This window comes from Phenylobacterium sp. (genome assembly GCF_004799515.1).
Taxonomy (GTDB): Bacteria; Pseudomonadota; Alphaproteobacteria; order Caulobacterales; family Caulobacteraceae; genus Phenylobacterium.
Genome location: NZ_SSMX01000007.1, coordinates 1 through 54488, shown reverse-complemented (window position 1 = coordinate 54488; position 54488 = coordinate 1). Strand labels below are relative to the sequence as shown.

The following is a 54488-nucleotide window of genomic DNA, read 5'->3' as shown; positions in this document are numbered from 1 at the left end:
CGAAGTAGGTGACCTTGTCGGCCTTGCCGTCATGGTGGGTGTCCTGCAGGGCGACCAGGAAGCCACCCGGATTGCCGGTGGTGCCGCGGAAGTATGACGAGCCGTTCCAGGTGTTGGCGTAGACCGTGCCGTCGGCGGCCACGACGATGTGGCGGGTGTTGCCCAGGTTGTCGGCGAACACCGTGGCGCAGAAGCCGGGCGGGAGCGTGATGCCGATGCCCGCGTTGGAGCAGCTCGCGCCGCCGGCCTTGGCGGGCGCGGCCTGGGTCGCGCCGTGGATCGCCAGCGATCCCAGCGTCCCGCCGACCGCGACGGCGGCCATCCCCAGCAGCACCGATCGAGACGGCGTCCAGCGTCCATCCAGGCCCATGGCGTCTTCCCCCTCGTAACCTTCCCGATATCTATGCGAACTTCCTATCGCGTCGTTCGCCGACCTGAAAGGCCCTTGGGTTCATGCTGTTGTTCATCCTCGCCTACCTGGGCGGCGCCCTGACGATCGTCAGCCCGTGCATCCTGCCGGTGCTGCCCTTCGTCTTCGCCCGCGCCGACAAGCCCTTCGTCAAAAGCGGGCTTCCGCTACTGGCCGGGATGGCGATCACCTTCGCCGCCGTGGCCAGCCTGGCCGCCGTCGGCGGCGGCTGGGCGGTGCAGGCCAACAGCGTCGGGCGCATCGCGGCCCTGGTGATCCTGGCGGCGTTCGGCCTGCTGCTCCTGTTCCCCAGCCTCGCCGACCGGGCGACCCGGCCGCTGGTGGCCCTGGGCTCGCGGCTGTCGGAAAGCGCCTCGCGCGGCGGGCCGGGCTCGGGCGCCGGCGCCTCCTTCCTGTTGGGCGTCGCGACGGGCCTGCTCTGGGCGCCCTGCGCCGGGCCGATCCTGGGCCTGGTGCTGACCGGCGCGGCCCTGCAGGGCGCCAGCGTCAAGACCTCGTTCCTACTGCTCGCCTACGCCGCCGGCGCGGCGACCTCGCTGGCGCTGGCCCTGCTGGTCGGCGGACGCGTGTTCGCGGCCATGAAGAAGTCGCTGGGGGCCAGTGAGTGGGTGCGCCGCGCGCTGGGCGTCGTGGTGCTGGTCGCCGTCGCGGCCATAGCGCTCGGCTTCGACACCGGCGTGCTGACCAAGCTGTCCCTGGCCAGCACCTCGAAGCTGGAGCAAGGCCTGCTCACCCGCCTGGGCGTCGGGCCGAAGAGCTCGGCCATGGTCGCCGCCGGCCAGCCCCTGCCGGTGGAAGGCCTGGCGCCGCCGCTCGCCGGCGCCGTCGAATGGATCAACTCCCCGCCGCTGACCCGCGAGGGCCTGCGCGGCAAGGTCGTCGTCGTCGACTTCTGGACCTACTCCTGCATCAACTGCCTGCGCTCGCTGCCCTACGTCGAGGCCTGGTCGAAGAAATACGCAGACAAGGGCCTGGTGGTGATCGGGGTGCACGCGCCGGAGTTCGCCTTCGAGCACGACATCGCCAACGTCAAGAAGGCGGTCCACGACCTGGGGATCACCTACCCCGTCGCCGTCGACAACAACCTGACCATCTGGAACGCCTTCAAGAACAGTTACTGGCCGGCGCACTATTTCATCGACGGCCAGGGCCGCATCCGCGCCCACCACTACGGCGAGGGCGACTACGACGGCTCCGAGCGGATCATCAAGCAGCTGCTCATCGAGAACGGCGCCAAGGGCCTGAACGCCGGCACGGTGGCCGTGGCCGGCGGCGGCGCCATGGCGGCGGCCGACGTCCCCGACCAGCTCTCGCCGGAGACCTACCTCGGCTCGGACAAGGCCGCCGGCAACGCCAACAAGGATGGCCTGATCGCCGACAAGCGCACCGACTACGTGGGCGTCATGCCCGGCGCGCTCAACCACTGGGCCTACAGCGGGGTCTGGACGGTGGGCGGCGAACACGCGGTGTCCGGCGCGCCGCAGGCCGGGATCGTCTACCGTTTCCACGCCCGCGACCTGCACCTGGTGCTGGGACCGGCCGCGGGCGGCAAGCCGGTGCGCTACCGTATCACCCTGGACGGCAAGCCGCCGGGCGCGGACGCCGGCGTCGACGCCGCCGCCGACGGCTCTGGCGTGGTGACCAGCCAAAGGCTCTATCAGCTGGTCCGCCAGAAGGGCCCGGTGAAGGACCGCACGTTCGAGATCGAGTTCCTCGACCCCGGCGTCCAGGCCTTCGCCTTCACCTTCGGCTAGGAAATCCTGCACGCGGTGCAGAATTTCCCTGTCAAGGCCTGACCTTTCGGCTTGCGGGGCCCATCTTGAGCCTGTGCGCCGTTCCCCGGCGCGCGCTCCCACAATCAGATCCAGACCTCGACGGACGGTCCCCATGCATGTCCATGCCTACGCCGCGCAAAGCGCCACCTCGCCACTTGCCCCCTTCAGCTTCGAACGCCGCGAACCCGGCCCGCACGACGTGGCCATCGACATCCTCTACTGCGGCGTCTGCCACTCCGATCTGCACACCGCCCGCGGCGAGTGGGCGGGCGTCACCTTCCCCACCGTCCCGGGCCACGAGATCGTCGGCCGGGTGAGCGCGGTCGGCGGCCACGTCTCGAAGTTCAAGGTCGGCGACGCCGTGGCCGTGGGCTGCATGGTCGACAGCTGCCAGCACTGCGTCCCCTGCAAGGCGGGCCTGGAGCAGTACTGCGAAGAGGGCATGACCGGCACCTATGGCGGCCAGGACCGCACCACCGGCGAGCCCACCTACGGCGGCTATTCCGACAAGATCACCGTGCGCGAGGAGTTCGTCCTCAGCGTCCCCGACAGCCTCGACCTGGCCGCCGCGGCGCCCCTGCTCTGCGCCGGCATCACCACCTATTCGCCGCTGAAGCACTGGGGCGCCGGCCCCGGCAAGAAGGTGGGCGTCGTGGGCCCGGGCGGCCTGGGCCACATGGGCGTCAAGCTGGCCCACGCCCTGGGCGCCGAGGTCACCCTCTTCACCACCTCGCCCGGCAAGGAAGCCGACGCGCGCCGCCTGGGCGCGAGCCACGTGGTGATCTCCACCGACCGCAAGGCGATGAAGGCCCAAGCGCGCACCTTCGACCTGATCATCAACACCGTCGCGGTCCCGATGGACCTCGACCCCTACATCAATGCGCTGGCGCTGGACGGGACGATGGTGCTGGTCGGCGCGCCGGCCTCCGAGCACAAGAGCCCCTCGGTCTTCCCGCTGCTGATGGCCCGCCGCTCCATCGCCGGCTCCGGCATCGGCGGCATCGCCGAGACCCAGGAGATGCTCGACTTCTGCGCCGAGCACGGCGTCGCCTCCGACATCGAGATGATCCCGATCCAGGACATCGAGACCGCCTACGCCCGCATGCTGAAGAATGACGTGAAGTACCGCTTCGTCATCGACATGCAGTCCCTGAAGGACGAGGCTGCCCAAGCAGCCTAGGAGGCGGCCAGACGCCGGCTTGCCTGGCGCAGGCGGGCAACGGGAGGACGCCGATGGCTGAGGCGCTCGCGCGGTTCATCGACCGGTACACGCTGGAATATGTGTGGACCTACCCGCACCCGATCGAGCGGGTGTGGCACGCGATCGTCGAGCCCGCGGCGTTCTCCGTCTGGTTCATCCCCGGGCGGCTCGAAGCCAAGGCCGGCGGCCGCTACTGGTTCGGCGACGACGGCTTCCAGGGCGCGGTCCAGGCCAGCGAGCCGCCCGGCCTGCTGCGCCTGGCCGACGACAAGCAGGGCCAGGTCTTCCAGTACGGTCTCAGCGCGGTCGCAGGCGGAACGCGCATGCAGTTCATCCACAGCTTCCCGCGCGACGGCGTCCCGCAGCCCGACCCCTGGGTGGCGCGGATGAGCGATGAGCAGCGGCGCGACCTCGGGTGTGAGGCGCCGGGCAGCTATCCGCCCTGGCGGCCCGGGGCGATGGGCGGGTTCCACGCCATGTTCGACGCCCTGGCCGACCATCTCGACGGCGTCGAGCCGGGCTCGCGCCTGCCGGCCACCACGATCAGCGCCTTCGTCCACAGGTGGGCCACCTGGTCCGGCGGCATGGACGACTTCACGCCGGAGGAGAAAGCCAGGCGCGCCGAGGTTTTCCGCTCCCTGCGGGACCGGGAACGCTGGATGGAGCTGATCGCGCTCTACCGGGACCACGTCGCCGCGACCCTGCCCCCCGCTTAGGCCAGGCCCTTGCGGCGCGCGCCGCGCCTCCCCAGCTCAACCGCAGTTCGCGGGGGACCAGCATGCTGCCATTGATGATCGCCTTCGCCGGCCTGGTGTTCACGGCGGTCCGCCGCCGGGACCTGCCGGTGGGCCGGGCGCTGCATGAGGTCCTGATCGCCGCGCCGGCGGCCTGGCTGTTGCGGACCCCGCCGCGCCGGATCGTCATCATCCTCTTGCTGCTCATCGGCGCAGCCCTGGTCTGGGTGGAGATCGGGCCCATGCTGATGTCCCTCGACTACGCGCCGGTGCTCTGGTTCGCGGACATCACGCTTTACGTGGACGCCCTGATGATGATCGGCGTCGCGGTCGCCGCGGTGCGGCTGAAGTCCGTCGCCGGATGGGCCGCCCGCGGCCTGCGCCGCGCGCTCGCCGCTCGTCGCACCCGGCCGCGCGCCCGCGCCTCCAGCCCGCGCCGCCGCAAACCACCGCCGAGCGCCAACGACGATGCGCCAGGATCTGCGATTCCCCTGGCCGCGTGACACGGCGCCGGCGCCCGTGTCCTTCCGCCCCATGCGGACATTCCGGGATTTTGTGATACCAGCCCCCCAGTCCGCGGCCCTGGAGGCGCGGCCGTCTCTCCAAAAACCGTGAAAGAGAAGCTGTGGCTCGGACCCCGAACTACCAATTCGAGCGGCAGGAACGCGACCGCGCGAAGGCTGCCAAAGCCGCCGAGAAGGCCGCCGCCAAGCAGCGTGAACGTGAAGCTGCCCGTGCGGCGGAAAACCCTGGCGCCGATCCGTCCGCGCAGAAAGACTGAGTATGCAAGTTAGTGAGAGCTACAACCACCAGACTGTCGTGCTGGATGGAGAGACCTTTTCCGACTGCGCCTTCGCGGCCTGCCGGCTGGTCTATTCGGGCGGCGAGCCGCCGCAGTTCGAAAGCTGCCGCTTCGACGATTGCGAGTGGAAGTTCGAGGAGGCCGCGGCGCACAGCCTGGCCTTCCTGAAGCTGATGTGGACCGTCGGCGCCAAACCCGCCGTCCAGTCGATCATCAAGGAGATCACCGTCGTCGGGCGGTGAGGATCGGGCCTCACCTGCGGGCCTAGCCGATCAGCAGATCCTCGTAGAAGGCCCCGAACGGCCGCTTCGGGTGGGCGATCTGGATTTCCAGGATCCAGAGGCCGGCCTGCGGCGTCTGGGCGAAGTCGCCCAGGTCGCCGGCCTTGTAGATCAGGTGCGGGAAGTCACTGACCCTGTGGCCCTTCACCTCCCAGTTCAGCCGCCAGCCCATCGCCTCGGCCCGGTCACGCGCGAAGGCGTAGAGCGCTTCGCCGCTCAGCCCCTGCCCGCGCCAGCGGTCGGCCACCTCGCCCCAGAGCGCCCGCGCGGCCTCGGCGCAGGCCGCCATGGCCGGCTCGCCGCCGACCGCGAAGGTGTCGCCGGCGTCGCCCTCGTGGCCGTCCCAGACCACGCCCAGGTCGATGAAGAAGATATCCTCGGCCTGCAGCACATAGTCCGGGTTGAACTCGCCCGAGAAGATCTCCGTGGTGCCGGGCCCGAAGCGGATGACGTTGCGGTGCCACAGCCGCTCGGCGCCCATCTCGGCCAGCACCTCGTCGGCGATCTCGCCGCCGCGGCCCTCGGTCATGCCGGGCGCGATGGCCGCGGCGATCCGCTTCACCGCCTCGAAGGTCAGGTCGCGGGCGCGGACCATCTTCTCCAGCGAGAAAGCCTGGCCGACCCCTTCGAGGGGGAGCTTGGCGTCGAGCGGCACGCGCGGGCCGCCTAGCGCGCCGGCTCGCGCCGCACCTCGGCGACGATCTCTTCGGCCTTGGCGAACAGGGCCGGATCGACCGTCAGGCCCGAGGCCGCGGCGTTCTCGTCGAGCTGGTCGGGCCGGCTCGCGCCCACGATGGCCGAGGCGACGTTCGGCTCGCGCAGCACCCAGGCCAGCGAGAACTGCGACAGCGAACAGCCCGCCTCCTCCGCCAGCGGCTTCAGCTTCTGCACCGCCTCCAGGATGGACGGCTCCAGCCAGGACTTCATGGCGCCGCCCATGGAGTCGCTCGCCCCGCGGCTGTCGCCCGGCAGGGCCGCGCCCGGCCGGTACTTGCCCGACAGCACGCCCTGCGCCAGCGGCGACCAGACGATCTGCGAGACGCCGTTGGCCGCCGACAGCGGGATCACCTTCTTCTCCGGCCGCCGGTAGAGCAGCGAATATTGCGGCTGGCTGGAGACGAACCGCTCGACGCCTGGCAGGGCGAAGGCCGCCTCGATCTGGTCCGGCGACCATTCGGAAAAGCCGATCCAGCGCGCCTTGCCGGCCTTCACCACCTGGGTCAGCGCTTCCATCGTCTCTTCCAGCGGGGTGTTCACGTCGTAGCGGTGGCACTGGTAGAGGTCGACGTAGTCGGTGCGCAGCCGTTGCAGCGAAGCGTCGATCTGCTTTTCGATCTGAGCCCGCGACAGGCCCTGATCGGTGTCGCTCATCTGGCCGAACACCTTGGTGGCCAGGATGTAGCTGTCGCGCTTGCGCCCGGCGAGGGTCTCGCCCAGCACGCTCTCGGCCGCCCCGCGGCCATAGACGTTGGCCGTGTCGATGAAGTTGATGCCCAGGTCGAACGCCCGGTCGACGCAGGCCCGCGCCGCGTCCTCCTTCACGCCCACCCCATAGGTCAGCCACGACCCCAGGGAGATCTCCGAGACCTCGAGGTCGCTGGCGCCGAGCTTGCGGTACTTCATGGGACGGTCCTGGGCTTTGCTTTTTTGGGGTCCGCCATCAAAGCCCGCCGCCCCGCGGGAGCGCAAGCGCCGCCGCGGGGGCCTCGCCAATTAGGCCAACGCGAGCCGGGCCGCGGCCTCCGCCACATCGGCGCGGCGTTTCTCCACCAGCGGCCCGAGGCGCGCCCGGGCGGCCGCCAGCACCGGCGGCGGGGCCAGCTCCGGCCGCCCGGCGTTGAACGGCGGGGCCGGTGCGTATTCCAGGCCGAGTTGCACGGTCTGGGCGTAGGTCTCGCCGGCCAGTTCCGCCAGAACGGCGAAGGCGAAGTCGAGGCCGGCGGTCACCCCGCCGCCGGTGATGATCTTCCCGTCACGCACCACCCGGCCTTCGTCGGCGATCGCGCCGAACGGCGTCAGGAGTTCGCGCCACGCCCAGTGGCAGGCCGCGTGCTTTCCGGCCAGGAACCCTGCCGCTCCCAGGATCAGCGAGCCGGTGCAGACCGAGGTGAGCCAGGTCGCGCCCGCGCCCAGGCGGCGGATCTCGCCCATGAAGGCCTCGTCCAGCAGGACCTTCGTGACCCCGAAGCCGCCCGGGACCAGCAGCAGGTCGCAAGCCTCCACCTTCGCCAGGTCGGCGAGGCCTGTGAACACCAGCCCGTCGGCGGCGATGTCGGCCCCGCCCATCGCGGCCACGGCGATTTCCGCGTCCGGCGCGCGGCTCAGCACCTGGTGCGGGCCGGTGAAGTCGAGCTGGGTGACGCCCTCGTAGAGCGGGATCACGATCCGAAGTCTAGCCATGGCATTTCCCTCATTGACGGCCACAACCTCTCAGGTCAAGCTCGTGACCGACATGACATTCTTCCAACAGATCCTGCCATGACCCGCCGCCTCGCCATGGTGATCTTCCCCGGCTTCCAGCTGCTGGACGCCGCCGGGCCGATTTCCGCCTTCGAGATCGCCGAGCGTTATGTCCCCGACGCCTATTCCATGGCGGTGCTGGCGGCGGAGGCCGGCCCGGTGGCCTCCTCCTCCGGCGTCGCCTTCGCGGCCGACGCCCTGGACGAGGCGGCCTACGACACCATCCTGGTCGCCGGCGGCGAGGGCAGCCGCCGCTACGAGGACCTGGCGCCGACCCTGGACTGGCTGCGCCGCCGGGCGGGCTCGGCGCGCCGTGTCGCCAGCGTCTGCAGCGGGGCCTATCTGCTGGCTGAGGCGGGCCTGCTGGACGGCAAGCGCGCCACCACCCACTGGAGCCGCAGCAACCATTTCCAGCAGCGCTATCCGCACATCCGGCTTCAGGCCGATCGCATCTTCGTGCGCGAGGGCGCGGTTTGGACCTCGGCCGGGATCACCGCCGGCATCGACCTGGCGCTGGCCCTCATCGAGGAGGACCTGGGCGGCGACGTCGCCCGCAGCACGGCCCAGCAGCTGGTGGTCCACCAGCGCCGTCCCGGCGGCCAGTCCCAGTTCTCCGCCCTGCTGGAGATGGGCGGGCCGAGCGGCCGGTTCGCCGGCTTGATGGACTGGATCCGCGAGCGCCTGCCCGAGCCGCTGACCGTCGAGCGCCTGGCCGACCAGGCCGCCATGAGCCCGCGCCATTTCGCCCGCGCCTTCACAGCGGAGACCGGCGTCACCCCCGCCAAGGCGGTGGAGCGCCTGCGCCTGGAGGCCGCCCGCGCCCAGGTGGAGGCCGGCCACGAGCCCATCGACCGGGTCGCCGCCCGCTCCGGCTTCGGCGACCCCGAACGCATGCGCCGCGCCTTCCTCCGCGCCTTCGGCCAGCCCCCGCAGGCCCTGCGGCGGGCCGCGCGGGCCTAGGCCTACTCCGCGCCTGGCCTGGCCCCCGGCGCTTTCGGCTTCGCGTCCACCGGGAAACCCTTGGACCGCAGATAGGCGGCCACGTCCGGATCGCGGCCGCGGAAGTTGCGGTAGGCCACGTCGGGCGGGACGCTGTAGCCCACCTGCATGATGGTGTCGTGCAGCCGCTTGGCCACCGCCTTGTCGTAGGGGTCGCCCGCCTCGGTGAACGCCTCGAAGGCGTCGTGGTCCAGCACCTCGGCCCACAGGTAGGAGTAGTAGCCGGCGGCATAGCCGTCGCCGGTGAAGATGTGCTGGAACTGCGGCGTGCGGTGCCGCATCACGATCTCGGACGGCATGCCCAGCTTGGTGAGCTCCGCCTTTTCGAAGGCGTCGGGATCGCCCACCTTGGCCGGATCGGCCGTGTGCAGCTTCATGTCGATGATCGCCGCCGACAGGTATTCGCCGACCGCGAAGCCCTGGTTGAAGGTCTGGGCCTTCAGGATGCGTTCGACCAGCTCCGGCGGGATCGGCTTGCCGTTCACATCGACCGCGAAGCGGCTCAGCACCTCCTTGGTCGGCAGCCAGTTCTCGTTGAGCTGCGAGGGGAACTCGACGAAGTCCTGCGCCTGGTTCGGGCTGGCCAGCGACGGGTAGGTGACGTTGGAGTTCAGGCCGTGCAGGGCGTGGCCGAACTCGTGGAACATGGTCACCGCGTCGTCCCAGGAGATCAGCACCGGCTGGCCGGGCGCGGGCTTCACGAAGTTGGCGTTGTTGGAGACGATCGTCGCGACCGGTCCGTCCATCGTCTGCTGCGGGCGATAGGCGTCCATCCAGGCGCCGGAGTTCTTGCCCGGCCGCGCATAGGGGTCGAAGTACCACAGGCCCACATGCCGGCCGGCGCGGTCCTTGACCTCGAACACGCTCATCGACGGGTCGAACACCGGCGCGCCTTCGACCCTGGTGAAGGTGAAGCCGTAGAGCTGGCCGGCGGCCCAGAACATGCCCTCGCGGATCTTGTCGAGCTGCAGGTACGGCTTCACCTGGTTCATATCCAGGTCGTACTTCGCCTTGCGCACCTTCTCGGCGTAGTAGCGGTAGTCCCAGGGCTCGATCTTGATCTTCGCGCCCTCGCCGTCGGCCACCTTCTGCATGTCGGCGACCTCCTGGTGGATGCGCGCCACGGCCGAGGGCCAGACCCGCAGCATCAGGTCCATCGCCCGGTCGGGCGTCTTGGCCATCTCGTCCTGCAGCTTCCAGGCGGCGTAGTTGGGATAGCCCATCAGCCGCGCCTTCTCCCCGCGCAGCTTCAGGATCTCGGGGATGACGGCCTTGGTGTTGTCATGGGCGTCCTTGTTGTCGCCGCGGGCGTAGAAGGTGCGCCAGACCTTCTCGCGCAGGTCACGCCGGTCGGAATAGGTCAGGAACGGATCCATGGACGAGCGGGTGTTCAGGATCGCGAACTCGCCCTTGCGGCCCTTCTCGGCGGCGGCGTTGGCGGCGTCGTTCCGCAACGAGGTCGGCAACCCGGCCAGGTCGGCCTCTTTCAGATAGAGGACGTAGTCCGCCTCGTCGGCGAGCAGGTTCTGGCCGAACTGGGTGTAGAGCGCCGCGAGGCGCTGGTTGATCGCCGTGACCCGCGCCTTGGCCTCCGGCGACAGCTTCGCGCCCTGCTTCACCGCGTCCTGCCAGTAGAGCCAGACCAGTTGCTGCTGCTCCGGCGTCAGCTTGGCGCGGGCCTGGTAGACGGCGTCGATGCGGACGAACAGCTTGGGGTTCTGGGTGATCTTGTCGCGGAAGGCCGCCATCTTCGGCGAAGCGTCTCGCTCCACCGCCTGCATGTCCGGGGAGTTCAGGTTGGAGGTCCAGACGCTGTAGATCGTCTGCACGCGCCGCAGCGGCTTGCCCGCCCGCTCGAGCGCCAGGATGGTGTTGTCGAAGCTCGGCGGCGCCGGGTCGTTGGCGATGGCGTCGATCTCGGCCAGGTCCAGCCGCATCGCCTCGTCCAGCGCCGGTTTGAACGCGGCGACCTTCACCTTGTCGAACGGCGGCTCGCCGCCCAGCGGCCCGCCCCAGTCGGACAGCAGGACCTGTACGTCGGCGGACGCTGGGGCGGCCGTTGGGGAATCTTGGGCGGAAGCCATCATGGGTGAAAGCACCAAGGCGGCGGCCAAAAGAAGGACACGCATGGACGGCTGACGATCTCCGGGAAAGTCCGGGACCTTAGCGACCTGGGGGCAAGACTCAATTGTCCGCCCCCAAACCTGCCATCCCGGCCGCAGCGAAGCGGCGCGCCGGGCCCCTAGATCTTCGCCTTCGCCGCCAGCTTCTCCACCTGGCCCTTGAGCAGGCGGATCGCCTCGCGCTGCTGCTTCAGGAGTTCGATCATCTGCTGGTCGCGCATCTCGTCGACCTTGTCGTGCAGGTGCATGATCTCCAGCTCGGCGCGCAGGTTGACCAGATAGTCGTGCTCGGCGGCCTCGCGGTCGCGGGCGGCGGCGCGGTTCTGGCTCATCATGATCACCGGCGCCTGGATGGCGGCCAGCATCGACAGCATCAGGTTCAGGAAGATGAACGGATAGGGGTCGAAGTTCACCTTGCCCTTGACGAACACGTTCCAAGCCATCCAGACCGTCAGGAACACGCCGAAGCCGATGATGAAGCCCCAGGAGCCGCCGACCGCCGCCACGTGGTCGGCCAGCCGGGCGCCGAAGGTGCGGTCGTCGTGCTTCAACGCCTTGTTGACCCCGCTGGGCGCCTCGGTGGCGATCAGGTCGATCACGCTGCGCTGCACCGGGCTCAACTCCTCGTACCTACAGCCTAGAAGCTGTTTGGCGAGTTGCTGGTGTGCTTGTTCCGACATCTGACGTCCTTCCCCGCTAGCCGAACGCGCAGGCTGGCGGGGAAGTGTTACAATCGCAAGGCGCCAGAGGGCTTTAGCGGTCGAGAGGGCGTTAGCGGTCGGACTCCGCCGGCTGGCCGCTGGATGCGGGCTCCGGCGCCTTCACGACCGCCGAGGCGTCCGCCCCCTTCGAGGCGGCGGCCTTGGCCTCCGGCGCAGCGGACGGCGGAGCGAGGCCGGTCGCGGCGGCGACGGTGACGTCGGACGCCTTCTCCAGCACCGCGGTCGCCAGGCGCAGGTTGGCGGCCAGCCCCATGGGCAGGCTCGCGAACACCGCCTGGTTCTCCGTGCGGCCCACCGACGGGGCCAGCGGCGCGTGCGGGTTGAAGCGGTAGAAGACGTGCAGCCCGACCTGCGCGACCCGCAGCATCTGCGGCCCCCACTCGGGTTGGACGTCGATGGTGTGGAAGTGGGTGGCGGCGCCGATGTTGGCCACCACGACGCCGGAGAGAGCGCGCTCGGCCACGCGCCGCGCCCGGTCCCAGGCCTCGGCCTCCAGGCCATGGCGCATGGAGCCGTCGCAGGCGAAGCTGAACTGGCAGCCGTGCGCCGCCGCGCCCTGGAAGACCACGCCACAGACGGTCTTCGGGAAGGACGGGTTGGCGACGCGGTTCAGCACCACCTGGGCGACAGCCGCCTGGCCGCGCGGGGTCTCGCCGCGGGCCTCGAAATAGACAGCCTGCGTCAGGCAATCGAGTTGGCGGGCGTTGTCGAGCGCCGAGGCCGCCCGGCCGATCGGCGCCCGCTCGCCCGGCCGTCCGGGCCAGGCGCCCGCCGCCGGCGGGTCGCCGGACTGGAAGTCCGCGGCCAGGACATCATGCGCCCGGGCGATGCGCAGGGCGGCCGGATCGAGGCGATCCATTTCGCGCTGCAACATGGTTTCCGAGAAGCCGCCGCCGCTCGCTCGCGCGATCCGCTCGGCCCGGTGGTGGTCGGAAATGGCCTGCGCCATGCCCGCGGTCATGTAGCCGGCGCCCAGGGCCAGGCCAATGCCGGAACCCATCAAAGCGGCGCCCAACGGTCCGCGCAACGCCGCGCGGCCCTGGATTCCTGAAATCAAAACAATCGCGTCCTACGCGGCGAGGGCGGAAGCGCCCCCCGACATTGTCGCCACGGTCGCCCCTGCTCATGCTGGCAGTGACCGCTGGCAGGGCCCGCCCCGGACTCGGTGGGGGCGGGCGACGGCAAATGGTGAAGCAGGTATGAACAAAATCGCGCGGCTTGGCAAGCTTACATTGCGGCGCAGCATGAATAGGCCGCCAAATCAACGGGATCGGACAGCTGTTCGCGTCTGAGGCGAAGGCTCCGCCGTCCGCAAGTCTGGGGCCATCTCAAGCCCGACTTTAACCCTGTCCGGAACGCCGCCCGGAACCGCCAGCGCGGCCGTCTCGTTTGTCTCGCCAGACCGCCGTTTGGCCAGATTTTCCTTGGAGACCCAACGCCATGCGCAACACCCTCATCCTGCTCGCCGCCGTCGGCGCCCTCGTGGCGCTCAGCGCCTGCAACACCACCACCGAGCAGAAGGCCGCGGTCGGCGCGGTGGGCGGCGCGGTGGTTGCGGGTCCTGTCGGCGCGGCGGTGGGCGGCGCGGCGGGCGCGGTGGCCGGCCACGTGCAGGAAGATGACTCCAAGCCGCACAACTAGCGCCTTGCCGCCCCCGCAGCCCGCGCTTCCGTTTACAGTGTAAACGGTGATAGGGTCTCTTCAACAAGGGGAGGCCTCCAAGATGCGCAAATTGACCTTCGTCGGCGCCATGGCCGCGGCGATGACCCTGGCCTTCGCGGCGAACGCGGCGCCGGCCAGCAAGTACCAGGACCACTACGCCCAGAACGGCGCGGTGAAGATCCACTACGTCACCGAGGGCAAGGGCCCGCTGGTGGTGCTGGTGCACGGCTTCCCCGACTACTGGGCCACCTGGAAGCCCCTGATGGACACCCTGGCGGCCGCCGGCTACCGCACCGCCGCCATGGACAACCGCGGTTATAACCTGTCCGACAAGCCGCAGGGCGAGGCCGCCTACGCCATGCCGAACCTGGTGGGAGACGTGGCCGCCGTGGTCGCCGCCGAGGGCCAGAAGTCGACCATCCTGATCGGCCACGACTGGGGCGCGTCCATCGCCTGGAACACCACCTTCGCCCGGCCCGACCTGGTCAATAAGCTCGTCATCATGGCCGTGCCGCACCCGGCCGGCATGGCCCGCGAGATGGCCACCAACAAGGCCCAGCAGGCCGGCTCGGACTACGCCCGCAACTTCCAGAAGGAAGGCTCGGAGAAGAAGCTGAGCGCCGAGGGCCTGGCCGGCTGGGTTAAGGACCCGAAGGAGAAGGCGGAGTACGTCGAAGCCTTCAAGCGCTCCGACTTCGGCGCGATGATGAACTACTACCGCGCCAACTACCCCAAGGGCGTCGGCGACAGCGCCGCGCCGGCGCCGCAGACCCCGATGGTCAATGTGCCGGTGTTGGTGATCCACGGCATGAGGGACACGGCCTTGAACGCCGCCGGCCACAACGGCACCTGGGACCACGTCACCGCCGACACCACCATCCTGATGATCCCCACCGCCGGCCACTTCGTCCAGCACGACGCCCAGGACCTGGTCGACCGCACGGTGAAGGATTGGCTGAACGCCCGGCGGTAACGCTCAGGGCGCGAAGCTCGACCGGATCTTCACGCCCCAATGCCCGTCCTGGCGGGTGATGACATAGATGCTGTCGAACCCGCCGATCACCAAGCCGTCCTTGCGGTAGCGGGTGAAGCGGGTGTCGATGTGCACCTTGTCGGCGCCGGCGTGGATCACCTCGCGGCGGTCCCAGGCGGAGTGGTCCCATTCGGCCAGCGCCCCGGTGGTGAACCGCTCGGCGCGCATGTCGCCCGCCTCGATGATCACCAGCCCCTGGCTCGCCAGCCGCGCGCTCGGGAAGTTGAAGGTCGCCTCGAAGGCCGGGATGTCGCGGGCGTTGAACGCCGCCATGAAGGCGTCCAGCACGCCCTGCGCGGCGGCGATGGCGTCGGCGTGGTCCATTTGAACTCCGATCGCCCCGGCGACCGCGAAGCGGCGGCGCGAAGCAGCCAAAGCCGGGATGATATGTTGCCACCTTGCTGTCAGCAATCGCGCTGACAGGACGTCGCGGAGGGTGGCGTTCGGCCGCTCGAAAACCTACCTTCGAGCCATGGCCCGGTCTCCCGCCCCCGTCGCGAACGTCGCCGAAATGCCGGCCTCGTTCGACTACGACGAGAACACCATGCCGATGCTGTGGAAACCGCACCGGCCGGACCGCCCGGCGAAGTCCGAAGGCGGCCGCAAGTTCAAGCTGGTCAGCGACTACGAACCCGCCGGCGACCAGCTGAACGCCATCCCGGAGCTGGTGGCCGGCGTCAACGCGCGGGAACACGACCAGGTGCTGCTGGGCGTCACCGGCTCGGGCAAGACCTTCACCATGGCCAAGGTGATCGAACAGACCCAGCGGCCGGCCCTGATCCTCGCCCCCAACAAGACCCTGGCGGCCCAGCTCTACAGCGAATTCAAGAGCTTCTTCCCGGAGAACGCCGTCGAGTTCTTCGTCTCCTACTACGACTACTACCAGCCCGAGGCCTACGTCCCGCGCACCGACACCTATATCGAGAAGGACAGCTCGATTAACGAGCAGATCGACCGCATGCGGCACTCGGCGACCCGGGCGATCCTGGAGCGAGACGACGTGATCGTGGTCGCCTCGGTCTCCTGCATCTACGGCATCGGCTCGGTCGAGACCTACACGGCCATGACCTTCACCCTCGAGCCCGGTCAGAAGCTCGACGAGAAGAAGCTCATGGCCGACCTGGTGGCCCAGCAATACAAGCGCAACGATCAGGCCTTCGAGCGCGGGACCTTCCGTCGTCGCGGCGACACCATCGAGATCTTCCCCGCCCACTACGAGGACCGCGCCTGGCGGATCAGCCTGTTCGGCGACGAGATCGAGGCGATCACCGAGTTCGATCCCCTGACCGGCAAGAAGACCGCCGACCTGAAGGGCGTGAAGATCTACGCCAACTCCCACTACGTGACCCCGCGCCCGACGCTCAACCAGGCCATCCTCTCCATCAAGGACGAGCTGAAGGAGCGCCTCGACTGGCTGGTGGCCAACGGCAAGCTGCTGGAGGCCCAGCGCCTCGAACAGCGCACCACCTTCGACCTGGAGATGATCCAGGCCACCGGCTCCTGCGCCGGCATCGAGAACTACAGCCGCTACCTCACCGGCCGCCGCACCGGCGAGCCGCCGCCGACCTTCTTCGAATACATCCCCGAGAACGCGCTCCTGTTCGTCGACGAGAGCCACCAGACCGTGCCGCAGATCGGCGGCATGTACCGCGGCGACTACCGGCGCAAGTTCACCCTGGCCGAGTATGGCTTCCGCCTGCCCAGCGCCATGGACAACCGCCCGCTCAAGTTCGAGGAGTGGGAGGCCATGCGGCCGGACACCGTCCACGTCTCGGCCACGCCCGGCCCGTGGGAGATGGAGCGCACCGGCGGCGTCTTCACCGAGCAGGTGATCCGCCCCACCGGCCTGATCGACCCGCCGGTCGAGGTGAAGCCCGTCTCCAAGGGCGGCTTCAGCCAGGTGGACGACGTCATCGACCAGGTGCGCCAGACCACGGCCCAGGGCTACCGCGCCCTGATCACCGTCCTCACCAAGAAGATGGCCGAGGACCTCACCGAGTACATGCACGAGCAGGGCCTGCGCGTGCGCTACATGCACTCCGACGTCGACACCCTGGAGCGCATTGAGATCATCCGCGACCTGCGCCTGGGCGCCTTCGACGTGCTGGTGGGCATCAACCTGCTGCGGGAGGGCCTCGACATCCCCGAGTGCGGCCTTGTCGCCATCCTCGACGCCGACAAGGAAGGCTTCCTGCGCTCCGAGACCAGCCTGATCCAGACCATCGGCCGCGCCGCCCGGAACGTCGACGGCCGGGTGATCCTCTACGCCGACAGCATCACCGGCTCCATGGAACGCGCCATGGCCGAGACCAGGCGCCGGCGCGAGAAGCAGGAGGAGTGGAACGCCGAGCACGGCATCACCCCGGCCAGCATCAAGAGCTCGATCAAGGATATCCTGGCCAGCCCTTACGAAAAGGACCGCGTCACCGTCCCGGCCGGCGTCGCCGAGGACGGCTCCAAGCCCTTCCTGGGGGACAACTTCAAGGCCACGCTCAAGGACCTGGAGGGCCGCATGCGCGCCGCCGCCTCCAACCTGGAGTTCGAGGAAGCCGCCCGTCTGCGCGACGAGATCAAGCGCCTGAAGATGCTCGACCTCGAATTCGCCAACGAACTCCTCACCGCCCCCGGTGAAGACGTCGACCGCGGCGCGGTGAAACGCGTCAAGGCCGAGGCCCGCGCCGAAGCCGCCGAACGCTTCCGCAAAGGCCGGCGGTAACCACCCCGCCACCGCTCGTCCTGGCGCAGGCGGGGACCCAGGCGTTTTTGAACCACGGAAGGCGCGGAAATGGGCCTTGCCCCCCGCCTCCGATTGTCCCGGCGAAAGCCGGGACAATCGGGATAGGAGGCCCAAACATCTGAGCCTCTTGATCCCTGTCCGCGCGTCCGGCGTTCAGCCAGCCAAAAATGTGCAATGGCCAATCTGGAATACCGGCGTTAGCCTTCCGCCCTCGCAACACAGCCTTGGGGGGCGGGAGATGGCGGATGCGGTGATGGGCGGCGCGCGCGCCGCGGCGGGCGGGCGCAGCAAGCTCTACCTGTGGCTGGCCTGGGCCTGCCTGGCCGTGGCGGTCGTGGGCTTCCTGCCCACCTATTTCGTCCCCCTGGCGCAGGCGAGGTTCGCCGCCCCGCCGATCATCCACATCCACGGCCTGATCCTGTTCTCCTGGACGGCCTTCTTCGTCTTCCAGAGCTGGCTGGCCGCCGAGGGCAAGGTGGCCGACCACCGCGCCTGGGGCGTGGTCGGCGTCGCCCTGATCACCGCCATGGTGTTCATCGTGACCGCGGTGGTCTCCATGCGCATCCGCCAAGCCACGGCGCCCGGCGTGCCCGCCGCCGTCACCCACGGCGTCAAGGCCTTCGCCTGGGTGAGCATCAGCTCGCTGCTCCTCATCGTGCCGGCCTTCATACTGGCCATCGTCTATGTGAAGCGGCCGGAGATCCACAAACGCCTGCTCCTGCTGCTCACCGTCTCCCTGTTGGGCGCGCCCATCGCCCGCTGGTTCCTGACCTTCGCGGCCCCGCCGCCCGATCCCAACGCGCCCCCGATGCCGCCTGGCATCCCGGAGATCGCCGCCCCGCCGCCGATGGTCGCGGTCGCTCCGGCCCTCATCGGCGACATCCTGATCCTGATCGCCATGGCCTACGACTGGCGCACCCGCGGCCGCCCGCACCCGGTCTTCCTGATCGGCGGCGCCATCCTGCTCCTGCAACAGCTCACCCAGCCCCAGATCGCCGAGACCCCCGCCTGGCTGGCCGTGGCGGGCTGGATCGGCAAGATGGCGGGGTAGGAACGAAAACCGGGCCAGCCTGCACCCAGTGTCGGGCGTGACCGACCGGCCCGCCGCCCCCTGTGCCCCCAAAACCCCACCGCCACCATAACGGCCCCGTTCATGCAGCGGACAGGGAACCTGTGCTGTGCTCGTCCGTATTCGAAACAACAGGCCCGGGCGGCTTCTCAGCGGTTCATAGTGAGCGGCGGGCGGCCCAAGACCTGAGGTTGGGGATTTGAGGTACTACCGCATGTCACCGTCTCTGTCCGTGGTCGCCGATAACGACCTGAAAGCTTCCAGAACCGAACCGGCCCGCGCCGAAACCGTCGCCGAGCGGGTGCGCAGCCTGCAGGCCGAGGCCCGGCAACTCGCCAAGGACCATGTCCACGCCTTCACCGCGGCCATGACCGAGGTCGAGCACATGGCCGCCGAGATCGCCGACGGCGGCGACGCCTACCCGCCCGGCGTCCGCGACCTGGCCCGCCGCTTCGTCGAGGACTGCGAAGCCCGCGTCCAGACCCTGGAAGCCATCGCCTCGCGGACGTAGGCCTCCACGCCCGGCGAAGTTGCTCCCCCGCTGGGGGAGCTGTCGGCGCCGCGCCGACTGAGGGTTCCTCCACGGCTGGAGCGGACCCCCTCCGGCCCTCCCGGGCCACCTCCCCCAAAGGAAGAGCCACCGGACCGCCGGCGGTCTGGACCTGAGCCCTACCCCACCAACTCCCCGAACTCCTGGCTCCGCCGCAGCCAGGCGGCCGCATAGCCGCAGATGGGCGTGATGCGCAGATGCTTGTCGCGGGCGTCGGCGGAGAGCGCGGCCATCAGCCGGCCGCTGGCGCCCGAGCCGCGCAGCTCCGGCGGGGCGAAGACATAGTCGATGTAGAGGCGGTCGCCCTCGCGCCGGTAGTCGGCATAGGAGGTCAGGCCCTGCTCGTCCATCTCATAGCGGGCGCCGGTGTCGCGCAGCTCGGGGGTCGACATATCAGGGTTCTCCTATGGCGGGGTCTCGACTAGCCTCGCCTCAAACTGGGCATGGGACGGGAGGGTTCAAGATGCGGCGCGCGATCCTGATTTGCGGCGTGGCGGCCTTGGCGCTGGCGGGGTGCTCCAAGAAGGACGCCGGCACGCCGGCGGCGGCCGGCTCGGGCGCGGAGGCCACGGCGCCGGCGCCCGCCTCGGCGCCCTCGCCTCTCGCCCCGCCCCTGCGCAAGGCCGGCCTCTGGACCCAGACGGTCACCAGCGCCAAGGCCACGCAGAGCATCAAGATGTGCCTCGACGAGGCGGTGCAGAAGAAGATGCAGCTCTGGGGCCAGTCGATGGGCAAGTCCGACTGCCAGGAGCACAGCTTCAAGCCGCATCCGGGCGGCGGCTGGGACTTCCATTCGGTCTGCAAGCTGGGCGAGAGCGGCACGGTGACCTCCGACGGATCGGCCACCGGCGACTTCAACAGCCACTACACCGTGACGCTGACGTCGACGACCACCGGCTCGCCGATGCCGCAGGCGAACGGCGAGCACAAGACCGTCATGGAGGCCAGCTGGTCCGGCCCCTGCCCGGCCGACATGAAGCCCGGCGACATGGAGATGCCCGGCGGCTTCAAGATCAACATGTCCGGCGACGGCCCGCCCAAGATTGGCGGCGCCGCCGGCAAGGCGGAGAAGTAGTCCGGCGGGAGCTTAAGCCAGCTCCACCGCCATCGCCGTGGCCTCGCCGCCGCCGATGCAGAGGCTGGCCACGCCCTTCTTCAGCCCGCGGGCTTCGAGGGCCGAGAGCAGGGTCGCCAGGATGCGGGCGCCGGACGCGCCGATCGGGTGGCCGAGCGCGCAAGCGCCGCCGTTGACATTGAGCTTGGCGCGGTCGAGGCCCAGCTCCTGCTCGGCGATCATGGCGACCACGGCGAAGGCCTCGTTGACCTCGAACAGGTCGACGTCGTCCACCGACCAGCCGGCGCGGGCCAGGCACTTCTTGATCGCCGGCACGGGGGCGGTGGTGAACAGGCCGGGCTCATGGGCGTGGGCGGCATGGCCGGCGACCCGGGCGACGACGGTCATGCCGAGCTTCCGCGCCACGCTCTCGCGGGTCATGACGAGGGCCGCGGCGCCGTCGCTGATTGAGCTGGCGTTGGCGGCGGTGATCGCGCCGTCCTTGGCGAAGGCCGGCTTCAGCGTCGGGATCTTGGCCGGGTCGGCCTTGATCGGCTGCTCGTCGTCCTCGACCAGCACCGAGCCCTTGCGGCCGACCACCTCGAAGGGGGCGATCTCGCGCTTGAAGGCGCCGGAGCGGGTGGCCTCTTGGGCGCGGGTCAGGGAGGAGATGGCGAAGGCGTCCATGGCCTCGCGGGTGAACTGGTAGTGCTTGGCGGTCTCCTCGGCGAAGGCGCCCATCAGCCGGCCGGGTTCGTAGGCGTCCTCGAGGCCGTCCAGGTACATGCTGTCGTAGGCGGTGTCGTGGCCGATGCGCGCGCCGGCGCGGTGGTTCTTCAGGAGGTAGGGCGCGTTGGTCATGCTCTCCATGCCGCCCGCCACGATGATGTCGGCGCTGCCGGCGGCCAGCGCATCGTGCGCCAAGATGGTGGCCTGCATGCCCGAGCCGCACATCTTGTTGACCGTGGTGGCCTCGACCGACTTCGGCAGGCCCGCGCCGATCGCCGCCTGCCGGGCCGGCGCCTGGCCCAGGCCGGCCGGCAGGACGCAGCCCATGACGATCTGCTCGACGGCCTCGCCCGGCGCGCCGGAACGCTCCACCGCCGCGCGGACGGCCGCCGCCCCCAGCTCGGTGGCCTTCACGGTGGCGAACACGCCCTGGAAGCCGCCCATCGGCGTGCGGGCGTAGCTAGCGATGACGACGGGATCGGAGGTCTGGGTCATGGGCTCCATATATTCACCCACTCATCCCAACACCATCTGTCATCCGGTTTCGCGGAGCGAAGACCGGGACCCATATGCTCCGTCTCGGGATTTACCTGGACCGCTCGCGTCTATGGGTCCCGGACAAGCGCTACGCGCTTTCCGGGATGACACCCTATGGGTGTCATTTGTGGTTCAGGCCCTTCAGCGTCTCCGCCAGCCGAGCTTCCTTGCCGACCTTGCCGCCCTTCTTGGCGGCGGCGTGCAGCTTGGCGGCGGGGATCTTCTGGTCTTTCGGCACGTGCAGCGCCTCGTGCAGCTTGCCCTTGTGCTCGGTCGCGCCGGCGATCCACTTCTTCTTCTCGGCCATGGTGAGCTCCTTCCGTGGAGCCCAACGCGAAGCCGCGCTCAGAGGTTCGCGCGCACCGCCGAGGCGATGAAGCCGCCGCCCAGGACACGGCTCGGGTCCTCCGGCGCGTACAGGGCGCAGGCCTGGCCGGGCGCCACGCCTTCCTCCGGATTGTCGAAGGCGACGCCGGGCTGGCCGTCGATCAGCGCCAGCCGGCCGGGCGCCGGCTCGCGGGTGGAGCGCACGCGGGCCAGCACCGGCCGTTGCGCCGCGCAGGCCGCCTCGAGGCTCGCCGCGTCGCCCAGCCAGTTGGTCTCCTTCAGGATCAGCGCCGAGGTCAGCAGGGCCTCGCGCGGCCCCACGACCACCTGGCGGCTGTCCGCGTCGATGCGCACCACGAACAACGGATCGCCCACCGCGACGTTCAGGCCCCGCCGCTGGCCGATGGTGTAGCGCGTCACGCCCTCGTGGCGGCCGAGCACGCGGCCGTCCAGGTGGACGATGTCGCCGGCCAGCGCGCCTTGCGGGCGCAGGCGGTCGATCACCGTGGTGTAGCGGCCTTCCGGCACGAAGCAGATGTCCTGGCTGTCCGGCTTGTCGGCCACCGCCAGCCCCAGCTCGGCCGCCGCGGCGCGCACCGCGGGCTTCGGAAGGCCGCCCAACGGGAAGCGCAGATAGCCGAGTTGCTCGGCCGTGGTGGCGAACAGGAAGTAGGACTGGTCGCGCGCGGCATCGGCGGCGCGGTGCAGCTGCGGTCCGCCTGCGCCCACCTCGCGGCGGACGTAGTGGCCGGTCGCCATGGCTTCGGCGCCCAGGTCCCGCGCCACATCCAGCAGGTCGCGGAACTTCACCGTCTGATTGCAGCGTACGCAGGGGATCGGCGTCTCGCCACGCAGGTAGGCGTCGGCGAAGTCCTCCATCACCTGGTCGCGGAAGCGGCTCTCGTAATCGAGGACGTAGTGCGGGATGCCGAGGCCTTGCGCGGCGGTGCGCGCGTCGTGGATGTCCTGGCCCGCGCAGCAGGCGCCCTTCTTCTGGATCGCCGCGCCGTGGTCGTAGAGCTGGAGGGTGACGCCCACCACATCATAGCCGGCTCGCGCCAGCAGGGCCGCGGTCACCGTGGAGTCCACACCGCCGGACATGGCGGCCACGATCCGGCTGCCGGCCGGCAGGCGCATGGCCTCCCGCGCGGCCTCGACCAGGCCGTCGCTCAGGGTTCCGGGCGTGAGCACAGGGGCGTTCATCGCCGCTATCTAGCGGTTCGGACGCCGATTTTCGAGGCCCCCGCTCGGTTAGCTGGTGGCGGGCAGCAGGTTCAGCAGGGAATCGCTCTGCAACGCCTGCAGCACCTTGGCCGAGGCCTGCACCGACAGCTGGGCGTTGGAGAGGTCGGTGGCGGCCTTGGCCATGTCGGCGTCGGTGATGTTGCCGATCATGCCGGTCAGCGTGTTCTGCTGGGTCGTGAGTGCGGTGGCGGCGGCGCTCACCTGGTTTTGCACCAGGCCGTTCTGGGCCGTAGCGGTGGTCAGGTTGGTGGCGATGCCCTGCCAGCTCTGCATCATGGTCGTCAGGTCGGCCTGCTGGGTCGCGGTGAGCGGGCCGTTGAGCGGACCATCCGGCCCGTCGTTGAGCGTCTGGATCGCCTGGAAGGCCTGCATCATCGGTGTGCCCAGCGTGCTGGCGAGCTGGCCGGTGCTGACGGTGGTGGAGTCATCGAGCTTCGCCGACGCCACGAAGTTGTCGTTCTGGAAGAAGCTGGAGATCGGCGGTCCAGAGGTCAGGTCGGTCATCGAGGTGGCGGTCATCGGCTCGGTGTTGATCTGGCCGCCGGCGAACAGGTACTGACCGTTGTACTGGGTGTTGAGGCCGTCGACAGCGTCCGAGAAAGAACCCTGGACCTCCTGCATCAGGGACGTGGCGTCACCGGTGCCCAGGGCGTTGGCGATGGCCTGCTGCACCGCCGTCGCGGTGCTGGCGAGGCCGCTCAAGGCGGTGTCCTGTGTGGTGAGCTTGGCCGCGATCAGGGTGTTCTGCGACTGATAGTTGGTGATGCGGGCGTCCACCGCTTTCATGGCGGTGAGCGTCTCAGCCTGGGTCGAGAAGGCCTGCAGGTCATCGCCGTTCTTTTGGCTGGAGACGCGGTTTTCGGCGTCCGTCTGGGCGCTTTCGGCGGCCATCAGGTTCTGCAGGATCGCGGAGTAGGCTCCGGCGGTGGATACGCGGTCGACCATGGTTCGGTCCTCTTAAGCGCTGGCCAGCCTTGCGGGCGGTCAGGAGATCAGGTTTTCCAAGACGTCGAAGAGGTCCTTCGTCGCCGAGATCATGCGGGCGTTGGCCGAATAGGCCTGTTGGTAGGTGGTCAGATTGACCAGTTCCTGGTCGATGTTGACGCCTTCGACCGACTGCAGCTTCGAGTTGGCCTCGGTCTGCACGGCCGTGGCGCTGGTCGACTGGCTGGCGGCGTTGGCGGCGGCCTGGCCGATGGAGCCGCCGAACTGGGCGGCGTAGTTGTCCAGCGTCATGTTGACGTTGCCGAGGCCGCCGGCGGCCTTGAACAGCATGGTCTGCTGCGTGGCCGCGGAGATCGCCTGCGCCCCGGTGCCGTCGCCCGGCGCCACCGCCGAGGTCCCCGCCGCGACGCTGAGGTTCAGGGTGGCCGACGGCATCTTGGTCGGGTCGGCGGCGATCGCCGGATTGACCTCGTAGCTTGAGGCCCGCGTCGAACGCACCGCCGAGCCGATGCCGAACAGCTGGCTGATCGAAGGCCCGCCGGCGCCGCGCGAGGTGTCGTCCTGGACCACCGAAACCTGGGCGTTCTGCGGCGCGGTCCCCGTGAAGGTGAGGCCGCCCTGGGCGTCCAGGGTGAAGGCGCCATACAGGCCGACACCGGTGGAGCTGTTGTTCAGCGCATTGACCAGGTCGCCCATGCTGGGGCTCGTGGCCGGCGGCACGGTCACGGTGACCTGCTTCAACGGGGCGCCGTTCGCCGAGGAGAGCTGCAAGGTGATGGTGCTGCCCGGCGCGAAGCCGTTGGGGTCGCCGGACGACAGCCCGGTGTCGTAGGTCGACAGGCCCGTCGAGGTGATGAGGTCGTTCATCCCGAAGAACTGCGAGAAGCCCTCGCCGGCCTTCTGCGACGTTCCCTCGTCGATGGCCACGCCGTTGCTGCTGCTCGCGGCCGAGATCGAGAGCGCTCCGTTGCTGAAACTGGCCGTGCCCGCAGTCCCCAGGCTGGAGTTCAGGGTTGAGAGGAAGGTGGAGGAGGTGAAGCTCGTGGCTGCGCCGCCGTTCACGCTCATGGTGTCGTTGTCGAAGTCGATGGCCACGGTCTGCTGCACCACGCCCGACGAATTGGTGATCGCCACGGTGCTCGTGCCGGTGAAGCCGCTGATCGCGGTGGGCAGGTCCAGGCCGGTGTTGCGGCCGGTGAGCGAGTTGGGCGGCGGAGACGCCGTGGCGGCGTTGCTGGCGGCGTTGAACGCCTGGGCCGTGCGCGAGACGAACTCGCCGAGTTGGTCGGACATGCCCGGCAGCTCGGTGTTGCGCAGGGTCAGGAGGCCGCCGATCTCGCCGCTGGAGAGGTTGATCGGCTGGGCGGGCGAGCTGGCGCCCGGCGTGGTGACGGTGAGGTAGCCCGGCGTGGACTGACCGACATTGTAGTTGACCGTCGAGGCGCCGCCCGTGCCCACAAGCTGGATGCCCTCGGCGCTGCGGATGGTGACGCCGCCCTCGCTGTTCTGGGCGACGTTGACATTCATCAGGCCCGACAGCTGGTCGATCAGCTGCTGCTGCTGGTTCTGCGAACCGGTGGCGTCGCCGCCGCTGATGGTGGCGCGCGCGATGTCGGTGTTCAGGCTGTTGATCTGGCTCAGCAGGCTGTTGACCTGCGAGACGTCGCTGGTGACCTGGCCGTCGACGCTGCCGCTGAGCTGGTTGATCTGGGTATTGATCTGGTTGGCCTGGCTCAGGAAGTTGTTGATGGTGGTGACCGTCTGGCCCTGCAGGATGCTCGACGACGGATCGTTGGCCAGCGCGGCCTCGGCCGCCGAGATCTGGTCGGGCATGTTGAAGAAGTAGGAACTGGTCGTCGGGTCGCCGAACAGGTTCTGGGCGTTGGACAGGTACTGGGAGATGATGCTGGCGCTGCTGGCGTCGGCGCTCGCGCCCAGGCTGGCGGCCTGCAGATACTGGTTGGTCACCCGCTGCACGCCGGTGATGTCGACGCCGGCGCCCACGCCGCCCACCACCAGCTCCTGCTGGTTGACGACCTTGCGGACGTAACCGGGCGTGTTGACGTTGGCGATATTGTCCGAGATGGCGTTCAGGCTGGCTTGCGCCGCCTGCAGGCCCGAGGCCGCCGTCTGCAGAGAGACCGAGAGCGAGGACATGGCGTTTTAGGCCTCCGCCCGGCAAAGGCTGACGCGCAACCCGGCGGATTCTGCCGGGATGGACGCGAACACCCACGCAAGGAGCTGGGAAATCATCTGCGTTTTCAACGTGGTCCCTTCCTGGGGCCAATGAACTCGCATGGTTAAGCGCAAGACCGGCGCCAACTCCACGATCCGTCCCGGAAGGCTCGCGCGCGCTCGCGCGAGACGCCGGTCGGGCGGGCGGAAGCGAGGGGCTTAAGGCCGGTCGTGGATCGCCTCGGGCACACGGCAGGAAACGCCCCATCGGACGCGGTTCGGCCCGGCAATTTCGCGCTTCGCCCCTCTGGACGAGGTCAGGCAAAATTCGGCTTTCCTCTGAAAAAGCAATATCTTGCCGGATTGGCGCGAAGGTTGCTCCAGGCTTCCCGAATGTTCCCGGCGCAGCAGGCGTCGATCCCCACCCTTGCCAGGGCGCCGTAAAGCGTATGTCCGCAGCCGCGATCAACACTGCCCCGCCTCCGGCTCCCGGCCCGTCCGCCGCGGGAGGCGCCTCGGCGTCGACCGCCGCGGGCAAGGATAAAGGCCAGGGCCTGCCGGCGGCCTTCGAGGCGATGCTGGCGACGCTGTCGGGCGAGAACGCCGATGCGCTCGGCCAGCCGGCCTCCGGCCAGGCCGCGGCCGGAACCAAGACCGCGGCCGCCTCGACCAAGACCACGACCGACGACGGCAAGACGGCGGACAAGACCACCGATCCCGGTCAGACCACGGACGCCAGCGCGGCCGCGGCCGCAGCCGCAGCCGCAGCCGGCGCCAATGCCGCTGCGGCCGCCTTCACCGTGATCCCGCCGCCGACGCCCACCCAGACCGCGGCGATCACCGCCGCGACGGCGGCCGCCGAAACCGCCGAGGCCACGACGGGCAAGGTCGCCCGGACCGCCACGCCCCCGGTCTCGCCGCAAACCGCCCAGACCACGCCGACCGAAGCGGCCGACACGGACGCCGACGAGGCGACGGAAGCCGCGACCGCATCCACGGCCGCCGCCGCGGGCGACGCCGCCGCGGACGCCTCGGCGAACGCCAAGGCCCCGACCCCGCCGACCGCCAACAGCGACCTCCTGAACCCGGTCCCGACCCCGCCGCCCGCGACGGGCCCGGCGCCGACGCTGTCCCCCAACGTCGCGGCGGCCGCCGCGCTGGCCCAGTCGCAGGCTGAGGCCCAGAGCCAGGCCCAGGCGCAAACCCAGACCCAGGCCCAAGCGAAAGCCCAGGCCGCCAACGCCACTTCGGCCGCCGCCCAGACCGCCGCGGAGACCGCTCAATCGGCGACGGCGACGGCGACGGCGACCCCGGCGGCCAAGCCAGCCGCCCCGGCACCGAGCGCCAGGGCCCAGCCGGACCCGACAGCCACCGACTCCACCAGTGTGAAGGCCCCCACCGTCTTCGCTGCCGCCTCGGCCGCCTCCGCGGCAGCCTCAAGCGGCGCGTCGGCCACCGTCCGCGCCACCGCCGCCCTGCAGCAGCTTGCCGACGGGACCGCCAAATCGAGCGTCGACCAGGCGGCCGTGGACGCGGTCCAGACCGCCGCCGCGGCGGCCGACAGCGACGCCGCCGACGACGCCGACCCGGCCGATCCGCAGGCCGCCCAGAACGCCGCCGCGCAAGCCACGTCCGCCACGCCGGCCGCCGCCGCGGCGGCTGCGACCACGGCCCAGACCATGGCGAGCGACGTGCGCGGTTCGCCGCAGACCGTCGCCGACTTCTCCGCCCAGATCGCCCAGAAGCTCGGCGCCCGTTCCACCCAGTTCGACGTGCAGCTCAACCCCGCCGGCCTCGGCAAGGTGAACGTGCGCGTGGCCATTGGCGCCGATGGCAAGATGAGCGCCTCGATGTCCTTCGACACGCAGCAGGCGGCCAACGAGCTCAAATCGCGGTCGGGCGAGCTGCAGCAGTCGCTGGAGCAGTCCGGCTTCGACCTCTCCGGCGGCATGTCCTTCGACGTGGCCAGCGGCGGTGGTCAGGGGGGCCAGGGCCAGCAGCAGGCCGACAGCGGCGGCGCGGTGTTCCGCGGCCGCGCCTTCCAGGCCGCCATCGATAATTCCGACGCGGCCGCCGCGCCGCAGCTCATCCCGCAGAGATCAGCACGCTCCGGCGTCGATATCCGGATCTGAGGACACCATGACCACCACCGCCCCGACCAACCCCACGACGCCCACCGCCCCGGCCAGCACCCCGGCGGCGAGCTCGACTCAGACCGCGACCCAGCAGGGCCTCGACAGCCTGACGGACAACTTCAACACCTTCCTGACCCTGCTCACGACACAGCTGCAGAACCAGGACCCGACCGCCCCGCTCGACTCCAACCAGTTCACCCAACAGCTGGTGCAGATGACTGGCGTCGAACAGCAGATCAACACCAACGCCCTCATCCAGCAATTGGTGAACAATTCCAACGGCGTCGGCACCGCGGTCGGCCTGATCGGCAAGCAGGTGACCGCGACGAGCAGCACGGCCAACCTCAACGGCGGCCAGGCCCAGTGGGGCTACACCCTGCCATCCGGCGTGGCGGACCTGAAGGTGACCGTCGCCGATCCCAACGGCGTCATCGTCGACGTCGCGGCGCCGACCGACCTCAGCGCCGGCAACAAGAGCTTCACCTGGAACGGCAAGAACCTGGCCGGGACCCAGCTGCCGGACGGCGGGCCCTATACCTTGACGGTGACGGCCAGCGATTCCGCCGGCAACGCGCTGACCACCTCCACCTTCGTGCAGGGCGTCGTCACCGGCGTCACCCAGGCCAATGGCGCGGCCTCCGTCGTCATCAACGGCGGCTCGGTGCCTTGGACCAACGTCACCAACGTCGTCAACCAAGCTTCCAGCGGGACGGGCTCATGAGCCGCCGCCAACCCCATCAACCCGGATGGCAAAACGCCGTCCCCCGCCCCGGCCTAGCGACGCCGATCAGCTCTCCGCAGCAAGCGGCAACCTAGGAAAGAACGGACAGAACCATGAGCATCAATTCGGCACTGCTCGCCGGGGTTTCGGGCCTGGTGGCCAACTCCTCGGCGCTGGCGGCGATCTCCGACAACATCGCCAACGTCAACACCACCGCCTACAAGGAAAACCAGGTGGATTTCTCCACCATGGTGACCTCGCAAGCGGTCAAGGGTCAGTACTCGGCCGGCGGGGTTCAGGGGACCAATCAGCAGCTCGTCAGCACTCAGGGCCTGATCCAGAGCGCCTCCTCGACCACTGACCTGGCGATCTCCGGCAACGGCTTCTTCGTGACCAGCACCTCGCCCACGGCGCAGGCCTCGGAATTCACCCGCGCGGGTGACTTCACCCCCGACGCCAATGGCTACCTGGTCAACTCCGCCGGTCTCTACCTGCAGGGCTGGCCGGTGCAGGCGGACGGAACCATCGACACCAACCCGTCGGACCTGTCGAAGATCGGTCCGATCAACGTCGAGAACCTTGGCTCAGCCGTCGAGACCACCGGCAACGTCGGCGTCAGCGCCAACCTCGACCAGACCACGCCGGTCGGCGCGGCCGCGGCCACCTACAGCGCCAGCAGCACCACCAACTCCATGGCCGCCTACGCCGCCACCGGCACGGGCACCGCGCCGGACGCGCCGCCGATCGAGTTCAGCGTCGTCGACTCCGAGGGCGGCACGCACACCTTCTCCCTGGCCCTGGAGAAGACCAGCACGCCGAACACCTGGAACGCGGAAATCTACGCGGTCCCGGCCAGCGACGTGACCACCGGCGGCCCCGACGGGCAGATCACCGCCGGCCAGGTGGTGTTCAACAACGACGGCTCCATCAACCTGGCCTCCACGACCCTGTTCGGCGCGGCGGGCGCCCCGCCCACCATCACCCTGGGCGCTTCGGGCGGCACCTCGCCGGCCTGGGCTTCCGGGCTGGGCATCGCCGGCCAGACCGTCAACTTCGATCTCTCGAAGCTCACCCAGCTCGCCGGGACCTCGACGGTGAACTCGGTGAGTTCGGACGGGGCCAGCGCCGGCAATATCGTGGGCGTCCAGGTGGCCGACGACGGCACGGTCTCCGCGCTCTTCAGCAACAACCAGGTCCGCACGATCGCCCAGGTGGCCATCGCCACCTTCCCCAATCCCGACGGCCTGAACGCGGTGAGCGGCAACGCCTACACCGCCACCATGAACGCCGGCGATATGACGCTGAAGGTCGCCGGCACCGGCGGGGCGGGGACCGTCGACCCGTCCAGCCTGGAAGCCTCGACCGTCGACCTCTCCACCGAGTTCACCGGCCTGATCACCACCCAGAAGGCCTACTCGGCGTCGTCCAAGATCATAACGACGGCTGACGACATGCTGGACGAGCTGATCAACATCATTCGGTAGCGGCAGTCTTAACTCAGATTAACCGAGTGTGAAATCCACACTGTACCGAATTAGTACATGGGGAAGACCATGATTAGAGCTTCATTCACTAATACGATTCAGCGGCTGTTAGGAGCCGTGGCGTATTGTTCTCATCAACAATGATGGTGGGAAAGGCTTAAAAGCCATGTTGCAGCAACAGCAGACGCGCACGAACAGCCGTGGGGAGGCCTATGTCATCGGTCCCACGGGCGCGCCGTTGACGCTGAGGGACCTGCCGCCGGCCGACACGGGCCGGTGGGTGATCCGCCGCAAGGCGGAAGTGGTCGCCGCTGTGCGCGGCGGACTGCTCACCCTTGAAGAGGCGCTGGAGCGTTACCGGCTGACGTCGGAAGAGTTCCTCGCCTGGCAAAGGTCCATCGATCGTCACGGCCTCGCTGGCCTTCGCACCACGCGTATCCAGCAGTATCGCTGATCCTCGCTCTTCCTGGAGAGAGGTTCAGTCCCGCCGCGGCCGCGCCCTGTCAAAAGGGGTGCGGCCGTTGCCGTTCCGGGGCCCTACTCCAGCCCGCGCTCGACCTCGGCGATCAGCCGGCGCGCCATGGGCGCCTCGTCGTCGGTGACCAGCAGGCGGCTGGGCAGCACGCCGGGATAGGCCGAGGCCTCCACCAGCACCGGATGCAGGCCGGCCTCCTCCATCAGGCTCTTGAAGAGGTTCAGCCGCACCGGGTCGGTGGTCTTCAGAAGCTCGATCAAGACCGCACCTCGCTGGGCCGCGACAGCGGCGACAGGGCCGTATCCGATATCTTGCGCACCCGCACCGTGATCCGCTCGCGCTCGCCGCTCGCCCGCTCGACAAGCAGGCGCGCCACCTGGGCGTCGTCGTGGAAGGCGTAGCCCTTGATGGCGTCGAGGATCGCCTTGGCCAGGTTGTCGAGGTCGAGCCAGGGCGGGTCGCCCACATAGTCCATGCGGATCTCCACGGCATATTCCCCCCAGGCTGGCCGCGCGCCGCGCCAGGCCTTGCGGAAGAACTCGTAGATCAAGGGCTTGTAGTACTTCGCCTGAGTGGTCAGGCCGTCGACCACCACCTCCAGCACCCCGTCGGCCTCGCGGGCGCGGACCTTGCCGTGCTGGGTCCAGGCCGGCTCTTCCGGGAAGGAGGCCACAGGGTTGGTCAGGTCCGCTCGACCTTCACCGCCGTGCCGTAGGCCAGGACCTCGGTGATGCCTTCCATGATCTCGTTGGCGTCGTAGCGCATGCCGATCACCGCATCGGCGCCGGCGCGGCGGGCGTGCTCGACCATCAGGTCATAGGCCTCCTGGCGGGCGTGGTCGGCCAGCTCGGAGTAGATGGTCAGGTTGCCGCCGAAGATCGACTGGATGCCGCCGGCGAAGTTTCCGACCACGCTGCGCGAGCGGACGGTGACGCCGCGGACCATGCCGATATGGCTGACGATCCTGTATCCGGCGATCTCGTTGGTGGTGGCGACGAGCATGATCTGGGACGCTCCCGGCTTCGAAGCCTCAACCTATATCGCCGGGCTCGGACGCGCGCCACGCCGTTGCGGCCCGGGCGCGCGGGAGCTAGACCCGCCGCATCCAAAGCTGGGACGCCGACAGACGATGACCGCCACGCGCACCGAGACCGACACCTTTGGCCCCATCGAGGTCCCCGCCGACCGCTATTGGGGCGCCCAGACCCAACGGTCGCTGCAGAACTTCAAGATCGGCTGGGAGAAGCAGCCGATCCCGGTGGTCAAGGCGCTGGGCGTGGTCAAGCGCGCCGCGGCCGAGGCCAACATGGCGCTGGGCAAGCTGGACCCCAAGATCGGCGAGGCCATCGTCGCCGCCGCGCAGGAGGTGATCGACGGCAAGCTGAACGACCACTTCCCGCTGGTGGTCTGGCAGACGGGGTCCGGCACTCAGTCGAACATGAACGCCAACGAGGTGATCTCCAACCGCGCCATCGAGATGCTGGGCGGTGTTATGGGCTCCAAGACGCCGGTCCATCCGAACGACCACGTCAACATGAGCCAGTCGTCCAACGACACCTATCCGACGGCCATGCACATCGCCTGCGCCGAGGAAGTGGCCCGCAGCGTCATGCCGGCGCTGGAGCACCTGCACGCGGCCCTGAAGGCCAAGTCCGACCAGTTCGCCCACATCATCAAGATCGGCCGCACCCATACCCAGGACGCCACCCCGCTGACGCTGGGCCAGGAGTTCGGCGGCTATGCGCACCAGACCGCCATGTCGACCCGCCGGCTGAAGGAGACGCTCTACGGCCTCTATGAGCTGGCCCAGGGGGGCACGGCGGTGGGCACCGGCCTGACCGCGCCGGTGGGCTTCGCCGAGAAGGTGGCCGAGCGGATCGCGGCGATCACCCGCCTGCCCTTCATCACCGCCCCCAACAAGTTCGAGGCGCTGGCCGCCCATGACGCCATGGTGTTCAGCCATGGGGCGCTGACCGCCACCGCCGCGGCCCTGTTCAAGATCGCCAACGACATCCGCTACCTGGGCTCCGGCCCCCGCGCGGGCCTCGGCGAGTTGTCGCTGCCGGAGAACGAGCCGGGCTCCTCGATCATGCCGGGCAAGGTCAACCCGACCCAGGCCGAGGCGCTGACCATGGTCTGCGCCCATGTGATGGGCAACCAGACCGCCATCGGCTTCGCCGGCTCGCAAGGCCAATTCGAACTCAACGTCTACAACCCGGTGATGGCCTACAACTTCCTACAGTCCTGCCGCCTTCTGGCCGACGCTTCCATCAGCTTCACCGACAACATGGTGGTCGGTATCGAGGCGCGCACGGACAACATCGCCGCCAACCTGGAACGCTCGCTGATGCTGGTGACGGCGCTCAAGGAGCACATCGGCTACGACAAGGCCGCCAAGATCGCCAAGACCGCCCACGCCAACGGCACCACCCTGCGGGAGGAAGCGGTCGGCGGCGGCTACGTCACCAACGCGGAGTTCGACGCCTGGGTGCGGCCGGAAGACATGATCCACCCGGGGTGAGCTGCGGACCATTGACGGGACTCGCCGCGAGGCGCGTGGGTGCGCCATGGCTCGTGAAACCGTCCACATCCTGCAGACCTATATCGCCGGGCGCGGCAAGGCGCTTAAGGCGGAGCAGCAGGTGGGCTGCAAGACCGCCGAGGAGGCGCGCCGCAAGGCCGAACGCCTGGCGCCGCTGCGGCTGGGGGTCGTGGCGTTCTCCGCGACCGCCGACACCGAACTGGGCGACTACGACGAAAACCCTGTGGTCCTGTTCAAGTCCGGCCGGCTGCCCCACCCTTTCGACGAGCTTTGAGACCCTACTCCGCCGCGTAGACCACGGGGCGGCCCTCGGCCCATAGGTGCGCGCGGTAGGCCTCGAAACACTGTTCGCCACAGATCAGGCGCATCACGGCGCCTTCCGCCAGGTAGGGCGCGCAAGCCGGCGTCTCGGCCAACAGGGGCGCCAGGGCCTCGGCGTTCCAGGCGGCGGAATGCTCGACGTCCAGGTGGGCGTGCAGGGCGAAGTACTTGCGCTGCTCCGGCGCGCAGCCCAGGCGCTTCAGCCCCGCGTCGACACAGGCCACCCGCGTCGGTGCGGTCAGTTCGACCACGCCCAGGGCGCCGATCGACTGGTAGACATAGCGCCGGGTCGTGGCGAGCGCGGTCATGACGTTGGCCAGGCACAGACTCTGCCAAAGCGTGCCCTCGATGGAGGGCGTGAGGTGCAGGCCCTTCACCGTGCGGTCGAGCATCGGGCCATGCATCCCGGCCTCCGAACCGCGGCCCATCTCGTCCCAGTAGTTGCGCGCCAGCTCCAGCTTGGGCCGGGCCGGCAGCTTGACCTGGGTCATGGCCACGAGGTCGTCGAAGCCCGCCTCGCCCGCCGCCTCCTGGGTCAGGAACCAGCGCATCTGGGGCAAGTCCGCGCCGGTCTCCAGCCAGGCGAACAGCGGGTCGCATTGGCCGGGTCCCGTGGCCTTCAGGCCTTCGAACCAGGCGAGGAAGCCGTCCACGTCACGGGGGACCCTGGCGACGAGATCGGCGACGTGGCCGCGGAAGGCTTCGATGAAGGCGCCCTCCAGCCGCAGCATCCGCTGGTCCTGCGCCAGCTCGGCGGTCCAATCGTCGGTCGGAACCTGCACCGCGAGGCGCCTGTGGTTCCACCGGGCCAGGCCCAGATGCAGCGCCTGGGCGTCCGGGAACTCGGGCGTGAACCGGCCCAGCGTGGATAGTCTCAGGCCTGAAAACATAGGCGCCTCCCTTGGGCCGGGGAGAGCGCGCGAAGGCGCGGGTGGTTCCTGGGTCGGGTGGTCGCCGCAGTGATGACGGGCGCCGTCAGGCCGTGCGCGCCACCGCGACGTCGACGAGGTCTTCCAGGGCCGGGCGCCAGGGGTTGGCGCCGAAGTCGGCCAGGGCGGCCTTGGCGCTGGCGCCATAGCTGACCGCCAGGTCCAGGGTCGATTGCAGGGCGCCGGTCTGGCGCATCAGCTCGCAGGCGCGGTCGAAGTCGGCGGCCGTCTGCTCGCGCCGGTCGACGGTGCGCACCCAGAAATCGCGCTCCGAGGCGCCGGTTCGGGCCATGGCCAGCAGCAGCGGCAGCGTCGCCTTGCCTTCACGGAAGTCGTCGCCGGGATTCTTGCCCAGGGTCTCGCTATCGCCGGAGTAGTCGAGGGCGTCGTCGACCAGCTGGAAGGCCAGGCCCAGGTCCTGGCCGTAGCGGCGCAGCGCCCGGCAGCGCTCAGGCGGCGCGCCGGCCGAGACCGCGCCAGCCTCGGCGGCGGCGGCGAACAGCTCGGCGGTCTTGGCCTTGATGATGTCGAGATAGACCTCCTGGCTGAGGTCCAGATCGTGGGCGCGGGTGAGCTGCAGCACCTCGCCCTCGGCGATCACCCGGCTGGCGCGGGCCAGGATTTCCAGCGCCGGCATCGAGCCCGCGCCGACCATCAGCTCGAAGGCCCGCGCGAACAGGAAGTCGCCGACCAGCACGCTGGAGGGCGCGCCCCAGATCAGGTGGGCGGCCACCCGGCCGCGGCGCAGCTGCGAGCTGTCCACCACGTCGTCGTGCAGCAGGGTCGCGGTGTGGATGAACTCCACCGCCGCCGCCAGCTTCAGGCAGGCCTCGTCCCGGCCGCCGGCCAGCCGGGCGGCGGCGATGGTCAAGAGCGGGCGCAGGCGCTTGGCGGAGCCGGCGATCAGGTGGTCGGCCAGCGCCGGGATCACCGGCACGGGCGAATCCATATGCCGGCGGATCAGTTCGTCCACGGCCGCCATGTCCTGGCGCGCCAGGACGAGCAGCGCGTCCAGGGACGGCGGCTTTTCAGCGATGACGGGGCTGGTGGCGACGGCCAAACGGACCTCAACTGGCGCATGGCGGCGGACCGTGGGAGGCCGGGCCGCCGTTGCGACGGACAATGGTGACGCGATAGGTCACGGTCAAGCGAACCTGCGGTCCGCAATGCGTTACCTTAAGGCACGAAGCATGGACGACACCACCGAAGACCGCCTGCTGGACGGCCGGGTGCTTCTGCGCCAGCCGCAGCGTGGCTATCGCGCGGGCGCCGACGCAGCCCTGTTGGCGGCCGCCTGCGACGCGGGCGATGGCGCGCGGGTGATCGAGGCGGGCTGCGGCGCGGGCGGGGCGATGCTGGCGGCGGCGATGCGGCGGCCGGGCGCGCGCTTCGTCGGGATCGAGCGCGATCCGGCGGCGCTGGCGCTGGCGCGGGAGAACATAGCGCTGAACGGGCTCGCCGACCGGGTCGAGGCCTTACCGGGCGACGTGGCCCTGCGCTTCGCCGGCCTGGGCCTGCCGCCCTTCGACGCCGCCATGGCCAATCCGCCGTTCTTCGACGACGCCTCGGCCCTGCGCGGACCGTCCGAGGCGCGCCGCGCCGCCTGGATGGCCGACGACGGCCTGGAGGCCTGGATCGGCTTCCTGCTGAAGGCCGTGCGCGAGGGCGGCGCCATCACCCTGATCCACCGCGCCGACCGGCTGATGGATATCCTAGGGCTGCTGGCGCCGAAGGCGGGCTCGGTCCAGGTGCGCCCGGTCCAACCCTTTGGCGATCAGCCGGCGAAACGCGTGCTGGTGCGGGCGATCAAGACCGGCAAGGCGCCCCTGCGCCTGCTGCCGGCCCTGGTGCTGCACGACCGCGACGGCGCCAAGCACACGGCCGAGGCCGAAGCGATCCTGCGGGGCCAGGCGGACCTGCCCTGGCTCTAGCCTATTGGCCGCCCTTGCCGCCGCGCGTGGCTTCGCCGGCCCGCATCCCCTTCAGGATGTCCTCCAGCGCGTAGTTGCCCTCGTGACAGGCGTACTCGTAGACCTGCCCAGCGATGGCGTTCAGGCTCATCTCCGCGCGCCAGGGCTGGGTGTAGTAGACGGGGTCCTCGACCCGGAACTCATAGAAGATCTGCTTGGCCGAGACCCGCGTGAAGCGCTCGGTGACCTTGGCCTGCGGGGTCAGGTAGATGGGCCCGGCGCGGCCCTGTTCGGCGTTCACATTGACCGTCTCGACCACCAGGGTGTCGCCCTCCCACCAGCCGACGGCGTCGCCCAGCCAAGGATGCAGGGTCGCCGGCCCGTGCGCCGCCTCAGCCGTCGCCTTGTCCTTGAACAGCGGGATGGTCCGCGCGTCGTGGATCATCTCCACCACGATGGCCACGGAGCCCGGCGTCTGCACGATCTGGTAGTTGGAGTTGTAGATGTTGTTCAGCATCCCCGGCCCGCCGGAGCCGCGCGAGCCGATGATGCAGCGGTCCCAGGGCTCGAAGGAATCCGGGCCGTCCGGCGTGTCGGCGCGGCGCGCATAGGCGTTGGCCTCCGCCACGCGGCGCTTGCCCTCCGCGGTCAGCGGCAACTCGCCATCCGCGGGGTCGACGATCCACGAGGTGCGGAACTGGCCCTTCACCTCGCCCAGGGTCGCGCCGGGATCGAGCCAATAGGCGTTGTAGCCGCCGGGATCGCCCTCGCCGGGAGCGCCGGCCGCGGCGTTCGACGGCTTGGCGTCGGCCTCCTGGCGGCGGACCTGGCCGCTGTTGGCGGCGAGCTTCTTGGCCTCTTCGGCGGTGACCACCAGACCTTTCACGCCCGGCATGCGGGTCAGATGGGTGACCGAGGCGTTGGTCCAGACCCCGCTGAGATCGGGATGGCCGTCGGCGGCGCGCGGCAGCTGCGCGGCGGCCGGAGCGGCCAGGGCCAGGACGGCGAGGACGGAGGCGATGGCGGCGGGTCGAAGAATGGCGCGGCTCCCCGGAACGGCGGACCGACTTAGCCCATCGCCCCGCGCCGCGCGCAAGACCCTGAACGCCTCGCAGGCCCCCGCGACGACAGGCGCCCAACCGCCGGGCGCCATGGCCCTAGAGCCCGAGCCTCTTGCGGAACTCAGGATCGACGATGTCGCCCCACTCCGGATGCTTCTGGATGTAGCCGGCGATAAATGGGCAGCGCGGTTTCACTATCAGGCCGTGCTCGCGGGCGTAGCCCAGCGCCGCCTTGGCCAGCGCCGAGCCCACGCCCTTGCCCTCGAAGGCCGGCGGCACGACCGTGTGCGGCAGGACCATGGCGCCGTTGTGCAGCATGTACTCGGTGAAGGCGATCTCATCGCCCATCGCCACTTCAAAGCGATGGGTCGCCTCGTTCATGACGACGTCGAGCGGTTCGGCCATGGCTCTCCTCCAGCGGGCCTTCTTGACCCAGCCCGCGCGCGAGGCCAAGGTCTCCCTCGCACCGACGCCAACCCGCCTGAGGAGGATGTGAACATGACACCCATTGCCACAGCCCTTCGCGTCGCCGTGCGCGCTGCCTAAGGGCAGCTGATCCTCTCTCCAGGAGACGGGATTTCCGCGGTCGACGCCTGAATCGGCTTTTGACCCACATCCAAGGAAATCCTCGACGTGCTCAGCACCTATGGCTGGAGCGATGCGCTCCAGCATGACTTCGCACCCCACGCGGCGCACGGCCTCGCGCCCGCCCGCGTCATCGTCCAGCAACGCGGCCGCTACCGGCTCGCCACCGAAACCGGAGACGTGGAAGGCCGTCTCCTCGGACGCTTCGCCCACGAGGCGGCCGATGGCGGCTACCCGGTCGCCGGCGACTGGGTCGCCATTGCGCGGAAGGGCGACCACGGCATGATCGCCGCCGTCCTGCCGCGGCGGACGGCCTTCACCCGCAAGGCGGCAGGGTCGTCCCAGACCCTCCAGGTCGTGGCGGCCAATGTGGACGTCGCCCTGCTCGCCACTTCGCTGAACGCCGACCTCAACCTGCGCCGGATCGAGCGCTACCTGGCCATGACCTACGAGAGCGGGGCCGAGCCGGTCGTCCTGCTGACCAAGGCCGACGCCTGCGCCGACCCCGCGCCCTTGATCGCCGCCGTGGAGGCGGTCGCCTTCGGCGTGCCGGTGCTGGCGGTCTCGGCGGCGACCGGCGAAGGCCTGGCCGCGCTGGCGGCCTACCTCGCGCCCGGCCGCACCGCCGTGCTGCTGGGCTCCTCCGGCGTCGGCAAGTCCACCCTGGTCAACGCCCTTGCCAACGCGGCGCGGATGGCGACCCAGGCGATCCGCGAGGACGACGCCCACGGCCGGCACACCACCACCCACCGGGAGCTGATCCTCCTGCCCTCCGGCGCCCTGATCCTCGACACACCCGGCATGCGGGAAATAGCCCTCTCGGACGCCGAGGTGGGCGTGGCCATCGTGTTCGCCGAGGATACCGAGCAGATCGAGACCCTGGCCGCGCAGTGCCGGTTCAGCGACTGCCGGCACGGGAATGAACCGGGCTGCGCCGTCCGCGAGGCCCTGGCCGACGGCCGCCTGGACGCCGACCGCTGGCGCAGCTTCCAGAAGCTGCAGCGGGAGCTGGCCCACGCCGAGCGGCGGGACGATCCCATCGCGCGGGAAACTGAACGCCGGCGCTGGGCGGCGATCCACAAGGCCGCCCGCGCCCGCACCCGCTCAAAGCGTGAGATCGACGACTAGGGCTGCGGGCGGGGCTGGCGGCTAGACCACCACCTTGCGGTAAAGCCGCCAGCTCGCGTGCCCCAGGAGGGGCATGACGAAGATCAGGCCGACCAGCGCCGGCAGCGAGCCCAGCACCAGGAGGCCCGCCACGATCAGGCCCCACAGCGCCATGACGCCGGGATTGGCGGCGACGGCGCGGAACGACGCGCCGATGGCCGCCCACAGGTCCACGTCGCGGTCGAGCAGCAGCGGGAAGGAGACCACGCCGAGCGCGAAGGCCACGACGGCGAACAGGAAACCTGCGCCGACCCCGGCCACGATCAGGGTCGCGCCCGCCTCGGTCCAGAACAGGTTGTGCTCGAAGGCGCGCAGCGTCGGCGGCGCGGTCGGCCCCAGGGTCGCCAGGTTGATCTCGTAGGCCACGCCCAGCCACAGGCCGAACAGCGCCAGGAAGATCGCGCCCAGGCCTACGATCGAGCCCAGGGCCGGCGACCGCAGCACCCCGAAGGCGTCGGCCCAGGTGACGCGCCCGCCCATGTCGCGCCGGCGGCTCAGCTCGTAGAGCCCGATGGCCGCCAAGGGCCCCAGGATCGCGAAGCCCGAGGCCAGCGGGAACACCATCGGCAGGAAGTCGTAGCTGAAGGCGAGCCTCGCCAGCACCAGGCCGGCGACGGGATAGATCAGGCCGATGAACAGGATGTCGTCGCGCAACGCGCCGACGTCGCCCGCGCCCTCGCGCAAGGCCTCCATCAGGTCATGGACGGTGATCTTGCGCACCTGCGGCCTGGCCTGGCCGATGTGGCGCGCCGGATTGGGCGTCAGCGCCCGGCCCACCGCGGCCAGGTTCAGGCTGGCGTTTTCCATCAGGTATTCGACAGGGTTTTCGACGTGATTTTCGGACGCCATGAGCGTTCTCCCGGGACCGTTGGGCCGGGGCGTGGCGTGTCGCGGGCGAACGGGCTCGTGGCAGACCACAACCCTACAACCAAACCCGATCCTAACACGAAAAGGTCCGTGCGGAGCGTTTTCCCAGGGTAGCTGGAGGCATGGCCGACGTCAGCGGGGGACCGTGAACCCATCTCCCGGAGGCCGCTGGCGAATCCGACTATCCTGACGGCCCTCCATGGGAGCAGCCGCTTTTGCGCATCCTGATCCTGAAGGGCCGATCGCAATACGGCGGCACGCGCCTCTTCTGCGACCACGCCGCGGCGGCGTTCCGGCGGCGTGGCGAAGCGGTCGAAGTCCTCGACCTGGGTCACACCGACGATATCGCAGCGCCGGTGCTGGCCCACGCCGCGGGCGCCGGCCGCTTCGACCTGATCTTCTCCATCAATATCGCCGGAGGATTCCGCGACGGCGCCGGCCGCACGCTCTCCGACCTCTACGGCGGGCCGCATGTCCTCTGGCTCACCGACTATGTCCTGTCGCAGACGGAGCGCCTGCGCGCCACGCCGCCGTCGACCGCGCTGCTGCTGGTCGATCCGACCCAGGTGGACGCCGTCCGCGCGATCTACGGGCCGCAGCGGTTCGGCCATGTGAGCTTCTTCCCGCACCCGGCGGTGGGCGAGGCCGCGCCGCCGGACGCCTCGGCCGACGCCTTCCTGGCGCGCCGGCCGATCCCGGTGCTGTGGTCGGGCGGCTTCCAGCAGCCGGAGCCGCCCTGGACCGGGGTCGAGGGCCCGGCGCGCCAGGTGCTGCAGGCCGCCCTCGACCTGGCGCTCAGTGTCGAGTGGACGCCGCCGCACGTGGCCCTGGACACCGTGTTGCGCACGCTCGGCCTGGACCTGTCGGATCCCGCCAACGTCGGCGCGCGCGAGACGGCGCATCTGGTGGACGTCGAGGTGCGCCGGACCCGGCGCTTCGAGTTCCTGAAGGCGGTCGCCGCGACCGGCGTACCGCTGCACATCGTCGGCGCCGGCTGGGAGAGCCAGCTCCACCGCTTCAAGAACGCGGCCTACGAGGGGCCGGTCGAGATGAACCGTATGGCCGAACTGATGGCCCAATCGCGGCTTGTGCTGAACACCAACGGCAACTTCGGCGCCGGCTCGCACGAGCGGCCCTTCTCCGCAGCCCTGGCGGGCGCGGCGAGCTTCTCGGACTTCAGCCGGTACTACGCCGAGGTCTTCGCGCCAGGCCGCGACATCGAGCTCTTCTATTGGAAGGACCTCGACGCCGGCATGACGGCGCTCAGCGCCTTGGCCGCCGACCCGGAGCGGGCCTTCGCCTACGCCCACGCCGCCCAGGCCAAGACCCTCGCCCACCACACCTGGGACCGCCGCATCGACCTCATAGCGTCGGCGGCGGACGCGGTGCGGCGCTAGGGCTTGGCCGGCTTCAGCGGATAGACCGGATAGGCGGGCCGCGGCGGCGCGGTCACCGGCCCGAGCTTCTGGAGCGCGAGCGCGACGGCGGTCTCAAGCTGCGGGTCATGGCCGGCGGCCACGGCCTTGGGGTCCTGCTCCACCGGCACGTCAGGGTCGACGCCGTGGTTCTCCACGTCCCACTGTCCCTTGGGCGAGAAAAAGCCGACGTCGGGCGAGGTCACCTGCCCGCCGTCCATGAGCGGCGGCATCTGGCTGATGCCCACCAGCCCGCCCCAGGTGCGCTTGCCCACCAGGGGGCCCAGCTGGTTCGCCTTGAACATCCACGGCAGGGCGTCGCCGCCGGAGCCCGAGGCCTCGTTGGCGATCATCACCTTCGGCCCCAGGATCGAGGCGGCGGGTGTGCGCTCGATCGCCCCGTATCGCGGCGACCAGTAGCCCTGCAGGTGGCGGCTCAGGACCTCGATGATGTAGTCGGCCATCTGGCCGCCGCCGTTGAACCGCTCGTCGACCACCACGCCCTGCTTGTCGGTCTGGGCGAAGTAGTAGCGGTTGAAGCTGGTGAAGCCGCCCGCGCCGGTGTCGGGCAGGTAGACGTAGGCCAGCCGTCCGCCGGAGAGTTCCTCCACCTTGCGGCGGTTGCCCTCGATCCAGTCGAGGTTGCGCAGGCGCGCCTCGCTGCCGACCGGGATCACGGTGACGGTGCGTGGACCGGCGGTTCCGGAAAGCGTCAGGCTGACCGCCTTGCCGGCCGTGCCTTCCAGCGGCTGCTGGATGTCGGTCGAGGCGTCCAGCGCCTGGCCGTTGATGGCGGCGATGCAGTCGCCGGCGCGGATGTTCAGGCCGGGCTGGGCCAGGGGGGCCTTGGCGTCCGGCGACCAGGCGCCGCCGGTGTAGATCTTGGCGATGCACCACTTGCCGCCCACGATCTGGTAGTCCGCGCCCAGGAGGCCGCCGGAGACCCGCCGCGCCTCCGGGATGGCTCCGCCGGAGCCGCGCAGGTGGCCCACCGAGAAGCCGGTGAGCATCTCCTGGAAGATGTAGTTCAGGTCCGACCGCGACTGCACCGCGGCGACGTAGGGCGCGAGCCGCTTCTCCGCGGCCACGGTGTCGAAGCCGTGGAAGTTCGGGTCGTAGAAGAAGGCCCGCTCGATGCGCCAGACCTCATGATACATCTGCGCCCACTCGGCGGGCGGGTCGACGCGGACCTCCAGGCTGTCGAAGGCCAGCGCCGTGTCGTCGCCGCCCTTCGGCGCGGCCCCGCCGGGCGGCTTGGGCGTCGCCGGCACGACGCTGTAGTGCGGGTGCGGCGGCCCGGACGGCGGCATGTCCGGCGATGGCGGCTTCACCTCGGCGAGCAGCACCTTCTCGCCGTCGGCGGTGAGCTGGTAGTCGGCCAGGTGCTCGGCGACCGTCTCGACCTTGCGGTCTTCCAGAGTGAAGCGGTGCAGGGTCCCGTTGGGGCCGGTGGCGTTGGGATCCGTCGCGCCCGGATCGGAGAGCCAGAAGATCGTCCCGGGCTTGCCCGTCTGCAGGCCGGTCAGCGGGCCGGCGGGGATCGGCAGGGCGACCGTGCGCGCGCTGATGGCGGCCAGGCTCAGGCCCGGCAGGTCGACGGCGGTGGTCTTCGGCTGCGGCGGCGTCGGTGGCGCCGAGGGCTTGTCCTTAGCGTCCTTCTTGGCCTCGCCCGCCTGGCCGGCCGGGGTCTTGTCGGCGTTCTCCTTGGCCGTCTCGCGGGCCTCGGCCACCGACTTCTCGTCGTCGCTCTCCGGCGCGGTCGGCGAAGCGGTCGCCGCCGCCAGGCTGAGCGCATAGACCGAGCGCGTCGGGCGGTAGAGATCGCTCGACATGTCCAGCGTGTGCGCGGTCATGCCGGCGTTGTTGCTGCCCAGGAAGTAGAGGTACTTGCCGCTGCGGTCGAAGGCCGGGTCGCGGGCGTCGCCCATCGGATCGGTCACCGGGATCGACTTCGCCGTCTCTGTCGAGAACAGCATCACCCCGTGCAGGTGGTTGGGCAGGAAGCGCGTCCAGGCCAGCCACCTGGAGTCCGGCGACCAGGACATCCCATGGGTCTGGTCGGTGAAACCGCCCCAGACATCCGGCTCGCCCAGCTGGGTCACCTTGCCGCTCGCCAGGTCCAGGACATAGGACTTCAGCCGGTTGTCGTAGAAGGCGATCTTCTTGGAATCCGGCGACCAGACCGGATGGAAATAGTAGGCGGGCTCCGCGGCCAGCGCGTACTTGCGCGGCTTGCCCTCGCCGGTCTGGGCGGCGACGTGCAGGGCGTAGAGGCCGCCCTCGTCGGAGAAGTAGGCGATCGACTGGCCGTCCGGGCTCCACGACGGCTCGCGCTCCATCACGCCTGGCGTGTTGGTCAGGTTGCGGATCGGCCCCTTCTTCACCGGCACGGTCAGGATCTCGCCGTGCGCCTCGACGGCGGCGCGGATGCCGGTGGGCGAGACCGAGACGTTGACCACCTCGTCGCCGACCTTGGCGATGCGGGCGCGCACGTCTGGCATGTCGCCGGTGACGTCGACGCTGACCCGCTGCGGCTGGCCGCCGGGCTCCAGGGTGTAGAGCTCGCCCAGCCGGTCGAAGACCAGGGTCTGGCCGTCGCTGGCCAGCGAGCGGATCTCCGGCCCGGCGTTGGCGTAGACCTGAGCCACGGCCTTGCTGGCCGGGTCGTAGCTGTAGATCGACATCGGCCCGCCGCGCGCCGACAGGAAGTAGAGCTTGCCCCGCGCCCAGACGGGCGACAGGTCGGCGGCGGCCTCGTGCGGGACCTCGACGGTGTCGAGGCCGCTGAGTGTGGTGATCTTGATCGTGCTCGCCTGGCCGCCGCGGTAGTTCCCCCAGGCGACGTAGTTGGTGAAGTTGAACGCGAAAGCCGGGCCCATCGGGTTGTAGGCGATGCGCGCGCCGTCCGGGGACTCCTGGCCGGCGTAGGCCATGGGCAGCGGCAGCGGCGTCGCCGCCCCGCCCTGCGGCGAGACCTCGAAGATCTGGGTGTAGCGGCTGGCGGCGGCGCGGTTTGAGCGGAAGAGGATCTTCTTGCCGTCGCTCGACCAGCCCACCGCCACGTCCGCCGCCGGATGATAGGTCACCCGGTGCGGCACCCCTCCCACGGCCGGCACGGTGAAGACGTCGGTGTTGCCGTCGTAGTCCCCGGTGAAGGCCAGCGTCGTCCCATCCGGCGAGAACATCGGCTGACTCTCGACGCCGACCCCGGTGGTGATCCGTGTCGCCCGCCCGCCGGAGCGCGGCACGGTCCAGATGTCGCCCGCATAGCTGAAGGCGATCAGGTCATGGCTGAGCGCCGGCTGTTGCAGGATGTGCGGCGCGGGCTGGGCTCCGGCCTGGGCGGCGAACGCCAGCACGCCCACCGCGGCGGCGGACGCAAGATAGGACATGAGGCGCACGGACGATCCCCCGGAAAGACGACCGCCAAGCTTTCCGCCGCGTCCGGGCGTTTGGCAATCGGCTTGCGGCGGTCGGCGCACCCTCCTTTCGCCCGTCATCCTCCGGTCAGCCGCAGGCTGATCCGGGGGACCCAAGTCGAGTTGCAGAATAGGAAAGACCGCATGGGTCCCCCGGATCGCCTCTTCGGGCGACCGGGGGATGACGGGGTTTAGGTGAGGGCGCTCAATTCCGCGCCGTGTCGACCAGCTTGTTCTTGGTGATCCAGGGCATCATGGCGCGCAGGCGCTGGCCGACGTCCTCGATCTGATGCTCGGCGCCGCGGCGGCGGATGGCCTTGAAGCTGGGCGCGCCGACCGCGTTCTCCTGCATGAAGTCCCGGACGAAACGGCCGGATTGGATGTCCTCCAGCACGCGCTTCATCTCGGCCTTGGTCTCCGGCGTCACGATGCGCGGGCCGGTCACGTACTCCCCGTACTCCGCGGTGTTGGAGATCGAGTAGTTCATGTTGGCGATGCCGCCTTCGTAGATCAGGTCGACGATCAGCTTCACCTCGTGCAGACACTCGAAATAGGCCATCTCCGGGGCGTAGCCGGCTTCCACCAGAGTTTCGAAGCCGGCGCGGATCAGTTCGACAAGGCCGCCGCACAGCACGGCCTGCTCGCCGAACAGGTCGGTCTCGCATTCCTCGCGGAAGTTGGTCTCGATGACGCCGGAGCGGCCGCCGCCGATCGCCGAGGCGTAGGCGAGGCCGAGGTCCATGGCGCCGCCGGAGGCGTTCTGGTGCACCGCGATCAGGCAGGGCACGCCGCCGCCCTTCTGGTACTCGCCGCGCACCGTATGGCCCGGGCCCTTGGGCGCCACCATCAGCACGTCGACACTGGCCTTGGGCTCGATCAGGCCGAAGTGGATGTTCAGGCCGTGGGCGAACAGCAGCGCCGCGCCGTCGCGGAGGTTGGGCTCGATCTCGGCCTTGTAGATGTCGCGCTGCAATTCGTCCGGGGCCAGCACCATGAGCAGGTCGGCCCACTTGGCGGCCTCGGCGACGCTCATCACCTTCAGCCCGTCGGCCTCGACCTTCTTGGCGGTGGCCGAGCCGGGCTTCAGGGCCACGGCGACCTCCTTCACCCCGGAATCCTTCAGGTTGAGCGCGTGCGCCCGTCCCTGAGAACCGTAGCCTACAATGGCGATCTTCTTGTCCAGGATGCGGGACAGGTCGGCGTCGCGGTCATAGTAGACGCGCATGATTGTTCTCCTGGAAGGTCAAGAAGGGCTGCTTCTCCGCAACGGCGGCGCGGCAAAGCCGGCGCTCTGAAGCGGTTTTTTGCGCGGAGGTCAAGGGAAGGTCGGCGGTCGCAGGATCGGCGGCGGCCTTCGCCGCCAGCGCCCTGCGCCTCTGGACATGGCGTTCCAGACGCCCGGCGTAGGCCGGCCCGGGCTTGCGTTCGGGGTGATGGATCATAGGCTGAGCCTCGCCATCGCTATGGCGTCGACATAGGCGCCGCCCCGCCACGCATAACCGCGGAGCAGGCCTTCGCGTTCGAAGCCGAAGCGTTCGTAAAGGGCGATGGCGCGGGCATTGTCGGCGTAGACGGTGAGCTCCAGCCGCCGGATCTGCAGCCAGTTGTCGGCCAGGTCGATGACCGCGGCCAGCAGGGCCGAGCCGACCCCGCGCCCGGCGTGGGCGTCGTGCACCGCCATGCCGATCGACCCCACGTGGACGCGCCGGTTCGCCTCCCGCGACAGGAAGATCATGCCGATAGCCTTGCCGTCCGCCACCGCCACCAGGCGTGTGGCGTCGGCATGGGCGGCGAAGCGCGCCTGCCGCGCCTCCACCGAGGTGAAGGGCAACTGAAGGGTGCCGGCGTAGGCCTGCGGCTGGTTCCAGGCCTCCGTCAGGTCGGGGACATCCGACGGCTCGGCGGCGCGGATCAGGATGTCGGATCTGGGTATGGGCGGGTCCATGGGTTCGTCTCGGTCTGGCCGGGACGGATGGAGGGCCCAAGAAAAAGCCCCGTCCGGATCCCGGCGGGGCTGGTGTGGCGGTCTGTGCTGCGATCAGGCTCTAGCGCACGACATCCCTCACCGGCCCGCCAAAGGCGGCCCGCGCGAGACGTACGGTAAGCATCAGCATCGAACGCATGGCCCTCACATAGCCGGTTCGGCGAAGCTTGGCAAAGCCCGCCGCTACTGGCCGGCGTCGCGGAACTCGCTGAGGATCTTCCGGGCGCCTTCGAACAGGGGGTTCAGGCGGTCCGTCGCGGTTTCGATGGCGATGCGGTCCTCCTCCACGCCCCGCAGGCCCGCGGTGGTCAGCGCATAGACGCGCACATGCCCGGGATCGGGCGTCGGATATTGCGCGCTGCTGGGTAGGTCGGCGAGCTGGACCTGGGCCTGCGCCACCAGCGAGCGCGCCGCCGCGGCGACCAGGGCCTCGCGCCGGCCGCCGATCTTCCCGGCGCCGGTGGAGAAGTAGACGCTGGCGTCGCCCGAGGCGAAGCCCACGGCGGTGACCAGGGCGTCGCCCTCCTCGAACTCCACGATGACGCCGTAGACGTCCTCCTGGCCGGGCTTGGCCTGCACCTCGACATCCTCGGGCCGGGTGGAGAACGCCACTTCGCGCAGCGCCAGGTACCGTTCGAGGCTGGCCGGCGACAGGGTCGGCGGTTTCCGGACGGGCGGCTTCGGGGCGGACGGCGCCGCGGGGGGCTCCTGCGCGGCGGCGGGGAGCGCGGCGCTGCAGGCTGCCAGCAGGACCGCGGCCAGCGCGCGGGACTTCAGGGACAAGGGCGTCTCCGCAAGGTGGCGTCTCCGCGAGGGATCGAGGCGCTGAGCGCTACGTCGCGAAAACGCCCGAAGCGTGGCAGCTTGCGCCGATGATCCCGGTCACCGACACCTTGGCCTTGGAGGACGACGAACTCGTCGAGAAGTTCGTGCGCGCCTCGGGCCCCGGCGGCCAGCACGTCAACACGTCCTCGACGGCGGTCGAGCTGCGCTTCGACGCCATGGCCTCGCCGTCCCTGCCCGACGAGGTGAAGGAGCGCCTGTCGCGGATCGCCGGCCAGCGGATGAACCAGGACGGCGTCATCGTGATCTTCGCCCAGGGCCACCGCAGCCAGGAGATGAACCGCCAGGAGGCCCGCGAGCGCCTCGTGGAGCTGATCGTCCAGGCCGCGCACCGGCCCAAGCCGCGCAAGAAGACCAAGCCCACCTACGCCTCGAAGCTGAAGCGCCTGGAGGGCAAGGCCAAACGCTCCGGCGTCAAGGCCATGCGCGGCCGCCCGCGCGGTGACGACTAGCCGGGCCTCAGCTAATGTCTCTGCGGCGGAGTGCGGGGGACCTTCGGTGAGTTTCGAGCTGGAAGCAGCGGCGGCGGATTCGCTCTCGCACCTGGTGGGCGCGCGCAGCCGCCACATGCCGCCGCACGGCGCCCACTGCAAGAACTGCGACTCCACCCTGGTCGGCCCATTCTGCCATGTCTGCGGCCAGGACGCGGACCTGCACAAGCGTTCGATCCTGCACCTGATCTACGAAGCCTTCGAGGGGATGTTCGAGCTGGACGGGCGGCTGTGGCGCACGGCGCCGGCCCTGTTCCTGCGCCCCGGCGGCCTGGCGCGCGACTACATGGAAGGCCGCATCGTGCGGCACATCCCGCCATTCCGCTGCTTCCTGGTGGCGCTGGTGATCTTCATCTTCGCCGCCCAGAACATGACCCACCGCTCGACGGTGGCCAACCAGCGGCAGAACGCCCGCGAAACCGCCCTGCTGGCCACGCCGCAGGGCCGCGCCACGGCGGTCGCCAAGCGCCGCGCGGACGCGGTCAAGGACTTCCAGGCGGACATGAAGGAAGCCGCCGCCGACCGCGACAAGGAGCTGAAGGACCCGGACGTGAAGCCGGAGAAGACGCAAGCCGCCTATGCGCGCGAGGTCGCCAAGGTCCAGGCCCGCTACGCCCGCGAGCAGCACCGGGCCGATCGGGTGGCCCAGGGCCTGCCGGCGCGGGATCCGGACGAGGAGCAGGCGGACGCCTCGGCCAAGAAGACCTGGTTCGAGCGGGGCATCAAGAAGGCGACCGAGAACCCCGACCAGTACTGGAACGTGGTGTTCGACTGGGGCCATCGCGCCGCGGTGGGGCTGTTGCCGATCGTCGGCCTCTCGCTGGCCCTGGTCTACCGGCGGCGCAAGGACCTCTTCGTCTACGACCACCTGGTGGTGGCGATGAACCTGCTGTCGTTCGGCTTCCTCCTGAGCGCGGTGGGCTTCCTGCTGCCGTTCAGCCTGATGGGCTGGTATTTCGCCGCCGCCGGGGTCTGGAGCCTGGTGAACCTGTTCCAGACCCTGCGCGGCGGCTACGGCTCCAGCATCCCGGGGGCGGCGATCAAGACGGCGCTGGTCTGGTCGATCACGGGGTTCTGGTCGCTCATGCTGCTCACCGGCCTGCTGGTGCTGGCGATCGCCACGATCTAGCCCGCGAAACACCGGTCGGCGTTCGCATCTGGCGCGATTTCGCCGCATTGGACTATAAGCTCGCGGCATGGCCGACCGCGTTCGTTTCCTCGCCGCCGCCGCGCTTGCCGCGGCTTCGCTCACCGCCTGCGCGCCCTCCTACGGGCCGCCCCCGCCTGGACGGATGGCCGCCATGCCGCCGCCGCCGCCCGGCGACGACAGCGTCTTCCGCCCGGGCGACTTCGCCTGGTCGCAGGCGCCGGGCAAGAACACCCTCTCCGGCACGCTCGCCCATCCGCCGGGCCAGCCGCGCTACAGCTGCGCCGGCGCCACCGTGGTGCTGACGCCCGAAACGCCCTGGGCGCGGCGGCGGATGCTGGTGCTCTACAAGTCCGACCAGCACGCCGCGCTTCCCGCCGACGACGTGCGCAGCCGCCAGAACCAGGCGCCGGCCGGCGACTCCAACCCTTACGTCAAGCGCGCCGCCTGCGACGGCGCCGACCACTTCAGCTTCGCGGGCCTGCCCGACGGCGCCTGGTACCTGGTGACCCTGGCCAAGCCCGCGGGCGGCGCGCAGGGCCCAAGCTTGGCGGTCATGCGCCGGGTGACGACCAAGGGCGGCAGGGTCACCGTCTTCGAGCTCTGAAGCGAACTTACCGGGGCCGATCCGAGTTCTCCGCGTTGGGACAACCAACGAAGGAAGATTCTCTATGCGTAAGCTCCTGTTCGCGGGCCTGGCGGCCGCGACCCTGATCGGCGCGGCCGGCGTCGCCGGCGCCCAGCCGGTCGAACGCTACGGCCATTGGGACCCGGCGTGGGGCGCGGCCCCGCCGCCGCCGCTGGCCAAGTGGCATCGCTGGCGCGGCCATGAGGCCGACTGGTACGGCCATGTGCACACCTGCATGACCCACCACGGCTACGACCCGCGCCGCGATGCCTATATGGACGGCCACCGCTGGGTGACCTGCGCCGACTAGGCGGCCGCAGGCCCGCCGAAGGTCCCGGTCCACGGCGGGGCCTTTTCCATGCCTGCGAAGCGCCGCCGTGAACCCCAGCGAGGTTACGGCGTTCGGCCTTTATCGGGGGACGCAAAACGGCGCCCCGAGGTGGAGTGCCATTCCGTCATGCGTAAAACCGCCCTGGCCGTCCTGGCCACCGTCCTCGCCGCCTCGAGCGCCCTGCCCGCCCTCGCCGCCGGTCCCGAACCCGCCGCCGCGGTTTCCGCCGAGCGTTTCGCGATCCGCGCCGACTACCAGGGCCCGAACCTGAACGTGGGCTACAGCGCCGAGGCTCGCCACCGCGCGGCCTGCCTGGCGACCTATCCCGAGGCCTACGATCCGCGCACCGACCGGCTGCGCGTGGCCCCCGGCGTCACCCGGCCCTGCCTGCTCTGATCCTGGGTCGCGCCCAGCGCGAGATGGCGGTCCCTAGTGGACCTTGGCGCGGCCGATGGTCAGGCCGTCCTGGTCAGCGGTGACGTCGATGACGGCGCCGTCGTCCAGTTCGCCGGCCAGCAGCTTCCGCGCGATCGGATCCACCAGCTCCTTCTGGATCACCCGCTTCAGCGGCCGCGCGCCATAGACCGGGTCGTAGCCGCGCTCGGCCAGCCAGTGGGTGGCCGCGTTGTCGAGGGCGATAGTCATCCGCCGGTCGGCCAGCAGCTTGTCGACCCGCTGCAGCTGGATCTTCACCACCCCGTCCATCTCCGCGCGGCCCAGCCGCTTGAAGAGGATGATCTCGTCGATCCGGTTCAGGAACTCCGGCCGGAAGTGGCGGCGCACGACGTCCATCACCGAGACGCGGGCCTCGTCCACGTCCTGGCCCTCGTCGAGGGTGGCGAGGAATTCCGAACCCAGGTTCGAGGTCATGACGATCAGGGTGTTGCGGAAGTCCACCGTGCGGCCTTGGCCATCGGTGAGCCGCCCGTCGTCCAGCACCTGCAAGAGCACGTTGAAGACGTCCGGGTGGGCCTTCTCCACCTCGTCGAACAGCACGACCTGGTAGGGCCGGCGCCGCACCGCCTCGGTCAGCGCCCCGCCTTCGTCATAGCCGACATAGCCCGGAGGCGCGCCGATCATGCGGCTGACGGAGTGCTTCTCCATGTACTCGCTCATGTCGAGGCGGGTGATCGCGCCCTCGTCAGAGAACATGAATTCCGCCAAGGCCTTGGTGAGCTCGGTCTTGCCGACGCCGGTGGGGCCCAGGAACAGGAACGAGCCGATCGGCCGGTTGGGGTCCTGCAGGCCGGCCCGCGCGCGGCGCACCGCGTCGGAGACCGCCGCCAGGGCTTCGTCCTGGCCGACCACGCGGGCGTGCAGCGCATCCTCCATCTTGAGCAGCTTCTCGCGCTCGCCTTCCAGCATCTTCTCCACCGGCACGCCGGTCCAGCGGGAGACCACCGCGGCGATCTGCTCGGCGTCGACCACCTCGGGGCTGACCGCGTCCTGGTCGGCCTTGGACTCTTCTTCCGCCAGGCGCTTCTCCAGCGTCGGGATCTCGCCGTAGGCGATCTCCGACGCGCGCTGCAGGTCGCCCCGGCGCTGGGCGCTCACCAGCTCGGCGCGCAAGCGGTCGAGGGCCTCACGGGTCTGGGCGGCGGAGGAGACCTTCTCCTTCTCCGAGCGCCAGCGGGCGGTCATCTCGGCGGACTGGCCTTCCAGGTCGTCGAGCTCGTCCTCCAGCTTGTCCAGCCGGGCCTTGGAGGCCGCGTCGGTCTCCCGGGTCAGGGCCTCGCGCTCGATCTTCAGCTGCACAATGCGCCGGTCGATCTCGTCCAGCTCCTCGGGCTTGGAATCCACCGCCATGCGCACGCGGCTGCCCGCCTCGTCCATCAGGTCGATGGCCTTGTCCGGCAGGAAGCGGTCGGCGATGTAGCGGTTGGACAGCGTCGCGGCGGCCACGATGGCGCTGTCGGTGATCCGCACCCCATGGTGCAGCTCGTACTTCTCCTTGAGGCCGCGCAGGATGGAGATGGTGTCCTCCACCGTGGGCTCGGAGACGAAGACCGGCTGGAAGCGCCGGGCGAGCGCGGCGTCCTTCTCCACGTGCTTGCGGTACTCATCGAGGGTGGTGGCGCCCACGCAGTGCAGCTCGCCGCGCGCTAGGGCGGGCTTCAAGAGGTTCGAAGCGTCCATGGCGCCCTCGCTCTTCCCGGCGCCCACCAGGGTGTGCATCTCGTCGATGAACAGGATGATCGAGCCCTCGGCGGCGGTGACCTCGTTCAGGACCGCCTTCAGCCGTTCCTCGAACTCGCCGCGGTACTTCGCGCCGGCGATCAGGCTGCCCATATCGAGCGCCATCAACTGCTTGTCCTTCAGGCTCTCGGGCACGTCGCCGTTGACGATGCGCAGGGCCAGGCCTTCGACGATGGCGGTCTTGCCGACGCCGGGCTCGCCGATCAGCACGGGGTTGTTCTTGGTGCGGCGCGAGAGGACCTGGATGGTGCGGCGGATCTCCTCGTCGCGGCCGATCACCGGGTCCAGCTTGCCATCGCGGGCGGCCTGGGTCAGGTCGCGGGCGTAGCGCTTCAGGGCGTCGTAGCCCTCCTCGGCCGAGGCGGTGTCGGCGGTCTTGCCCTTGCGCAGGGCGACGGCGGCCTCTTCCAGGCCCTTGGCCGTGGCGCCGGCGTCCTTCAGCGCCTTCGAGGCGTCACCGCCGTCCTTGGCCAGCGCGATCAGCAGGCGCTCGGTGGTCACAAAGGCGTCGCCCGCCTCTTTGGCGCCCAACTCGGCGCCGGCGAACACGCGGGCCATGTCGGGCTTCATGTAGAGCTGGCCCGTGCCGCCCTCGACCTTGGGCAGCTTGCCAAGCAGGGTGTCGGCGGCTTGGTCGGCCGCTTCGGGCCGCCCGCCGGCGCTCTGGATCAGCGCGCGCGACAGCCCGTCCTTTTCCTCCAGCAGCACCTTCAGCAGATGCTCCGGCGCAAGCTGCTGGTGGCCGCGGGCGAGCGCCAGGCTCTGGGCCGACTGGATCGCCTGTTTGGCGCGGTCGGAATAGACGTCGATGTTCATCAGGTCCCCTTGATTAGGCGAATGGGCGGGACCGCCTCGTCAAGCACGGTTCCCAGCCTCACCCGATGTAGTGTGGCCGATGGGTCACACAAGTAGGTCCAACCCCGGCGCACCGTGGTCAGTTCAGCTCGCTCTTGCGCTTCGGCTCCGGCGGCAGCGGCGCGATCGGGACGCCATCCTCCACCAAGTCGCGGACCTCCTGCGAGGTGGCCTGGCCATAGATGCCGCGGTCTTCCGAGCGGCCCTCGTGGATGGCGCGGGCCTCGGTGGCGAAGGCGTCGCCCACGTCGTCGAAGGTCTCCTCCACGTGACGGCGGATGCGGCCCATGGCCTCCATCATCATCTGGTGGTTCTGGGCCGGGCTGAGGTCCTGCGAACGTGTCTTCGTGCCGGCCACGGCCGGAGCCATGATCGCCTTGCGCACCGCCTTGGAGCCGCACACCGGGCATTCCAGGAGGCCGCGCGCCTGCTGATCGTCAAAGTCAGCCGAGGCGCCGAACCAGCCCTCGAAGCCGTGCTCGTGCTCGCAGTTGAGGGCGTAGCGGATCATGCCAGCGCCGCCGGCTCGGCGAAGGGCCGCGCGTTGACGAGGTTGGGGATCGCGGCCCGCGCCTTCGCCGGCGCCGCCAGGTCCAGGTCGGCGATCAGCACGCCGGGCTCGTCGTGGCCGAGGCTGGCGATGACCTCGCCCCAGGGCGCGACGACCAGGGAATGGCCCCAGGTGCCGCGGCCGTCCTCGTGCTTGCCGCCCTGGGCCGGCGCGAGCACGAAGGCGCCGGTCTCGATGGCCCGGGCGCGCATCAGCACCTCCCAGTGCGCCGCCCCGGTCGGGCGGGTGAAGGCGGCCGGGATGGTCATCACCTCGGCGCCGGCCAGCGCCAGGGCCCGATAGAGCGCCGGGAAGCGCAGGTCGTAGCAGATGGTCATGCCGAGCTTCAGATCGCCCGCCCGCGCCGTCACCGCGCGCGCGCCGGGCTCATAGGTCGCCGACTCCCGCGCCGTCTCGCCGGTCGGCAGGTCGACGTCGAACATGTGCAGCTTGTCGTAGGTCGCCGCGATCGCGCCGTCTGGCGAGATCAGGGCCGAGCGGTTGGCGGCCTTGCCATCCTCGCGCTTCACCAGCGCCGAGCCGATCAGGATCCAGACGCCGAGGGCCTTCGCCGCGTCCCGCAGGCCCGCGACCACCACGTCGTCCTCCAGGCTCACCAGCAGCGGCAGGAGCGCCTCGCGGTCCTTCTGCAGGACATTGGTCCCCTCGGGCGTGGCGATGAACCGGGCGCCGTCCGCGGCGGCCTCGCGAACCAGGGGCAGGACATGCGCCAGCGCCGCGGCCTGGGTCGCGGGCGTCCGGGTCTGGATGAGGCCGATCTTCATGGGACCTACATAGCCTTCCCTCCCCTTCATGGGGAGGGAAGGCGTCAGGCCGCCGCC

General features: G+C 69.9%; 57 protein-coding genes (1 of these 57 running past the window's edge). 27 read left to right on the top strand and 30 right to left on the bottom strand.

What is annotated here, in order from left to right:
• On the bottom strand, window positions 1–370 hold the start of the coding sequence (locus E8A49_RS03510) for a c-type cytochrome (protein WP_293376425.1). 1385 nt of this gene lie to the left of the window's left edge; the window shows 370 of its 1755 coding nt (coding positions 1–370); its start codon is at window positions 368–370; its stop codon lies off the left edge, out of view.
• An 83-nt stretch (window positions 371–453) separates the two neighbouring features.
• On the opposite strand from E8A49_RS03510, the gene E8A49_RS03505 reads away from it, so the two are divergent.
• From E8A49_RS03505 to E8A49_RS03480, 6 genes are all read left to right on the top strand, one after another.
• Entirely contained in the window at window positions 454–2184 is a 1731-nt protein-coding gene (locus tag E8A49_RS03505) for a cytochrome c biogenesis protein CcdA (protein ID WP_293376423.1), read from the top strand.
• 133 nt (window positions 2185–2317) lie between these two features.
• On the top strand, window positions 2318–3385 hold the full coding sequence (locus E8A49_RS03500) for an NAD(P)-dependent alcohol dehydrogenase (protein ID WP_293376421.1): 1068 nt from the start codon (window positions 2318–2320) through the stop codon (window positions 3383–3385).
• A 53-nt stretch (window positions 3386–3438) separates the two neighbouring features.
• Complete coding sequence (locus E8A49_RS03495; RefSeq protein WP_293376419.1) at window positions 3439–4122, top strand: SRPBCC domain-containing protein; 684 nt, start codon at window positions 3439–3441, stop codon at window positions 4120–4122.
• A gap of 62 nt (window positions 4123–4184) precedes the next feature.
• The gene (locus tag E8A49_RS03490; RefSeq protein WP_293376417.1) at window positions 4185–4643 is read left to right on the top strand and encodes a hypothetical protein; all 459 of its coding nucleotides are present in this window, start codon (window positions 4185–4187) and stop codon (window positions 4641–4643) included.
• Window positions 4644–4765: 122 nt separating this feature from the next.
• Window positions 4766–4921, top strand: coding sequence for a hypothetical protein (locus tag E8A49_RS03485; RefSeq protein ID WP_293376415.1), 156 nt, complete (start codon window positions 4766–4768; stop codon window positions 4919–4921).
• Window positions 4922–4923: 2 nt separating this feature from the next.
• Complete coding sequence (locus E8A49_RS03480; protein WP_293376413.1) at window positions 4924–5184, top strand: hypothetical protein; 261 nt, start codon at window positions 4924–4926, stop codon at window positions 5182–5184.
• A gap of 22 nt (window positions 5185–5206) precedes the next feature.
• Here E8A49_RS03480 and E8A49_RS03475 read toward each other — a convergent pair whose 3' ends face one another.
• The 3 genes from E8A49_RS03475 to E8A49_RS03465 all read right to left on the bottom strand — a co-directional run bounded on the left by E8A49_RS03475 (window position 5207) and on the right by E8A49_RS03465 (window position 7623).
• Complete coding sequence (locus E8A49_RS03475; RefSeq protein ID WP_293376411.1) at window positions 5207–5878, bottom strand: M24 family metallopeptidase; 672 nt, start codon at window positions 5876–5878, stop codon at window positions 5207–5209.
• Between the two features lie 11 nt (window positions 5879–5889).
• The gene (locus E8A49_RS03470; RefSeq protein WP_293376409.1) at window positions 5890–6846 is read right to left on the bottom strand and encodes an aldo/keto reductase family protein; all 957 of its coding nucleotides are present in this window, start codon (window positions 6844–6846) and stop codon (window positions 5890–5892) included.
• A gap of 90 nt (window positions 6847–6936) precedes the next feature.
• Window positions 6937–7623 carry a DJ-1/PfpI family protein gene (locus tag E8A49_RS03465; protein ID WP_293376407.1) on the bottom strand — a complete coding sequence of 229 codons (687 nt, stop codon included), beginning with the start codon at window positions 7621–7623 and terminating at the stop codon, window positions 6937–6939.
• Window positions 7624–7701: 78 nt separating this feature from the next.
• On the opposite strand from E8A49_RS03465, the gene E8A49_RS03460 reads away from it, so the two are divergent.
• A complete protein-coding gene (locus tag E8A49_RS03460) occupies window positions 7702–8643 on the top strand; it encodes a GlxA family transcriptional regulator (protein WP_293376405.1) in 942 nt (313 codons plus the stop codon).
• Between the two features lie 2 nt (window positions 8644–8645).
• Here E8A49_RS03460 and E8A49_RS03455 read toward each other — a convergent pair whose 3' ends face one another.
• The 3 genes from E8A49_RS03455 to E8A49_RS03445 all read right to left on the bottom strand — a co-directional run bounded on the left by E8A49_RS03455 (window position 8646) and on the right by E8A49_RS03445 (window position 12527).
• Window positions 8646–10811, bottom strand: a complete 2166-nt coding sequence (locus tag E8A49_RS03455) for a M3 family metallopeptidase (protein ID WP_293376403.1) — start codon at window positions 10809–10811, stop codon at window positions 8646–8648.
• 113 nt (window positions 10812–10924) lie between these two features.
• Window positions 10925–11485, bottom strand: coding sequence for a DUF1003 domain-containing protein (locus tag E8A49_RS03450; RefSeq protein ID WP_293376401.1), 561 nt, complete (start codon window positions 11483–11485; stop codon window positions 10925–10927).
• Window positions 11486–11576: 91 nt separating this feature from the next.
• Entirely contained in the window at window positions 11577–12527 is a 951-nt protein-coding gene (locus E8A49_RS03445; RefSeq protein ID WP_293376399.1) for a cell wall hydrolase, read from the bottom strand.
• Window positions 12528–12967: 440 nt separating this feature from the next.
• Here E8A49_RS03445 and E8A49_RS03440 point away from each other — a divergent pair, with 440 nt between their 5' ends.
• Window positions 12968–13168 (top strand): hypothetical protein, encoded by a 201-nt coding sequence (locus E8A49_RS03440; RefSeq protein WP_293376397.1) that lies wholly within the window; start codon window positions 12968–12970, stop codon window positions 13166–13168.
• A gap of 82 nt (window positions 13169–13250) precedes the next feature.
• Window positions 13251–14162 carry an alpha/beta hydrolase gene (locus E8A49_RS03435; protein WP_293376395.1) on the top strand — a complete coding sequence of 304 codons (912 nt, stop codon included), beginning with the start codon at window positions 13251–13253 and terminating at the stop codon, window positions 14160–14162.
• Window positions 14163–14165: 3 nt separating this feature from the next.
• Here E8A49_RS03435 and E8A49_RS03430 read toward each other — a convergent pair whose 3' ends face one another.
• A complete protein-coding gene (locus E8A49_RS03430) occupies window positions 14166–14546 on the bottom strand; it encodes a hypothetical protein (protein ID WP_293376393.1) in 381 nt (126 codons plus the stop codon).
• Between the two features lie 187 nt (window positions 14547–14733).
• On the opposite strand from E8A49_RS03430, the gene uvrB reads away from it, so the two are divergent.
• From uvrB to E8A49_RS03415, 3 genes are all read left to right on the top strand, one after another.
• A complete protein-coding gene (gene uvrB, locus E8A49_RS03425; RefSeq protein ID WP_293376391.1) occupies window positions 14734–16938 on the top strand; it encodes an excinuclease ABC subunit UvrB in 2205 nt (734 codons plus the stop codon).
• Between the two features lie 259 nt (window positions 16939–17197).
• Window positions 17198–18010 (top strand): hypothetical protein, encoded by an 813-nt coding sequence (locus E8A49_RS03420; protein WP_293376389.1) that lies wholly within the window; start codon window positions 17198–17200, stop codon window positions 18008–18010.
• 232 nt (window positions 18011–18242) lie between these two features.
• Complete coding sequence (locus E8A49_RS03415; protein ID WP_293376387.1) at window positions 18243–18539, top strand: hypothetical protein; 297 nt, start codon at window positions 18243–18245, stop codon at window positions 18537–18539.
• 158 nt (window positions 18540–18697) lie between these two features.
• Here the strand turns inward: E8A49_RS03415 and E8A49_RS03410 are convergent, their stop codons facing one another.
• Window positions 18698–18970, bottom strand: a complete 273-nt coding sequence (locus tag E8A49_RS03410) for a GNAT family N-acetyltransferase (RefSeq protein ID WP_293376385.1) — start codon at window positions 18968–18970, stop codon at window positions 18698–18700.
• Between the two features lie 71 nt (window positions 18971–19041).
• Between E8A49_RS03410 and E8A49_RS03405 the strand changes: the two genes are divergently transcribed.
• Window positions 19042–19653, top strand: a complete 612-nt coding sequence (locus E8A49_RS03405; protein WP_293376383.1) for a DUF3617 family protein — start codon at window positions 19042–19044, stop codon at window positions 19651–19653.
• Between the two features lie 12 nt (window positions 19654–19665).
• On the opposite strand, the gene E8A49_RS03400 is transcribed toward E8A49_RS03405, so the two are convergent.
• From E8A49_RS03400 to flgK, 5 genes are all read right to left on the bottom strand, one after another.
• Entirely contained in the window at window positions 19666–20856 is a 1191-nt protein-coding gene (locus tag E8A49_RS03400) for an acetyl-CoA C-acyltransferase (RefSeq protein ID WP_293376381.1), read from the bottom strand.
• Between the two features lie 163 nt (window positions 20857–21019).
• The gene (locus E8A49_RS03395; RefSeq protein ID WP_293376379.1) at window positions 21020–21205 is read right to left on the bottom strand and encodes a hypothetical protein; all 186 of its coding nucleotides are present in this window, start codon (window positions 21203–21205) and stop codon (window positions 21020–21022) included.
• 38 nt (window positions 21206–21243) lie between these two features.
• Complete coding sequence (mnmA, locus tag E8A49_RS03390) at window positions 21244–22362, bottom strand: tRNA 2-thiouridine(34) synthase MnmA (RefSeq protein WP_293376537.1); 1119 nt, start codon at window positions 22360–22362, stop codon at window positions 21244–21246.
• Window positions 22363–22476: 114 nt separating this feature from the next.
• Complete coding sequence (locus E8A49_RS03385) at window positions 22477–23415, bottom strand: flagellin (protein ID WP_293376377.1); 939 nt, start codon at window positions 23413–23415, stop codon at window positions 22477–22479.
• Window positions 23416–23454: 39 nt separating this feature from the next.
• Window positions 23455–25572, bottom strand: coding sequence for a flagellar hook-associated protein FlgK (gene flgK / locus E8A49_RS03380; protein ID WP_293376375.1), 2118 nt, complete (start codon window positions 25570–25572; stop codon window positions 23455–23457).
• Between the two features lie 467 nt (window positions 25573–26039).
• Between flgK and E8A49_RS03375 the strand changes: the two genes are divergently transcribed.
• The 4 genes from E8A49_RS03375 (at window position 26040) to E8A49_RS03360 (ending at window position 30384) form a co-directional block, all read left to right on the top strand.
• Window positions 26040–27722: a flagellar hook-length control protein FliK gene (locus E8A49_RS03375; protein ID WP_293376373.1), complete on the top strand. Its 1683-nt coding sequence runs from the start codon at window positions 26040–26042 to the stop codon at window positions 27720–27722.
• A 7-nt stretch (window positions 27723–27729) separates the two neighbouring features.
• Complete coding sequence (locus tag E8A49_RS03370; protein ID WP_293376371.1) at window positions 27730–28446, top strand: flagellar hook capping FlgD N-terminal domain-containing protein; 717 nt, start codon at window positions 27730–27732, stop codon at window positions 28444–28446.
• A 113-nt stretch (window positions 28447–28559) separates the two neighbouring features.
• On the top strand, window positions 28560–29930 hold the full coding sequence (locus tag E8A49_RS03365; protein WP_293376369.1) for a flagellar hook protein FlgE: 1371 nt from the start codon (window positions 28560–28562) through the stop codon (window positions 29928–29930).
• Window positions 29931–30096: 166 nt separating this feature from the next.
• The gene (locus E8A49_RS03360) at window positions 30097–30384 is read left to right on the top strand and encodes a DUF1153 domain-containing protein (RefSeq protein WP_293376367.1); all 288 of its coding nucleotides are present in this window, start codon (window positions 30097–30099) and stop codon (window positions 30382–30384) included.
• An 83-nt stretch (window positions 30385–30467) separates the two neighbouring features.
• Here the strand turns inward: E8A49_RS03360 and E8A49_RS03355 are convergent, their stop codons facing one another.
• The 3 genes from E8A49_RS03355 to E8A49_RS03345 are packed head-to-tail and all read right to left on the bottom strand — an operon-like array spanning window position 30468 to window position 31407.
• Window positions 30468–30665 (bottom strand): DUF2007 domain-containing protein, encoded by a 198-nt coding sequence (locus tag E8A49_RS03355; RefSeq protein WP_293376344.1) that lies wholly within the window; start codon window positions 30663–30665, stop codon window positions 30468–30470.
• Window positions 30662–31090 carry a RusA family crossover junction endodeoxyribonuclease gene (locus E8A49_RS03350; RefSeq protein ID WP_293376535.1) on the bottom strand — a complete coding sequence of 143 codons (429 nt, stop codon included), beginning with the start codon at window positions 31088–31090 and terminating at the stop codon, window positions 30662–30664. The genes E8A49_RS03355 and E8A49_RS03350 overlap by 4 nt, the downstream gene beginning before the upstream one ends.
• A complete protein-coding gene (locus E8A49_RS03345; RefSeq protein ID WP_293376342.1) occupies window positions 31087–31407 on the bottom strand; it encodes a YbjQ family protein in 321 nt (106 codons plus the stop codon). The genes E8A49_RS03350 and E8A49_RS03345 overlap by 4 nt, the downstream gene beginning before the upstream one ends.
• 127 nt (window positions 31408–31534) lie before the next feature.
• Between E8A49_RS03345 and fumC the strand changes: the two genes are divergently transcribed.
• Complete coding sequence (gene fumC, locus E8A49_RS03340) at window positions 31535–32926, top strand: class II fumarate hydratase (protein WP_293376340.1); 1392 nt, start codon at window positions 31535–31537, stop codon at window positions 32924–32926.
• Window positions 32927–32972: 46 nt separating this feature from the next.
• On the top strand, window positions 32973–33221 hold the full coding sequence (locus tag E8A49_RS03335) for a hypothetical protein (RefSeq protein WP_293376338.1): 249 nt from the start codon (window positions 32973–32975) through the stop codon (window positions 33219–33221).
• A 4-nt stretch (window positions 33222–33225) separates the two neighbouring features.
• On the opposite strand, the gene E8A49_RS03330 is transcribed toward E8A49_RS03335, so the two are convergent.
• Both E8A49_RS03330 and E8A49_RS03325 read right to left on the bottom strand, forming a co-directional pair.
• A complete protein-coding gene (locus E8A49_RS03330) occupies window positions 33226–34158 on the bottom strand; it encodes an iron-containing redox enzyme family protein (RefSeq protein WP_293376336.1) in 933 nt (310 codons plus the stop codon).
• Between the two features lie 85 nt (window positions 34159–34243).
• Complete coding sequence (locus E8A49_RS03325; RefSeq protein WP_293376533.1) at window positions 34244–35212, bottom strand: polyprenyl synthetase family protein; 969 nt, start codon at window positions 35210–35212, stop codon at window positions 34244–34246.
• Between the two features lie 175 nt (window positions 35213–35387).
• On the opposite strand from E8A49_RS03325, the gene E8A49_RS03320 reads away from it, so the two are divergent.
• Window positions 35388–36128, top strand: a complete 741-nt coding sequence (locus E8A49_RS03320) for a methyltransferase domain-containing protein (protein WP_293376334.1) — start codon at window positions 35388–35390, stop codon at window positions 36126–36128.
• A gap of 1 nt (window position 36129) precedes the next feature.
• Here E8A49_RS03320 and E8A49_RS03315 read toward each other — a convergent pair whose 3' ends face one another.
• Window positions 36130–37203: a hypothetical protein gene (locus E8A49_RS03315; RefSeq protein ID WP_293376332.1), complete on the bottom strand. Its 1074-nt coding sequence runs from the start codon at window positions 37201–37203 to the stop codon at window positions 36130–36132.
• A gap of 61 nt (window positions 37204–37264) precedes the next feature.
• The gene (locus E8A49_RS03310; RefSeq protein WP_293376330.1) at window positions 37265–37573 is read right to left on the bottom strand and encodes a GNAT family N-acetyltransferase; all 309 of its coding nucleotides are present in this window, start codon (window positions 37571–37573) and stop codon (window positions 37265–37267) included.
• 228 nt (window positions 37574–37801) lie between these two features.
• Here E8A49_RS03310 and rsgA point away from each other — a divergent pair, with 228 nt between their 5' ends.
• Window positions 37802–38881: a ribosome small subunit-dependent GTPase A gene (gene rsgA, locus E8A49_RS03305; RefSeq protein ID WP_293376328.1), complete on the top strand. Its 1080-nt coding sequence runs from the start codon at window positions 37802–37804 to the stop codon at window positions 38879–38881.
• A 21-nt stretch (window positions 38882–38902) separates the two neighbouring features.
• On the opposite strand, the gene E8A49_RS03300 is transcribed toward rsgA, so the two are convergent.
• Window positions 38903–39769 (bottom strand): DUF2189 domain-containing protein, encoded by an 867-nt coding sequence (locus E8A49_RS03300; protein ID WP_293376326.1) that lies wholly within the window; start codon window positions 39767–39769, stop codon window positions 38903–38905.
• A gap of 233 nt (window positions 39770–40002) precedes the next feature.
• Between E8A49_RS03300 and E8A49_RS03295 the strand changes: the two genes are divergently transcribed.
• Window positions 40003–41184 (top strand): glycosyltransferase, encoded by a 1182-nt coding sequence (locus tag E8A49_RS03295; protein WP_293376324.1) that lies wholly within the window; start codon window positions 40003–40005, stop codon window positions 41182–41184.
• Here the strand turns inward: E8A49_RS03295 and E8A49_RS03290 are convergent.
• The 5 genes from E8A49_RS03290 to E8A49_RS03270 form a co-directional block, all read right to left on the bottom strand.
• Window positions 41181–44594 carry a S41 family peptidase gene (locus E8A49_RS03290; protein ID WP_293376531.1) on the bottom strand — a complete coding sequence of 1138 codons (3414 nt, stop codon included), beginning with the start codon at window positions 44592–44594 and terminating at the stop codon, window positions 41181–41183. The genes E8A49_RS03295 and E8A49_RS03290 overlap by 4 nt on opposite strands.
• A gap of 232 nt (window positions 44595–44826) precedes the next feature.
• Window positions 44827–45846 carry a ketol-acid reductoisomerase gene (ilvC, locus tag E8A49_RS03285; RefSeq protein WP_293376322.1) on the bottom strand — a complete coding sequence of 340 codons (1020 nt, stop codon included), beginning with the start codon at window positions 45844–45846 and terminating at the stop codon, window positions 44827–44829.
• Complete coding sequence (locus tag E8A49_RS03280) at window positions 45830–46063, bottom strand: hypothetical protein (protein WP_293376320.1); 234 nt, start codon at window positions 46061–46063, stop codon at window positions 45830–45832. The genes ilvC and E8A49_RS03280 overlap by 17 nt, the downstream gene beginning before the upstream one ends.
• On the bottom strand, window positions 46060–46566 hold the full coding sequence (locus E8A49_RS03275) for a GNAT family N-acetyltransferase (protein WP_293376318.1): 507 nt from the start codon (window positions 46564–46566) through the stop codon (window positions 46060–46062). Before E8A49_RS03275 ends, E8A49_RS03280 begins: the two co-directional genes overlap by 4 nt.
• A 222-nt stretch (window positions 46567–46788) precedes the next feature.
• Window positions 46789–47388 (bottom strand): hypothetical protein, encoded by a 600-nt coding sequence (locus tag E8A49_RS03270; RefSeq protein WP_293376316.1) that lies wholly within the window; start codon window positions 47386–47388, stop codon window positions 46789–46791.
• Window positions 47389–47477: 89 nt separating this feature from the next.
• Here E8A49_RS03270 and arfB point away from each other — a divergent pair, with 89 nt between their 5' ends.
• From arfB to E8A49_RS03245, 5 genes are all read left to right on the top strand, one after another.
• Entirely contained in the window at window positions 47478–47900 is a 423-nt protein-coding gene (gene arfB / locus E8A49_RS03265; protein ID WP_293376314.1) for an alternative ribosome rescue aminoacyl-tRNA hydrolase ArfB, read from the top strand.
• Window positions 47901–47946: 46 nt separating this feature from the next.
• Window positions 47947–49068 (top strand): DUF3667 domain-containing protein, encoded by a 1122-nt coding sequence (locus E8A49_RS03260; RefSeq protein WP_293376312.1) that lies wholly within the window; start codon window positions 47947–47949, stop codon window positions 49066–49068.
• A gap of 67 nt (window positions 49069–49135) precedes the next feature.
• Window positions 49136–49693, top strand: a complete 558-nt coding sequence (locus E8A49_RS03255; protein WP_293376310.1) for a hypothetical protein — start codon at window positions 49136–49138, stop codon at window positions 49691–49693.
• Window positions 49694–49757: 64 nt separating this feature from the next.
• A complete protein-coding gene (locus tag E8A49_RS03250; protein ID WP_293376308.1) occupies window positions 49758–50024 on the top strand; it encodes a hypothetical protein in 267 nt (88 codons plus the stop codon).
• A gap of 147 nt (window positions 50025–50171) precedes the next feature.
• The gene (locus E8A49_RS03245) at window positions 50172–50441 is read left to right on the top strand and encodes a hypothetical protein (protein ID WP_293376306.1); all 270 of its coding nucleotides are present in this window, start codon (window positions 50172–50174) and stop codon (window positions 50439–50441) included.
• A gap of 33 nt (window positions 50442–50474) precedes the next feature.
• Here E8A49_RS03245 and clpB read toward each other — a convergent pair whose 3' ends face one another.
• The 3 genes from clpB to E8A49_RS03230 form a co-directional block, all read right to left on the bottom strand.
• Complete coding sequence (gene clpB, locus E8A49_RS03240) at window positions 50475–53057, bottom strand: ATP-dependent chaperone ClpB (RefSeq protein ID WP_293376304.1); 2583 nt, start codon at window positions 53055–53057, stop codon at window positions 50475–50477.
• A gap of 118 nt (window positions 53058–53175) precedes the next feature.
• A complete protein-coding gene (locus E8A49_RS03235) occupies window positions 53176–53607 on the bottom strand; it encodes a DUF1178 family protein (protein WP_293376302.1) in 432 nt (143 codons plus the stop codon).
• Complete coding sequence (locus tag E8A49_RS03230; RefSeq protein WP_293376300.1) at window positions 53604–54431, bottom strand: carbon-nitrogen hydrolase family protein; 828 nt, start codon at window positions 54429–54431, stop codon at window positions 53604–53606. Before E8A49_RS03230 ends, E8A49_RS03235 begins: the two co-directional genes overlap by 4 nt.
• Between the last annotated feature and the right edge of the window lie 57 nt (window positions 54432–54488).

What these genes read in the sequence shown, in the direction of transcription:
- E8A49_RS03505 (WP_293376423.1), top strand. Translation starts at nt 454, where the DNA reads ATGCTGTTGTTCATCCTCGCCTACCTGGGCGGCGCCCTGACGATCGTC.
- E8A49_RS03500 (WP_293376421.1), top strand. Translation starts at nt 2,318, where the DNA reads ATGCATGTCCATGCCTACGCCGCGCAAAGCGCCACCTCGCCACTTGCC.
- E8A49_RS03495 (WP_293376419.1), top strand. Translation starts at nt 3,439, where the DNA reads ATGGCTGAGGCGCTCGCGCGGTTCATCGACCGGTACACGCTGGAATAT.
- E8A49_RS03490 (WP_293376417.1), top strand. Translation starts at nt 4,185, where the DNA reads ATGCTGCCATTGATGATCGCCTTCGCCGGCCTGGTGTTCACGGCGGTC.
- E8A49_RS03480 (WP_293376413.1), top strand. Translation starts at nt 4,924, where the DNA reads ATGCAAGTTAGTGAGAGCTACAACCACCAGACTGTCGTGCTGGATGGA.
- E8A49_RS03470 (WP_293376409.1), bottom strand. Translation starts at nt 6,846, where the DNA reads ATGAAGTACCGCAAGCTCGGCGCCAGCGACCTCGAGGTCTCGGAGATC.
- E8A49_RS03465 (WP_293376407.1), bottom strand. Translation starts at nt 7,623, where the DNA reads ATGGCTAGACTTCGGATCGTGATCCCGCTCTACGAGGGCGTCACCCAG.
- E8A49_RS03460 (WP_293376405.1), top strand. Translation starts at nt 7,702, where the DNA reads ATGACCCGCCGCCTCGCCATGGTGATCTTCCCCGGCTTCCAGCTGCTG.
- E8A49_RS03455 (WP_293376403.1), bottom strand. Translation starts at nt 10,811, where the DNA reads ATGCGTGTCCTTCTTTTGGCCGCCGCCTTGGTGCTTTCACCCATGATG.
- E8A49_RS03450 (WP_293376401.1), bottom strand. Translation starts at nt 11,485, where the DNA reads ATGTCGGAACAAGCACACCAGCAACTCGCCAAACAGCTTCTAGGCTGT.
- E8A49_RS03445 (WP_293376399.1), bottom strand. Translation starts at nt 12,527, where the DNA reads ATGGGTTCCGGCATTGGCCTGGCCCTGGGCGCCGGCTACATGACCGCG.
- E8A49_RS03440 (WP_293376397.1), top strand. Translation starts at nt 12,968, where the DNA reads ATGCGCAACACCCTCATCCTGCTCGCCGCCGTCGGCGCCCTCGTGGCG.
- E8A49_RS03435 (WP_293376395.1), top strand. Translation starts at nt 13,251, where the DNA reads ATGCGCAAATTGACCTTCGTCGGCGCCATGGCCGCGGCGATGACCCTG.
- E8A49_RS03430 (WP_293376393.1), bottom strand. Translation starts at nt 14,546, where the DNA reads ATGGACCACGCCGACGCCATCGCCGCCGCGCAGGGCGTGCTGGACGCC.
- uvrB (WP_293376391.1), top strand. Translation starts at nt 14,734, where the DNA reads ATGCCGGCCTCGTTCGACTACGACGAGAACACCATGCCGATGCTGTGG.
- E8A49_RS03420 (WP_293376389.1), top strand. Translation starts at nt 17,198, where the DNA reads ATGGCGGATGCGGTGATGGGCGGCGCGCGCGCCGCGGCGGGCGGGCGC.
- E8A49_RS03415 (WP_293376387.1), top strand. Translation starts at nt 18,243, where the DNA reads ATGTCACCGTCTCTGTCCGTGGTCGCCGATAACGACCTGAAAGCTTCC.
- E8A49_RS03410 (WP_293376385.1), bottom strand. Translation starts at nt 18,970, where the DNA reads ATGTCGACCCCCGAGCTGCGCGACACCGGCGCCCGCTATGAGATGGAC.
- E8A49_RS03405 (WP_293376383.1), top strand. Translation starts at nt 19,042, where the DNA reads ATGCGGCGCGCGATCCTGATTTGCGGCGTGGCGGCCTTGGCGCTGGCG.
- E8A49_RS03400 (WP_293376381.1), bottom strand. Translation starts at nt 20,856, where the DNA reads ATGACCCAGACCTCCGATCCCGTCGTCATCGCTAGCTACGCCCGCACG.
- E8A49_RS03395 (WP_293376379.1), bottom strand. Translation starts at nt 21,205, where the DNA reads ATGGCCGAGAAGAAGAAGTGGATCGCCGGCGCGACCGAGCACAAGGGC.
- mnmA (WP_293376537.1), bottom strand. Translation starts at nt 22,362, where the DNA reads ATGCGCCTGCCGGCCGGCAGCCGGATCGTGGCCGCCATGTCCGGCGGT.
- E8A49_RS03385 (WP_293376377.1), bottom strand. Translation starts at nt 23,415, where the DNA reads ATGGTCGACCGCGTATCCACCGCCGGAGCCTACTCCGCGATCCTGCAG.
- flgK (WP_293376375.1), bottom strand. Translation starts at nt 25,572, where the DNA reads ATGTCCTCGCTCTCGGTCTCTCTGCAGACGGCGGCCTCGGGCCTGCAG.
- E8A49_RS03375 (WP_293376373.1), top strand. Translation starts at nt 26,040, where the DNA reads ATGTCCGCAGCCGCGATCAACACTGCCCCGCCTCCGGCTCCCGGCCCG.
- E8A49_RS03370 (WP_293376371.1), top strand. Translation starts at nt 27,730, where the DNA reads ATGACCACCACCGCCCCGACCAACCCCACGACGCCCACCGCCCCGGCC.
- E8A49_RS03365 (WP_293376369.1), top strand. Translation starts at nt 28,560, where the DNA reads ATGAGCATCAATTCGGCACTGCTCGCCGGGGTTTCGGGCCTGGTGGCC.
- E8A49_RS03360 (WP_293376367.1), top strand. Translation starts at nt 30,097, where the DNA reads ATGTTGCAGCAACAGCAGACGCGCACGAACAGCCGTGGGGAGGCCTAT.
- E8A49_RS03345 (WP_293376342.1), bottom strand. Translation starts at nt 31,407, where the DNA reads ATGCTCGTCGCCACCACCAACGAGATCGCCGGATACAGGATCGTCAGC.
- fumC (WP_293376340.1), top strand. Translation starts at nt 31,535, where the DNA reads ATGACCGCCACGCGCACCGAGACCGACACCTTTGGCCCCATCGAGGTC.
- E8A49_RS03335 (WP_293376338.1), top strand. Translation starts at nt 32,973, where the DNA reads ATGGCTCGTGAAACCGTCCACATCCTGCAGACCTATATCGCCGGGCGC.
- E8A49_RS03330 (WP_293376336.1), bottom strand. Translation starts at nt 34,158, where the DNA reads ATGTTTTCAGGCCTGAGACTATCCACGCTGGGCCGGTTCACGCCCGAG.
- E8A49_RS03320 (WP_293376334.1), top strand. Translation starts at nt 35,388, where the DNA reads ATGGACGACACCACCGAAGACCGCCTGCTGGACGGCCGGGTGCTTCTG.
- E8A49_RS03310 (WP_293376330.1), bottom strand. Translation starts at nt 37,573, where the DNA reads ATGGCCGAACCGCTCGACGTCGTCATGAACGAGGCGACCCATCGCTTT.
- E8A49_RS03300 (WP_293376326.1), bottom strand. Translation starts at nt 39,769, where the DNA reads ATGGCGTCCGAAAATCACGTCGAAAACCCTGTCGAATACCTGATGGAA.
- E8A49_RS03290 (WP_293376531.1), bottom strand. Translation starts at nt 44,594, where the DNA reads ATGTCCTATCTTGCGTCCGCCGCCGCGGTGGGCGTGCTGGCGTTCGCC.
- ilvC (WP_293376322.1), bottom strand. Translation starts at nt 45,846, where the DNA reads ATGCGCGTCTACTATGACCGCGACGCCGACCTGTCCCGCATCCTGGAC.
- E8A49_RS03280 (WP_293376320.1), bottom strand. Translation starts at nt 46,063, where the DNA reads ATGATCCATCACCCCGAACGCAAGCCCGGGCCGGCCTACGCCGGGCGT.
- E8A49_RS03275 (WP_293376318.1), bottom strand. Translation starts at nt 46,566, where the DNA reads ATGGACCCGCCCATACCCAGATCCGACATCCTGATCCGCGCCGCCGAG.
- arfB (WP_293376314.1), top strand. Translation starts at nt 47,478, where the DNA reads ATGATCCCGGTCACCGACACCTTGGCCTTGGAGGACGACGAACTCGTC.
- E8A49_RS03255 (WP_293376310.1), top strand. Translation starts at nt 49,136, where the DNA reads ATGGCCGACCGCGTTCGTTTCCTCGCCGCCGCCGCGCTTGCCGCGGCT.
- E8A49_RS03250 (WP_293376308.1), top strand. Translation starts at nt 49,758, where the DNA reads ATGCGTAAGCTCCTGTTCGCGGGCCTGGCGGCCGCGACCCTGATCGGC.
- E8A49_RS03245 (WP_293376306.1), top strand. Translation starts at nt 50,172, where the DNA reads ATGCGTAAAACCGCCCTGGCCGTCCTGGCCACCGTCCTCGCCGCCTCG.
- clpB (WP_293376304.1), bottom strand. Translation starts at nt 53,057, where the DNA reads ATGAACATCGACGTCTATTCCGACCGCGCCAAACAGGCGATCCAGTCG.
- E8A49_RS03235 (WP_293376302.1), bottom strand. Translation starts at nt 53,607, where the DNA reads ATGATCCGCTACGCCCTCAACTGCGAGCACGAGCACGGCTTCGAGGGC.
- E8A49_RS03230 (WP_293376300.1), bottom strand. Translation starts at nt 54,431, where the DNA reads ATGAAGATCGGCCTCATCCAGACCCGGACGCCCGCGACCCAGGCCGCG.